Origin of the sequence: Bradyrhizobium sp. AUGA SZCCT0283 (assembly GCF_018130385.1) — a bacterium.
Taxonomy (GTDB): Bacteria; Pseudomonadota; Alphaproteobacteria; order Rhizobiales; family Xanthobacteraceae; genus Bradyrhizobium.
This window is the reverse complement of record NZ_JAFCLU010000019.1, coordinates 114,710-160,822: the sequence shown is the minus strand read 5'-3', so window position 1 is coordinate 160,822 and position 46,113 is coordinate 114,710. Positions and strand designations below refer to the sequence as shown.

Annotated in this window: 48 protein-coding genes and 1 tRNA gene (1 of these 49 running past the window's edge); 19 read left to right on the top strand and 30 right to left on the bottom strand. The window is 62.9% G+C overall.

The features are described from left to right. Window positions 1–86: 86 nt before the first annotated feature. Window positions 87–968, bottom strand: coding sequence for a nucleoside triphosphate pyrophosphohydrolase (gene mazG, locus JQ624_RS24680; protein ID WP_212421511.1), 882 nt, complete (start codon window positions 966–968; stop codon window positions 87–89). A 128-nt stretch (window positions 969–1,096) separates the two neighbouring features. Here mazG and queC point away from each other — a divergent pair, with 128 nt between their 5' ends. Next, window positions 1,097–1,810 (top strand): 7-cyano-7-deazaguanine synthase QueC, encoded by a 714-nt coding sequence (queC, locus tag JQ624_RS24675; protein ID WP_212421510.1) that lies wholly within the window; start codon window positions 1,097–1,099, stop codon window positions 1,808–1,810. Here the strand turns inward: queC and JQ624_RS24670 are convergent. The 3 genes from JQ624_RS24670 to nthA are packed head-to-tail and all read right to left on the bottom strand — an operon-like array spanning window position 1,807 to window position 3,499. Further along, entirely contained in the window at window positions 1,807–2,193 is a 387-nt protein-coding gene (locus JQ624_RS24670) for a nitrile hydratase accessory protein (protein ID WP_212421516.1), read from the bottom strand. The genes queC and JQ624_RS24670 overlap by 4 nt on opposite strands. Further along, window positions 2,193–2,852 carry a nitrile hydratase subunit beta gene (gene nthB, locus JQ624_RS24665; RefSeq protein ID WP_212421509.1) on the bottom strand — a complete coding sequence of 220 codons (660 nt, stop codon included), beginning with the start codon at window positions 2,850–2,852 and terminating at the stop codon, window positions 2,193–2,195. Before nthB ends, JQ624_RS24670 begins: the two co-directional genes overlap by 1 nt. Next, entirely contained in the window at window positions 2,852–3,499 is a 648-nt protein-coding gene (gene nthA / locus JQ624_RS24660) for a nitrile hydratase subunit alpha (RefSeq protein WP_212421508.1), read from the bottom strand. The genes nthB and nthA overlap by 1 nt, the downstream gene beginning before the upstream one ends. Window positions 3,500–3,561: 62 nt before the next feature. Here nthA and JQ624_RS24655 point away from each other — a divergent pair, with 62 nt between their 5' ends. The 10 genes from JQ624_RS24655 to JQ624_RS24610 all read left to right on the top strand — a co-directional run bounded on the left by JQ624_RS24655 (window position 3,562) and on the right by JQ624_RS24610 (window position 14,961). After that, window positions 3,562–4,323: a hypothetical protein gene (locus tag JQ624_RS24655; RefSeq protein WP_212421507.1), complete on the top strand. Its 762-nt coding sequence runs from the start codon at window positions 3,562–3,564 to the stop codon at window positions 4,321–4,323. 87 nt (window positions 4,324–4,410) lie between these two features. Continuing rightward, a complete protein-coding gene (locus JQ624_RS24650; protein WP_212421506.1) occupies window positions 4,411–5,217 on the top strand; it encodes an enoyl-CoA hydratase/isomerase family protein in 807 nt (268 codons plus the stop codon). A 372-nt stretch (window positions 5,218–5,589) separates the two neighbouring features. Beyond that, window positions 5,590–7,488, top strand: coding sequence for an adenylate/guanylate cyclase domain-containing protein (locus JQ624_RS24645; protein WP_212421505.1), 1,899 nt, complete (start codon window positions 5,590–5,592; stop codon window positions 7,486–7,488). Then, window positions 7,485–8,768 (top strand): urea ABC transporter substrate-binding protein, encoded by a 1,284-nt coding sequence (gene urtA / locus JQ624_RS24640; RefSeq protein ID WP_409334368.1) that lies wholly within the window; start codon window positions 7,485–7,487, stop codon window positions 8,766–8,768. Before JQ624_RS24645 ends, urtA begins: the two co-directional genes overlap by 4 nt. A gap of 29 nt (window positions 8,769–8,797) precedes the next feature. After that, window positions 8,798–8,968, top strand: coding sequence for a hypothetical protein (locus tag JQ624_RS24635; RefSeq protein ID WP_212421504.1), 171 nt, complete (start codon window positions 8,798–8,800; stop codon window positions 8,966–8,968). A gap of 46 nt (window positions 8,969–9,014) precedes the next feature. Further along, window positions 9,015–9,392 (top strand): rhodanese-like domain-containing protein, encoded by a 378-nt coding sequence (locus JQ624_RS24630; RefSeq protein ID WP_212421503.1) that lies wholly within the window; start codon window positions 9,015–9,017, stop codon window positions 9,390–9,392. 79 nt (window positions 9,393–9,471) lie between these two features. Then, complete coding sequence (locus tag JQ624_RS24625) at window positions 9,472–10,056, top strand: hypothetical protein (protein WP_212421502.1); 585 nt, start codon at window positions 9,472–9,474, stop codon at window positions 10,054–10,056. Window positions 10,057–10,338: 282 nt separating this feature from the next. After that, window positions 10,339–11,358, top strand: coding sequence for a TRAP transporter substrate-binding protein (locus tag JQ624_RS24620; RefSeq protein WP_212421501.1), 1,020 nt, complete (start codon window positions 10,339–10,341; stop codon window positions 11,356–11,358). Between the two features lie 26 nt (window positions 11,359–11,384). After that, complete coding sequence (locus tag JQ624_RS24615) at window positions 11,385–13,283, top strand: TRAP transporter large permease subunit (RefSeq protein ID WP_212421500.1); 1,899 nt, start codon at window positions 11,385–11,387, stop codon at window positions 13,281–13,283. Window positions 13,284–13,311: 28 nt separating this feature from the next. Then, a complete protein-coding gene (locus JQ624_RS24610; RefSeq protein ID WP_212421499.1) occupies window positions 13,312–14,961 on the top strand; it encodes an acyl-CoA synthetase in 1,650 nt (549 codons plus the stop codon). Window positions 14,962–15,107: 146 nt separating this feature from the next. On the opposite strand, the gene JQ624_RS24605 is transcribed toward JQ624_RS24610, so the two are convergent. The 7 genes from JQ624_RS24605 to JQ624_RS24575 all read right to left on the bottom strand — a co-directional run bounded on the left by JQ624_RS24605 (window position 15,108) and on the right by JQ624_RS24575 (window position 22,536). Beyond that, window positions 15,108–15,860 (bottom strand): antibiotic biosynthesis monooxygenase family protein, encoded by a 753-nt coding sequence (locus JQ624_RS24605; protein WP_312014486.1) that lies wholly within the window; start codon window positions 15,858–15,860, stop codon window positions 15,108–15,110. A 100-nt stretch (window positions 15,861–15,960) separates the two neighbouring features. Then, a complete protein-coding gene (locus JQ624_RS24600; protein WP_212421498.1) occupies window positions 15,961–16,758 on the bottom strand; it encodes an MBL fold metallo-hydrolase in 798 nt (265 codons plus the stop codon). Then, window positions 16,755–17,546 (bottom strand): TatD family hydrolase, encoded by a 792-nt coding sequence (locus tag JQ624_RS24595; RefSeq protein ID WP_212421513.1) that lies wholly within the window; start codon window positions 17,544–17,546, stop codon window positions 16,755–16,757. Before JQ624_RS24595 ends, JQ624_RS24600 begins: the two co-directional genes overlap by 4 nt. A 14-nt stretch (window positions 17,547–17,560) precedes the next feature. Further along, entirely contained in the window at window positions 17,561–19,495 is a 1,935-nt protein-coding gene (metG, locus tag JQ624_RS24590) for a methionine--tRNA ligase (RefSeq protein WP_212421497.1), read from the bottom strand. Window positions 19,496–19,547: 52 nt separating this feature from the next. Further along, the gene (locus JQ624_RS24585) at window positions 19,548–20,588 is read right to left on the bottom strand and encodes a DNA polymerase III subunit delta' (protein WP_212421496.1); all 1,041 of its coding nucleotides are present in this window, start codon (window positions 20,586–20,588) and stop codon (window positions 19,548–19,550) included. Beyond that, complete coding sequence (gene tmk, locus JQ624_RS24580) at window positions 20,585–21,271, bottom strand: dTMP kinase (protein ID WP_212421495.1); 687 nt, start codon at window positions 21,269–21,271, stop codon at window positions 20,585–20,587. Before tmk ends, JQ624_RS24585 begins: the two co-directional genes overlap by 4 nt. A 2-nt stretch (window positions 21,272–21,273) precedes the next feature. Further along, complete coding sequence (locus tag JQ624_RS24575; RefSeq protein WP_212421494.1) at window positions 21,274–22,536, bottom strand: D-alanyl-D-alanine carboxypeptidase family protein; 1,263 nt, start codon at window positions 22,534–22,536, stop codon at window positions 21,274–21,276. A gap of 177 nt (window positions 22,537–22,713) precedes the next feature. Between JQ624_RS24575 and JQ624_RS24570 the strand changes: the two genes are divergently transcribed. Continuing rightward, on the top strand, window positions 22,714–23,658 hold the full coding sequence (locus tag JQ624_RS24570; protein ID WP_212421493.1) for an alpha/beta fold hydrolase: 945 nt from the start codon (window positions 22,714–22,716) through the stop codon (window positions 23,656–23,658). Window positions 23,659–23,739: 81 nt separating this feature from the next. On the opposite strand, the gene JQ624_RS24565 is transcribed toward JQ624_RS24570, so the two are convergent. Together JQ624_RS24565 and JQ624_RS24560 are read right to left on the bottom strand one after the other, a co-directional pair. Beyond that, window positions 23,740–24,663, bottom strand: coding sequence for a septal ring lytic transglycosylase RlpA family protein (locus JQ624_RS24565; protein WP_212421492.1), 924 nt, complete (start codon window positions 24,661–24,663; stop codon window positions 23,740–23,742). 535 nt (window positions 24,664–25,198) lie between these two features. After that, a complete protein-coding gene (locus tag JQ624_RS24560; protein ID WP_212421491.1) occupies window positions 25,199–25,564 on the bottom strand; it encodes a hypothetical protein in 366 nt (121 codons plus the stop codon). Between the two features lie 84 nt (window positions 25,565–25,648). Between JQ624_RS24560 and JQ624_RS24555 the strand changes: the two genes are divergently transcribed. Further along, window positions 25,649–25,738: transfer RNA gene (locus tag JQ624_RS24555), tRNA-Ser, on the top strand. A gap of 125 nt (window positions 25,739–25,863) precedes the next feature. Here the strand turns inward: JQ624_RS24555 and JQ624_RS38735 are convergent. The 14 genes from JQ624_RS38735 to JQ624_RS24490 all read right to left on the bottom strand — a co-directional run bounded on the left by JQ624_RS38735 (window position 25,864) and on the right by JQ624_RS24490 (window position 38,197). Beyond that, window positions 25,864–26,370 (bottom strand): His/Gly/Thr/Pro-type tRNA ligase C-terminal domain-containing protein, encoded by a 507-nt coding sequence (locus JQ624_RS38735; RefSeq protein ID WP_283816961.1) that lies wholly within the window; start codon window positions 26,368–26,370, stop codon window positions 25,864–25,866. Next, window positions 26,265–27,074, bottom strand: coding sequence for an aminoacyl--tRNA ligase-related protein (locus JQ624_RS38730; RefSeq protein WP_283816959.1), 810 nt, complete (start codon window positions 27,072–27,074; stop codon window positions 26,265–26,267). The genes JQ624_RS38735 and JQ624_RS38730 overlap by 106 nt, the downstream gene beginning before the upstream one ends. A gap of 319 nt (window positions 27,075–27,393) precedes the next feature. Beyond that, window positions 27,394–27,585, bottom strand: coding sequence for a cbb3-type cytochrome oxidase assembly protein CcoS (gene ccoS / locus JQ624_RS24545; RefSeq protein WP_212421490.1), 192 nt, complete (start codon window positions 27,583–27,585; stop codon window positions 27,394–27,396). After that, window positions 27,585–29,777 carry a heavy metal translocating P-type ATPase gene (locus JQ624_RS24540; protein WP_212421489.1) on the bottom strand — a complete coding sequence of 731 codons (2,193 nt, stop codon included), beginning with the start codon at window positions 29,775–29,777 and terminating at the stop codon, window positions 27,585–27,587. Before JQ624_RS24540 ends, ccoS begins: the two co-directional genes overlap by 1 nt. Before the next feature lie 12 nt (window positions 29,778–29,789). Further along, on the bottom strand, window positions 29,790–30,287 hold the full coding sequence (locus JQ624_RS24535; RefSeq protein WP_212421488.1) for a FixH family protein: 498 nt from the start codon (window positions 30,285–30,287) through the stop codon (window positions 29,790–29,792). Window positions 30,288–30,307: 20 nt separating this feature from the next. Beyond that, a complete protein-coding gene (gene ccoG, locus JQ624_RS24530) occupies window positions 30,308–31,771 on the bottom strand; it encodes a cytochrome c oxidase accessory protein CcoG (protein WP_212421487.1) in 1,464 nt (487 codons plus the stop codon). A gap of 97 nt (window positions 31,772–31,868) precedes the next feature. Beyond that, window positions 31,869–32,741, bottom strand: coding sequence for a cytochrome-c oxidase, cbb3-type subunit III (gene ccoP / locus JQ624_RS24525; protein ID WP_212421486.1), 873 nt, complete (start codon window positions 32,739–32,741; stop codon window positions 31,869–31,871). A 7-nt stretch (window positions 32,742–32,748) separates the two neighbouring features. Then, window positions 32,749–32,913: a cbb3-type cytochrome c oxidase subunit 3 gene (locus JQ624_RS24520; RefSeq protein ID WP_212421485.1), complete on the bottom strand. Its 165-nt coding sequence runs from the start codon at window positions 32,911–32,913 to the stop codon at window positions 32,749–32,751. Window positions 32,914–32,925: 12 nt separating this feature from the next. Continuing rightward, window positions 32,926–33,660, bottom strand: a complete 735-nt coding sequence (gene ccoO, locus JQ624_RS24515) for a cytochrome-c oxidase, cbb3-type subunit II (RefSeq protein ID WP_212421484.1) — start codon at window positions 33,658–33,660, stop codon at window positions 32,926–32,928. Between the two features lie 11 nt (window positions 33,661–33,671). Continuing rightward, entirely contained in the window at window positions 33,672–35,291 is a 1,620-nt protein-coding gene (gene ccoN, locus JQ624_RS24510; RefSeq protein WP_409334369.1) for a cytochrome-c oxidase, cbb3-type subunit I, read from the bottom strand. Between the two features lie 160 nt (window positions 35,292–35,451). Then, a complete protein-coding gene (locus tag JQ624_RS24505; protein ID WP_212421482.1) occupies window positions 35,452–35,784 on the bottom strand; it encodes a hypothetical protein in 333 nt (110 codons plus the stop codon). 83 nt (window positions 35,785–35,867) lie between these two features. Next, window positions 35,868–37,202: an oxygen-independent coproporphyrinogen III oxidase gene (gene hemN / locus JQ624_RS24500; protein WP_212421481.1), complete on the bottom strand. Its 1,335-nt coding sequence runs from the start codon at window positions 37,200–37,202 to the stop codon at window positions 35,868–35,870. Window positions 37,203–37,250: 48 nt separating this feature from the next. Beyond that, window positions 37,251–37,391, bottom strand: coding sequence for a hypothetical protein (locus JQ624_RS24495; RefSeq protein WP_212421480.1), 141 nt, complete (start codon window positions 37,389–37,391; stop codon window positions 37,251–37,253). 92 nt (window positions 37,392–37,483) lie between these two features. Beyond that, the gene (locus tag JQ624_RS24490) at window positions 37,484–38,197 is read right to left on the bottom strand and encodes a Crp/Fnr family transcriptional regulator (RefSeq protein WP_212421479.1); all 714 of its coding nucleotides are present in this window, start codon (window positions 38,195–38,197) and stop codon (window positions 37,484–37,486) included. A 187-nt stretch (window positions 38,198–38,384) separates the two neighbouring features. Here JQ624_RS24490 and JQ624_RS24485 point away from each other — a divergent pair, with 187 nt between their 5' ends. Continuing rightward, window positions 38,385–38,702 (top strand): cytochrome c, encoded by a 318-nt coding sequence (locus JQ624_RS24485; protein ID WP_212421478.1) that lies wholly within the window; start codon window positions 38,385–38,387, stop codon window positions 38,700–38,702. A 50-nt stretch (window positions 38,703–38,752) separates the two neighbouring features. Here JQ624_RS24485 and JQ624_RS24480 read toward each other — a convergent pair whose 3' ends face one another. From JQ624_RS24480 to JQ624_RS24470, 3 genes are read right to left on the bottom strand one after another with little or no spacing between them, the layout of a single operon-like run. Continuing rightward, window positions 38,753–39,856 (bottom strand): ABC-type transport auxiliary lipoprotein family protein, encoded by a 1,104-nt coding sequence (locus JQ624_RS24480; protein WP_212421477.1) that lies wholly within the window; start codon window positions 39,854–39,856, stop codon window positions 38,753–38,755. 3 nt (window positions 39,857–39,859) lie between these two features. Further along, entirely contained in the window at window positions 39,860–40,633 is a 774-nt protein-coding gene (locus JQ624_RS24475; RefSeq protein WP_212421476.1) for an ABC transporter ATP-binding protein, read from the bottom strand. Window positions 40,634–40,635: 2 nt separating this feature from the next. Further along, entirely contained in the window at window positions 40,636–41,772 is a 1,137-nt protein-coding gene (locus JQ624_RS24470; RefSeq protein ID WP_212421475.1) for an MlaE family lipid ABC transporter permease subunit, read from the bottom strand. Window positions 41,773–41,941: 169 nt separating this feature from the next. On the opposite strand from JQ624_RS24470, the gene JQ624_RS24465 reads away from it, so the two are divergent. The 5 genes in view from JQ624_RS24465 to JQ624_RS24445 are tightly spaced (at most 50 nt apart) and all read left to right on the top strand, a layout consistent with a single transcriptional unit that may run on beyond the window. After that, the gene (locus JQ624_RS24465; protein ID WP_212421474.1) at window positions 41,942–42,217 is read left to right on the top strand and encodes a hypothetical protein; all 276 of its coding nucleotides are present in this window, start codon (window positions 41,942–41,944) and stop codon (window positions 42,215–42,217) included. A 1-nt stretch (window position 42,218) separates the two neighbouring features. Continuing rightward, window positions 42,219–42,710 (top strand): phage holin family protein, encoded by a 492-nt coding sequence (locus JQ624_RS24460; RefSeq protein WP_212421473.1) that lies wholly within the window; start codon window positions 42,219–42,221, stop codon window positions 42,708–42,710. A 50-nt stretch (window positions 42,711–42,760) separates the two neighbouring features. Further along, window positions 42,761–43,186: a hypothetical protein gene (locus tag JQ624_RS24455; protein WP_212421472.1), complete on the top strand. Its 426-nt coding sequence runs from the start codon at window positions 42,761–42,763 to the stop codon at window positions 43,184–43,186. A gap of 3 nt (window positions 43,187–43,189) precedes the next feature. Then, window positions 43,190–45,790, top strand: a complete 2,601-nt coding sequence (locus tag JQ624_RS24450) for a cation-translocating P-type ATPase (protein ID WP_212421471.1) — start codon at window positions 43,190–43,192, stop codon at window positions 45,788–45,790. A gap of 26 nt (window positions 45,791–45,816) precedes the next feature. Beyond that, window positions 45,817–46,113, top strand: partial view of a universal stress protein gene (locus tag JQ624_RS24445; protein WP_212421470.1) — the 5' portion only. 543 nt of this gene lie beyond the right edge of the window; only the first 297 of its 840 coding nucleotides appear in the window; the start codon lies at window positions 45,817–45,819; its stop codon lies off the right edge, out of view.

The following is a 46,113-nucleotide window of genomic DNA, read 5'->3' as shown; positions in this document are numbered from 1 at the left end:
TCGACGCCTTCACACCCGAAGAATGCGCCAACTACCTTAAAAACTCAGGTTATCGAAGCTAATGCCATCACGCTTTAGCAGCGTGCCTAATCGCGAGATTCCACGGTATGGGCCCCGGCTCGCGCTTCGCTTGGCCGGGACGACAATGGGGACTGTTTCTCACCCTTTGCCTCGTTCCACAGCGCGTCCATCTCTTCCAGCGTTGCGTCCTCGGGTGAGCGTCCTTTTGCCGCGAGCGCACGTTCGATATAGGCGAAGCGGCGCTCGAACTTGGCATTGGTGCCGCGCAAGGCGGCTTCCGGATCGGCGCCGACATGGCGGGCCAGGTTGACCAGCGCGAACAAGAGGTCGCCGGTTTCTTCAGCGAGTTCGTCCGCATCGCTGCCGTCCAGCGCCGCTTCGATCTCGTCAGCCTCCTCGCGGATCTTGCTGAGCACCGCGCGGGGATCGTTCCAGTCGAATCCGACGGTGGACGCTTTGCGCTGCAATTCCATCGCCCGCGTCAGCGCCGGCTGGCCCGCCTTGACGCCCGATAGCAGCGACTTGTGCGCGGTCTCTTCCGGCGGCCGCCGCGCCGCACGCTCGGCCTTTTCCTCGGCCTTGATGCGCTCCCAGGCGCTCTTGACGCCGGCGGGGGCGATATTGCCGTCCTTGTCGGCGAACACATGCGGATGACGGCGGATCATCTTTCGTGTGATCGCTTCGACCACGTCGCCGAAGGCGAAGGCGTTTTGCTCTTCCGCCATGCGGGCGTGATAGACGACCTGCAGCAGGAGATCGCCGAGTTCCTCGCGAAGGTCATCGAAATCGCCGCGTGTGATCGCGTCGGCAACCTCATAGGCCTCCTCGATGGTGTAGGGCGCGATCGTCGCAAAGTTCTGCTCGAGGTCCCACGGGCAACCGGTTACGGGCGTGCGCAGCGCCGCCATGATTTCAATGAGGCGGGAAATATCGCGGGAAGGGGTCATGGGATTTCCGTTACCGGGGAGGACGAGAGCTTTATGCCGCAAGCGGTGGGCCGATCCCAGCGGAACGAACCGAAATAGGGTAATTTCCACCGGTTGGCCTCAAGGCGGGGGAATGCTAATGGCCCGTCATGAGCGATCAATCATCGTCCGAAACCGCGCTGGTGCTGTTTTCTGGCGGGCAGGATTCCACCACCTGCCTGGCCTGGGCGTTGCAGCGCTTTGCCTGCGTCGAAATGATCGGCTTCAGCTACGGCCAGCGCCACGCCATCGAGCTTGAATGCCGTGATCGACTGCTGTCGGGCATCAAATCGCTGCGGCCGGATTGGGCGGCAAAACTCGGCGAGAGCCACACGCTGGAAATCCCGACACTGGCCGAAATTTCCGATACCGCGCTCACGCGGGATGTCGCCATTGCCATGGGCGCGGACGGCCTGCCCAACACCTTCGTGCCTGGCCGCAACCTGGTGTTTCTTACCTTCGCGGCAGCGCTGGCGTATCGACGTGGCATCCGCCACATCATCGGCGGCATGTGCGAGACCGATTATTCCGGCTATCCCGACTGCCGCGACGAGACCATCAAGGCGCTGCAGTCCGCCCTCAATCTCGGCATGGCGAAGAACTTTGAACTGCATACGCCGCTGATGTGGCTCGACAAGGCCTCGACCTGGAAGCTCGCGCATGAACTGGGCGGGGCAGGGCTGGTCGACCTGATCCGTGAACACTCCCACACCTGTTACCTTGGCGAGCGCGGCGCGCAACACGATTGGGGCTATGGCTGCGGGGAGTGTCCGGCCTGCGCATTGCGGGCCAAGGGCTGGCGGGAATATGCGGCGCTGGCCTAGCGGCCGAAATCCCCTGGCGTTAGCTCAATCGGCGCACCGTGCGGTGTGCGGTCGGCGGCATGGTCCCAAGCGTCGCGGTAGCGGTGCAGCAGATCCGACGTCGCGACACCCTTGGCGGCGACCAGCGTTTCCAGCGTGGCGAGCCAGTGCCGGTAGTAAGTCTCGCCGGTGTCGGGATCGCCTTCGGCCTGCGCGCGCTTGATCTGTGCCCCCAGCGTCTCCGCCCATTCCTTCCAGGTGAAGACACCGGCCTCGTGCAGCACCAGCGCCATGGCGAAGGCACGTGCTTCCCAGGGCTCGCGAAACACCGGCCCGTCCTCGTCGCGGGGCACGCCGGGGACGGCGACGGCCGCGCGCATCGCCTGTTGCGGCGTCAGATTCATCACACGCGCTCCAGATAGGATTCCCAGGCGTCGACGGAGACGCTGAGCGTCGGGTCGGCGTCCTTGCCCCACAATTCCGGCCCGTCGAAACGCACGGTGTAGAGCCATTGCGGGTCTTCACCCTTGCCGAGCGAGTTGGTGTCGGGGAAGACGTGACAGCCGTGATTGAGCTCGATGGTGCCGAGATGGCTGCGGACATATTGCGGCAGCCGTGTATGCGTCACCGGGTGGATGTCCTTCATCCGCACGGTCTCGCCGACTGCGAACATCGCAGGCGCCTTCGCCTCGCGTTCGGTCGGGGCGCCGCGCCGGATCGCCGGTGTGACCTCGTTTGGAGCGATCGGCGTGACGCCGGGTTTTGGCGGCGACAGCACCTTGCCGGCCTCGATCTCCTCGCGCGTCACCAGCCCGCGCTCGATCATCAGCGTTTCCAGCCCGGCCAACCAAATCTGGAAATAGCTCTTGCTGAGATAATCCTCGGGCGGTCGGTTCTCGCGCGCAAAGCGCGACATGTCGATGTTCCAGCCGCCCGGACGCGCCATTGCGACCGTCAGCGCAAAGGCGCGGCGCTCCCAGTCGTCGTGAAACACCGGCTCGTTCGGCTCGGGCACGACCGGGCCAAAGCCCTTGGCGCCGCCCATGTCGTGCGCGCCGTCCATCACGCGGTCTCGCCGGGCTGTTTCGGCAGGCCGGTGCCGATCATGCTGTCGCGGGTGACGAGTTCGGCGAGCTGCTCGGCGCTCCAGCCCTCGGTGCCCTCAGGCCGCATCGGCAGCACGAGGTAGCGGATCTCGGCCGTGGAGTCCCATACCCGGATTTTGGTGGTGTCCGGCAGCGTCACGCCGAAATCTTTCAGCACGCCGCGCGGATCGGAGACGGCGCGCGAGCGGTAGGGCGCCGATTTGTACCAGACCGGCGGCAATCCCAGCACGGGGTGCGGATAGCAGGAGCACAGCGTGCATACGACCATGTTGTGCTGCTCGGGCGTGTTCTCGACCACCACCATGTGCTCGCCCTGGCGGCCGGAATAGTCGAGTTCGGCGATCGCCGCGGTCGCGTCCTTCATCAGACGTGCGTGATAGGCCGGATCGCTCCAGGCCTTCGCGACCACGCGGATGCCGTTGCGCGGTCCGATCTTCTTCTCGTAGAGATCGATCAGGACGTCGAGGGCGGCCGGATCGACATAGCCTTTCTCGGTCAGGATCGATTCCAGCGCGCGCACGCGCAGCTCGGTCTCCGACAGCTCGGAATGGTCGTGATCGTGGGGGTGGTGATGGCCGTGGTGATCGTGATCATGGTCGCTCATGGCGTCAGGATAGGCGCAAAATCCGGGCTATGTCGAGGCGGAGACTCTGCTAGCATTTGCCGATGGGGATCAGGGCAGGGTGCACAGCAATAGCGGTCGCGGCGGCCATTTTAGCCTGGCTTCCGGCCGGCGAGGCGCGCGCGGCCAACGGCGCCTATGCGGTCGATGCCGCCGACATTTCCGAAGTCGGATCATGCAAGATCGAGAGCTGGCTGTCGGCCGCGTCCAACACGGATTTTTCGGCCGTGGCCAACCCGTCCTGCGTGGTCAACCCGTTCAAGCCGGTCGAACTCAGCATGCTCACCAACCGCGCGCGCAGCGACGGCGAGTGGAGCACCACGATCCAGCCGAAGGCCAAGATGAACATCGCGCCGACCGGCATAGGAAAGCTCGGTTTTTCCTTTTACGCCGGCGGCTCCTTCGATGCCCTGACCGGCGAGAACCTCACGGCCTTTGCAGTCGTGCCGGCGACGTTCCGGTTCAACGAAAACATGCGCCTCAATTTCAACGGTGGCTGGCTGTGGGACCGCAGCGTCGATCGCCATTATCTCGCGTATGGGATCGGGTTCGACTGGAAGTTCACGGAAACCTTGCAGTGGACCATCGAAGCCTTTGGGCAGGCGGGCCAATCGGATACGCCCAGCGTGGTCCAGCCGCGGTTTCAGACCGGCGTGCGTTACCGGCCCAACGAGATTTTCTCGGTCGACCTGATCTACGGCCGCAACATCACGGGCGAGAACGCCAACTGGATCACGCTCGGCACCACGATCCGTTTCCCTGTGCCCGGCGGCAAGCCTGAGCACCACCGCTCGGGCCATCTGTAAGCTGCTCTCAAACTCGTTGCGGCGCTTCCCAAGACGGCAGATTTCTGAGCTAAGCTTTCGGAAAATCAAAGGGCAGGAGGCCGTGCGTTGGCTGATTTTGTGAAGATCGAGAAGGGCCTGGGACCGGATGGCCGCATCGCGGTCGTGCGTTTCGACCGCGGCGACGGCATCAATGCGATGTCGCCGGAGGCGCTGCGCCAACTCACCGACGCCGCGCGCAGCTTTGAGGATGATGGCGCGACCTCGGTCGTGGTGCTGACCGGTGGCGCCAAATCGTTCAGCGCGGGTTTCGACCTGAAGGATCCGGAAGGCCGGTCCCGCACGTCCATGGATCTCGGTGCGCTGCGCCGGCACCTGAAGCTCGGACCGCGGCTGACGCGGGCCTGGCAGGACATGGAACAGATCACCATCGGCGCGATCGAAGGCTTTTGCGTCGGCGGCGGCGTGGCCCTGGCGGTCGCGCTGGATTTCCGCATCATGGCCAAAGACGCCCATATGCGCGTGCCCGAGATCGGGCTCGGCATGAACATGAGCTGGCAGAGCGTGCCGCGCATGCTGCACCTGATGGGACCGGCCCGCACCAAGCAGGCGCTGATCCTGGCCGACCAGCGCATCTCGGCGGCCGAGGCCTACGAATGGCGGCTGGTGGAGGAGGTGGCTGAACCCGGCAAGGCGCTCGACGCCGCGATGGCGCTCGCCGCCAAGGTCGCCGCCCAGCCGCCGCTGTCGGTCGCCATGACCAAGCTGACGGTCAACCGCCTGGCGCACGCGCTCGACGATCTGGCGAGCCACATGGACGTCGACCAGTTCGCGCTGGCGAGCATGACCGAGGATCACAAGGAAGGCGTCGAGGCATTCCTGCAAAGACGCAAGCCGCGATTCAAGGGCAGGTAGGATGCCGTGACGTTACCGGCAAGGCGACTTTGAAACTCTTTGGAGATAAATTTCTAATAAGATCAATGCTCTAGCCGAAGCGCATTCCAAGTCCGGTTTAAGCAAAGCCGGAATCGCGAGTATATCTCTCTGTCGAATCCGGGTTACCTTCGGAAGCGGCCGACGCCGCCTTCCGGGCTTTAAGAGCTATTCGGATTTTCGTGTGGAATCCGAGAAAGGATTCCCCGCCGCTTTGGTCGGCCGCTCCCACCGGGTCGGGGAGCCCTGGTGCTGGCTTCGATACAGAAGCAATGACGTCTGCGCGGAAGCGGCTACGTGAACGAACGGCGAAGAGACTTACCGGCTGTATCCTTCACGAGGAGGGCACGCGGGATGTTCACATTTCGAACCTCACTCACCTTCGCGGTGATGGCGTTTATCGTCGCTCTGGCCGTGCTGCTGATCGCAATTCAGATCCTGGCTCTTCGTTGGGCCACGCACGAAGCCGCGTCTGCCTATATGGATGCGACCAGCGCGAAGGCCCTCGGGCGCCTCCGGACCGAAATTACCACCATGGCGTCGTTGGTGCATGTGCTGGCGACAAGTTCCAGCGTGGCCGATTCAAATGAAAGAACCGAGACCGGTCGTGCGATCCCGCTATTCAAAGCCGCACTGCAAGAACTGCCTCAAATGGACAGTGTCTACGCAGGTTTCGAAAACGGCGCTTGGTTGCAGGTACGGCGCATTGACGATCTCAACGACGAGCAGCGCGGAAGGTTGCGTGCGACGCCTGAGGCTAACATTGCGATCAATTTGGTCCGGCCCACGCCCAGTGGCGATCTGCCGATGCGACGAATTTTCGAAGATCAGCAGGGCAACCAGGTCGGGCAGCTTGATCTGTGGAAATACGGATACGACGCGCGCAAGCGGAGCTGGTACTACGAGACGGTGAAAGCCGACCGCGCGCTGGTCTCATCGCCTTATCTTTCATTCAGCATCGGCGCACCGGTGATCACGGTTAGCGCGCCCTTGCGAGGCAGAGTGTCCGGTGTCCTTGCCGCAGATCTCAAGCTCGACAGCTTCAGCGATTTCGTCCAGTCGCAACGACCCGGAGCGCACGGCAGTGTCTTGATCTTTGACTCGACCGGCGCGCTTATAGCCCACCCCAATTTCGCACAATTCGTTGTCAATGCGATGACGCATCCATCCCAACCGCAATTGCCAAGCATCAAGGAAATCAACTCCGGGGTCGTGCAGGAAGCCTTGCGAAAGTCGGATGGTCGCGACCACTACGACGGAAGCATCCGTGACGATCACGGGCGGGACTTTCTGTTCAGGGTGACAAAATTCAATCTGGGTGAGCAGTACAACGCCAACATATTGTTGCTGGCGGCCCAGGAAGATTTTGCTCAGAATGTACGGAATCTCCAGTTCACCGGACTAGTCCTCGCAATTATCGCTAGCGCTGCTTTTATTCCGGGCATTTGGATATTTGGCGGCGGAATGTCTCGATCTTTGAGAGACATTACCCTCCAAGCAGTCAAACTCCAGACGCTGGCTGCGCCCGGTCCCTCGTCAGTCACGTCACGCATTAAGGAAATTCACGAACTCGGCAGTGCAATGGAGCTCGCGCAGCGCGCCATTTGGTCGTTCGCGCACTTTGTCCCCAAGGAGATCGTCCAGCGGATCGTTGATGATTCCATCTCAACCGAGCTCGGCGGTGTTCGAGAGGAGATTACCGTCGTTTTCACCGACGTCCGGGATTTTACGACGATCGCAGAATCCGCCGACCCTGACACTCTCATGCACCAAACGTCGCGATATTTTTCCGTGCTTACGGAGGCTTTCCTCGCCGAAGGCGGGACAGTCGACAAGTTCATTGGCGACGCAGTGATGGTGTTCTGGAACGCACCCAATCCACAGCCCGACCACGTTGAGCGGGCCTGCCGGGCGGCTCTTGCGGGCAGGGCGGCATGTGAAGAGCTCAATTCTCGGTTTGAAACCGAGGGTCTGAAGCCGTTCTTCACGCGATTTGGCATTCATGTCGGGGAGGCCGTCGTCGGCAATCTTGGGTCGACGGAGCGCATGAACTACACCGCCCTTGGCAATACGGTAAATCTGGCGGCGCGCCTCGAAGGGCTGAATAAGCAATTTGGGACCGCCATTCTTGTGAGCGAAGGCGTCTATTCGCGGGTTCAGCACTGCTTCCAGTTCAGAGCCGTCGAGTCGGTCATTGCCAAGGGCATGACGAAGGAAACCCGCATCTTCGAGTTGGTCGGGGCCGCGCCATGAAGTCAACGATGCCCGGTGTCATGCCAAGGTTGTTCGGCTTGGGGTTGATGCTCGCTGTTTCAGCGGCTCACGCACGCGAGGACACCATCAAAATCGGAATTCTCCATTCTTTGTCAGGCACGATGGCAATCAGCGAGTCGGTGCTCAAGAACACCGTTCTCATGCTGATAGCGGACCAGAACAAGAAGGGCGGTCTGCTCGGACGGAAACTTGAGCCGGTCGTTGTTGATCCCGCGTCCGATTGGAACGTGTTTGCGGAAAAAGCCAGGCAACTGCTCTCGAACGATAAGGTCGCCGTTGTATTCGGGTGCTGGACCTCCGCCTCGCGCAAGTCCGTGCTGCCGATTTTCGAGGAACTGAACGGCTTGCTCTTCTACCCGGTGCAGTACGAGGGTGAAGAAAGCTCGCGCAGCATTTTCTACACGGGGGCCGCGCCCAACCAGCAAGCAATTCCGGCCGTTCGATATCTGATCAGCAATGAGGGAGGCAAGGTTCGCAGATGGGTTTTGCTCGGTACCGACTACGTCTACCCGCGCACGATCAACCGAATCCTGAGCGCGTATCTTGCTGCAGACGGGGTGTCGCCGGATGACATCATGACGATCTATACGCCGTTCGGTCATTACGAATGGCGAGAGATCGTCGGGCGGATCAAGGCCTTCGGTTCGGAGGGAAAAAAGACCGCAGTCATATCAACCGTTAACGGAGATGCAAACACGTACCTCTACAGCGAACTGGCAGCCCAACAGGTAGACGCCAACGCAATTCCGGTGATGGCTTTCTCGTTCGGCGAGCGTGAATTGCTGGGTGTGGACATTGCCCCCGTCGGGCACCTGGCGGCCTGGAATTACTTCCAGTCGATCAAGTCAGCAGAGAACGACGCTTTCGTGAAAATGTGGGCGGACTTCAACGAGCAACGAGACATAATCACGAATGATCCGATGGAGGCCACCTTCATTGGTTTCAGGATGTGGGCGCAAGCCGTCGTTCAAGCGGGCACAACAGACATAGACGCGGTCCGGCAAGCCACGTACGGTCAGAGGATCAAGGCGCCGAGCGGCTTCGAGGTTGTGATGAACACCAATCATCATCTTTCCAAACCCGTCATGATAGGCAAGATAAATTCTTCCGGGACCTTCAATGTCATTTGGCGGTCGATCAATCCGGTCCGAGCCGATGCCTGGAGCAGGTACATCCCCGACAGCGCCAACCGTACGGCCGATTGGACCTTTCCTTGGGTCTGCGGGGGATGCATCGAGCCGACCTACAAGGAATGGTGAGGGACGTGGCGGACAGGAAACCACGCCATATGCACGTCGGCCAGCTCGCGCTGGCGAGCATGAGCGAGGACCACAAGGAAGGCGTCGAGCGTTTCTCGGCCGCCGAAAGCCACATTTCAGGGGTAGATGAGGTGGTGCGATGCGCGGGTGACCCCGCCTCACGAAAGAATCGCGGAGTCCTCAAGGACTTCGGCGATTGAAGCCAAAACCAAACCGCTATAGATCGTTGCTCCAAGGAGAAACAGAATGAAAACAGTACAAGCGATGCTGGCGGAAGCCGAAGCGGAAGTGCCCCGTATCAGTCCCGATGAGGCCAAGGGATTGCTGGGCAGGGTCGATGTGTTGTTCCTCGACGTTCGTGAGCCTGCGGAAGTGGCAACCTCGGGCAAGGTGCCTGGCGCCCTTGCCGTGCCGCGCGGTCTCGTCGAGTTCCGCGCCGATCCCGCCTCGGCGATGCATGACGCAGCCTTCGACCGCGCCAAGACGGTGATCGCGTATTGTGCCTCAGGTGGACGCTCAGCGCTCGTCGGCAAGACCCTCAAGGAAATGGGTTATTCCAACGTGCGCAATCTCGGCGGCTTCAAGGGCTGGCTGGAGGCGGGCGGCGACGTGGAGAAGGCCTGATCGGTGCCCAGGCGGCGGGCTCTCCTTCTAGAGTTCAGCGTGCGGGGGCAGGCCGCCGCATATCTGGACTCATGACGCCATGGCATCGGAAAATGCGGAGCACTTGATCGAAATCCGCGTCGACCGTCTCGCGCAGCTCTTTCATACGCTCGATCCGTTTCCGTTCCGGGAAAAGGATCTCGATCAGGATGCCGAAGAATACATCGTCAGTTGGGCGCGCGAACTGCCGGACAAGCGTCCGGTCAGGATCGCCGTCCATATCCCGGATGGCGACGCGCCGGACGCTCACTCCAGAGAGCTGAACGAGGCATTTCATCGCTATTTCAGTGGCCGCGCCGTTGCCGTCCAGCACGAACTCAACGAGCTGTTCCGGGTCGGCCGCCGTTCGCTTGCAATCGGTATCCCGATCCTCGTTGCATGCTTCATCTCGGCGCGTCTTGCCGCTGGATATTTGAGCGCGAATCCGGTCCAGAGACTGGTTGAAGAGAGTCTCCTGATCCTCGGCTGGGTCGCGAATTGGCGACCGCTGGAGATCTTCCTCTACGACTGGTGGCCGCTGGCGCGCCGGCGCGACTTGTACCGGCGTCTGGCGGCGGCTGCGGTGGAGCTCAGGCCGTATGCGGAGCAGTCTCACGGCACAGAGCGCAGCCGCAAGGGGCAGTAGGCTTGTTCAGACCACGCATAGGGATACGGGGTCAATATCCGGAATTCGCATAAGGTATATTATGGAATATTAATATCTACAATTAGATCAGATATTTAGGTGGATCTTCTGGCAAACCGAGCCAGCTGGCGGCTGTACAGGCGTTCGTTTGACCCAAGCAATCCTGATCCGCCAAAGCCTTGTGTTGCCGCCGCCTGCGGACGCTGCAATAAGCGCGCGAGTACGCTGATGACTCGCGACATCGGGTCATCGCAAGAACAACAATCCTCAAGGGAGAACCCAATGAGTTTTTCACGACGCACGCTTCTAAAGGCATCCGCTGCGTCAGCGGTTTTGGGCGGCATTGGCGCGCCGTTGGTGGCGCGGGGCCAGACCGCCGAGTTCACCTACAAATACGCCAATAATCTTCCTGACGGCCATCCCATGAACGCCCGCGCCAAGGAAATGGCGGCAGCGATCAAGGCCGAGACCAACGGCCGGTTCGACCTGCAGATTTTCCCGAACAACCAGCTTGGTTCCGATACCGACATGTTGAGCCAAATTCGTTCGGGCGGCGTCGATTTCTTCACGCTGTCGGGGTTGATTTTGGCGACGCTGGTGCCGGCGGCGTCGATCAGCGGCATCGGCTTTGCGTTCCCGGACTACGACACGGTCTGGAAGGCCATGGACGGGGGCCTGGGCGCCCATATCCGTGGCGAGATCACCAAGGCAAACCTCGTGGTCATGGACAAGATCTGGGACAACGGCTTCCGCCAGACCACGTCGTCGACCAAGCCGATCAACGGCCCGGATGACTTCAAGGGCTTCAAGATCCGCGTGCCGGTGTCGCCGCTCTGGACCTCGATGTTCAAGGCGTTCGATGCGGCGCCCGCCTCGATCAATTTCAGCGAAGTCTACTCCGCGCTGCAGACCAAGATCGTCGAGGGCCAGGAAAATCCGCTGGCGATCATCTCGACGGCGAAGCTGTATGAGGTGCAGAAGTTCTGTTCGCTGACCAACCATATGTGGGACGGCTTCTGGTTCCTGGCGAACCGCCGCGCCTGGGAAAAGCTGCCGGAGGATATCAGGACCATCGTCGCCAAGAACATCAACGCCGCGGCCGTCAAGGAGCGCGAGGACGTCGCCAAGCTGAATGCCGGGCTGCAGCAGGAACTGGCCGGCAAGGGCCTGACCTTTAACCAGCCCAACGTGGCGCCGTTCCGCGAAAAACTCCGCTCCGCCGGCTTCTACGCGGAATGGAAAGGTAAATACGGCGACCAGGCCTGGGAGTTGCTCGAAAAGTCCGTCGGCAAACTGTCGTAACGTCTCGTAACGTCTGAGGGGCCGTCGTGGCTCATGCCGAGTTGAGTGAAGCCGTTGGCGGTGAGGTGGGTCAGCCCCCTCGCCGCAGATCTCGTCTCGCGTCGGTCGAACATGCCTTGGGGATGCTGGTCGAGCTTCCGGCTGCGCTCTTGGTCGTTGCCGAAATCATCATCCTGTTTGCCGGCGTGGTGGCGCGCTATGCGTTGCACCGGCCGCTGATCTGGTCGGACGAGCTGGCGTCGATCCTGTTCCTGTGGCTAGCCATGCTGGGTGCCGCGGTCGCATTCCGCCGGGCCGAGCACATGCGGATGACGGCGGTGGTCGCCAGCGCGAAGCCAGCCATGCGCGCCTATCTCGATCTGGTAGCGACAGCCGCGGCGCTGGCGTTTCTGCTTCTTATTGCCTGGCCGGCCTACGAATACGCCTACGAGGAAAGCTACATCACCACGCCGGCGCTGCAGATCGCTAATATCTGGCGTGCCGCAGCGCTGCCGGTCGGCATCGCCCTGATGGCGCTGTTTGCTTTCCTGCGACTGGCCCGATCGGGCAATGCACGAACCATGTTGGGCGCGATCCTGTCGGTCGCACTTGTCATCGCGATTTTCTGGCTGCTCAGGGGCTCGCTAAAACCGTTCGGCAATCTCAATCTGATCATCTTCTTTGTCGGCGTTGCCGGCTTCTGCGTCTTGGCCGGCGTGCCGATCGCGTTCGGCTTCGGGCTTGCGACTTACGGCTATCTGGCGCTGACCACGGGCACGCCGCTGATGGTGCTGGTCGGCCGCATGGACGAGGGCATGAGCCACCTGATCCTGCTGTCGGTGCCGCTGTTCGTGTTCCTGGGCCTCTTGATCGAGATGACCGGCATGGCGCGCGCCATGGTGGCGTTCCTGGCGAGCCTGCTGGGCCATGTCCGCGGCGGGCTGCATTACGTGCTGGTCGGGGCAATGTATCTGGTATCGGGTATCTCAGGCTCGAAGGCCGCCGACATGGCCGCCGTGGCGCCGGTACTGTTTCCGGAAATGAAGGCACGGGGCGCCAAGCCGGGCGATCTGGTCGCCCTGCTCTCTGCGACTGGCGCGCAGACCGAGACCATCCCGCCGAGCCTCGTCCTCATCACCATCGGCTCGGTCACCGGCGTCTCGATCGCGGCGCTGTTCACCGGTGGCCTGTTGCCGGGCCTTGTCCTGGCGATCACGCTGTCGGCGCTGGTGTGGTGGCGCTATCGGAACGAGGATCTGCGGCACGTGACGCGGGCGAGCGGCGGCGAGATCGTTCGTTCGTTTGCCATCGCCCTGCCCGCCATCGCGCTGCCGTTCGTGATCCGCTACGCCGTGGTCGAGGGCATCGCGACCGCAACCGAAGTCTCCACCATCGGAATCGTTTATGCTTTCATCGTCGGCTACCTGATTTACGGGCTGTTGATCTACCGCAATTTCGACTGGCGGCGGATCGTGCCAATGTTGGTCGAGACCGCGTGCCTGTCGGGCGCGATCTTGCTGATTATCGGCTGCGCCACCGGCATGGCCTGGGGCCTCACGCAGTCCGGCTTTTCGCGGACTCTGGCGGCCGCCATGACCGGCCTGCCGGGTGGCTCGGCCACGTTCATCGCGGTATCGATCGTGGCCTTCACAATCCTGGGCAGCGTGCTCGAGGGCATTCCGGCGATCGTGTTGTTCGGCCCCCTATTGTTTCCGATCGCCCGTGCCGTGGGCGTGCACGAGGTCCACTATGCGATGATCGTTATTCTCGCGATGGGTATCGGGCTATTCGCACCTCCCTTCGGAGTGGGCTATTATGCGGCTTGCGCCATTGGACGCGTCGATCCGGCCGAGGGTATCCGGCCGATCTGGGGTTACCTGTTGGCGTTGATGGTCGGCCTGATTATCGTGGCGATCTTCCCGTGGATTTCCATCGGGTTCTTGTAAGTCTAACTTTTCAGATGGGACACAGCCGATGAGCGCAGCCCAGAATCAGTATTCAATCGGATTGGACAAGACGTCGGCGAACTATGTGCCGCTGACGCCGCTGAGCTTCCTCGCGCGCAGCGCCGCCGTTTATCCCGATCACGTCAGCACGGTCTATGAAGGCCGCAGCTTTACCTGGGCGCAGACCTACGAGCGCTGCCGGCGGTTCGCATCCTGGCTCGCCGGCCGCGGTATTGGCCACGGCGATACGGTCGCGGCGATGCTGCCGAATATTCCGGCCATGAACGAGGTGCATTTTGCGGTTCCGATGGCGGGCGCCGTCTTGAATGCGCTGAACATCCGGCTCGACGCGCCCTCGATTGCCTTCCAGCTCGACCATGGCGGCGCCAAAATCATTCTGGTCGATCCTGAATTCGCGAGCGTGATCGCGGAAGCGCTGACGCTGATGAAGGGGCCCAGACCGTTCGTCATCGATGTCGACGATGCCGCCTTTGCGGGCGGCAAGCGCATCGGCGAACTTGAGTATGAGGCGGCGGTCGCTGCGGGCGATCCCGGTTTCGCGGCAAGGCTGCCCACCGACGAATGGGACGCGATTGCGCTGAGCTATACTTCGGGCACCACGGGCAATCCCAAGGGCGTCGTAACCCATCACCGCGGCGCATATCTCAACGCCGTCAGCAATATTCTGGCGGGCAATCTCGGCCAGCATCCCGTGTATCTCTGGACGCTGCCGATGTTCCACTGCAACGGCTGGTGCTTCCCGTGGACGGTCGCGGCTGCCGCCGGCATTAATGTCTGCCTGCGCAAGGTCGATCCGGCAAAGATATTCGAACTAATCCCGAAGCACGGCGTCACCCACATGTGCGGCGCGCCGATCGTCTACAACACGCTGATCAACGCGCCCGGTGCGCCGAAGGGAAAAGCCGCGCGCCCCGTGGTCGGATTGATCGCGGGCGCTGCGCCGCCGGTTGCCGTGCTCGAAGGCGCCGAAAGCATCGGCATCAAGCTGACGCATGTCTACGGTCTGACTGAGGTCTATGGCCCCGCCTCCGTCTGCGCCGAGCAGCCGGGCTGGGACGAACTGCCCGCCGACCAACGCGCCCAGATGAAGCGGCGGCAGGGCGTGCCCTACCCGCTGGAGGAAGCCGTCACCGTGCTCGATCCTGTAACCATGCAGGAAGTGCCGCGCGACGGCGAGACCATCGGCGAGGTGATGTTCCGCGGCAATATCGTGATGAAGGGCTATCTGAAGAACGAGAAGGCAACGCAGGAAGCCTTCGCCGGCGGCTGGTTTCACACCGGCGATCTCGGTGTGCTCGACGAGCACGGCTACGTCATCATCAAGGACCGTTCCAAGGACATCATCATATCCGGCGGCGAGAACATCTCCTCCGTCGAAGTCGAGGACATCCTCTACAAGCACCCGGCCGTGCTGTTCGCCGCCGTGGTTGCAAAGCCCGATTCCAAATGGGGCGAAGTGCCCTGCGCCTTCGTCGAGCTGAAGGAAGGCGCCAAGGCGACGGAAGCCGACATCATCGCCTTCTGCCGCAGCCACATGTCCGGCTTCAAGACGCCGAAGGCGGTGGTGTTCGGCCCCATTCCGAAGACCTCCACCGGCAAGATCCAGAAATTCATGCTGCGCAACCAGGTGGATTCGGCGAAGGCGATTTCGGCCTGACCGTCATTGCGAGCGAAGCGAAGCAATCCATCGCGCCACGGGCGCAAGAGGAAGAATGGATTGCTTCGTCGCTGCGCTCCCTCGCGCAAACGCTTCGCGTTTGTCGGGGGCAATGACGACCTGGAAAGAACTTGCCCGCACACCTGCTACGCCTGCTCTCTCCTAACCGGCGGGTAATACTGCGGCGCCTCGGTCCGCTCATACATCCCGTAGTCGCGCATGACCTCGAAGATGCGAAAGTACTGGGTTGTCGGATCGGCAAACAGGCACGGGCCGAATTCGATGCCGGCGCGATCGTCCGGCAAATCGACCAGGTGGGCGAAGTGCGCGTCGCGATAGACGCTCTCGAAAGCGTCGCGGCGCCATTCGGTCTCTGCCGCCAGCGTGGCACTCTTCGATTCCGAGGCGAGGACATAGGTCGGCTTGCGCCTTGCGGGGTCATTGTAGGGCGAGCGCCGCTCGGGCCGCCAGACCGGCTGGCCGGGCCTTTCTTCGTGAATGACCTGGGCGACGCGGATGCGATAATCCGAAAAAACCCTCGCGCGGCCGATGGTCTGGACATCATGATGGTGGGCATGGGCCCGCCACGCCGTCAGAGCCCCCTCGTCCTGCCAGATCTGGTAGGACAGCAGCAGGTTCTCTCGCGTCAAACTCTTGAAGCGATCGATGAAGAGGCAGCCGCCCATGGCCTCAAGATCGGGCTTCAGCGCGGCCGCGAGATCGAGATATTGATTGCGGTGCCCGGGCTTTGTCTGAACTTCAAAGAACAGGCCAATCATCGAATTTCCTCCGCGGCCTGCGATTGGGTTGCGGCGCGCCGACGTGTCTGGGGTCTCCAGCACCAGCCTAGTTCCGTCATAGGCCAGCATGATGTCCGGCGGAAGGCCCTGCCGTGTCACCTCTTAGTCGAGGGTCATCAGCCGCGTGCGCAACGAGCAGGCGTGATGCCCGCGGCATCATCGCGATATTCCAGGATGTCGCCGGGCTGGCAGTCCAGCGCTAACCGAGCTCCAGCCGCATCCCGTCATAGGCCGGGATCACGCCGGCCGGCAGACTCTGGCGCAGCACCTCGTAATCGAGATCGGAATGCATGTTGGTGATGACGGCGCGCTTCGGCTTGAAGCGCTCGATCCATGACAGCGCGTCGCTGACGCTGAAATGGCTGGGATGGCCGGCATAGCGCAGCCCGTCAACGATCCAGAGGTCGAGGTTTTCCAGTGCCGGCCAGCTCTCCTCGGGAATGTCGTGGAGGTCGGGCGTGTAGGCGGCGGCGCCAATCCGGAAGCCTAGCGCCGGTATCCTGCCGTGGTGAACCAGGAAGGCGGAAAGTTTTACCGGGCCGCCCTTCCCTTCGGTGGTGTGGCTCTCGCCCGCTTCGATCGAATGGCGTGTCAGGATCGGCGGATAGTCGCTGCCCTCGGGCGCGATGAAGCAATAGGAGAACCGCGCCATCATGTCTTTCGCGGTCGACTGGTTGAAATAGACAGGAATGCGCCGGCGCTGGTGCAGCACGACCGAACGCAGATCGTCGATGCCGTGGGTCTGGTCGGCATGCTCATGGGTCAGGTACACCGCGTCGATGTGATCGACCTCGGCGTCGATCAACTGCTCGCGCAGATCGGGCGAGGTATCGATCACGATCCGCGTGGTGCCGTGCGCGCCCGTGCGCTCGACCAGCAGCGAGCAGCGGCGGCGGCGGTTTTTTGGATTGTTGGGATCGCAGGCGCCCCAGCCGAGCGCCGGGCGCGGCACGCCGGCGGATGAACCGCAGCCGAGGATCGTCAGCGTCACCGTCATGCCGCGGCCTTCGGTGCCGGCACTTTTGAAAATAGCCGGAAAAAGTTTTCCGTCGTCTGCCGTGAGATTTCTTCCAGCGAGACGCCGCGCGTTTCCGCCAGAACTTTTGCGACTTCCACTACGTAGGACGGCTCGTTGCGCTTGCCGCGAAACTTGCCGGGCGCCAGATAGGGCGAGTCGGTTTCGACCATGATGCGGTCGGCCGGGAGCTCGGCGGCGAGTTCGCGCAAGGCTTCTGACTTCTTGAAGGTCAGGATACCCGTGAACGAGATCGACAGGCCGAGACCAATCGCCTTCATCGCCAGTTCGCGCCCGCCGGTGTAGCAATGCAACACCGCTCGGAACGGTCCCTTGGCGATCTCGTCTTCGAGAATGCGGCCGCAGGCTTCATCGGCTTCGCGGGTATGGATCACCAGCGGCAATCCTGTCGCCCGCGCGGCCGCGATATGCGCGCGAAAGCCGCGCTCCTGCGCCTCGCGCGAGCCGTGCTGGTAGAAATAATCCAGCCCCGCCTCACCCAGCGCCACGACCTTCGGATGCTTCGTCAGTTCGATCAGTTCGCTGGCGGGAATGTCGTCTTCTTCATCTGCGTGATGTGGGTGGGTGCCGACCGAGCAATAAACGTTCGGAAATCGCTCGGCGATGGCGAGCAGCCCGCCGAGCCGCTTCACCCGGGTCGAGATGGTGACGATGCGACCAATCCCGGCCGCCTCGGCCCGCGTGACAATGGCGTCGAGATCCTCGGCAAAATCCGGAAAGTCGAGGTGGCAGTGGCTGTCGACGAGCATGGCTTGCAAACGGTTCAATCCGCCTTTGGTTCGACGTAGCGCGGAAACACGCCGACCGGCGGCGGCAGGGTTGCGCCGGCCTTGATCCGCGTGCTGAGCGCTGCGAAGTCCCGTGCGTCCGGAGCAACGCCGAGACTGTCGAGCAGCTTGCTCGAGGCATCCGGCATTACCGGCTGGGTCAGGATGGCGACCTGCCGCACGACTTCAGCCGTCACGTACAATACGGTTTTCTGCCGTGCCGGATCAGTCTTGGCCAGCGCCCACGGCGCCTCGCCCGCGAAATAGCGGTTGGCTTCCGCGACCACAGACCACACCACGTTCAGCCATTGATGGATCTGCTGGGTGGCCATCGCGGTCCGCGACGCCCCCAGCATGGCATCTGCCTCCGCCAGGATCTCCTTGTCATTGTCGGTGAACTCGCCGGTCTCGGGCAGCACGCCGCCAAGCTGCTTGGCGATCATCGACAGCGAGCGCTGCGCCAGATTGCCGAGATCGTTGGCGAGGTCAGCATTGATGCGCGCGACGATGGCCTCGTGGTTGTAGTTGCCATCCTGCCCGAACGGCACCTCGCGCAGGAAGAAATAGCGCATCTGGTCGACGCCGTATTGATCGGCGAGATTGAAGGGGTCGACGACGTTGCCGACCGACTTCGACATCTTCTCGCCCCTGTTGAACAGGAAGCCGTGCGCATAGACCCGCTTCTGCACGGGAATGCCGGCCGACATCAGGAACGCCGGCCAGTACACCGCGTGGAAGCGGATGATGTCCTTGCCGATGATGTGTACGTCCGCCGGCCAGTAGCGCCAGTTCGCAGCGCTCTCGTCGGGGAAGCCGACGCCAGTAATGTAGTTGGTCAGCGCATCGACCCAGACATACATCACGTGCTCGGGATCATTAGGCACCTTGACGCCCCAGTCGAATGTCGTGCGCGAGATCGACAGGTCCTTCAGGCCACCTTTGACAAAGCTGATGACCTCGTTGCGGCGTGAATCCGGTCCGATGAAGTCCGGCTGGCTCTCGTACAGCGCCAGCAGGCGGTCCTGATAGGCGGACAGCTTGAAGAAGTAGCTCTTCTCCTCGACCCACTCGACCGGCGAGCCCTGCGGGCCGCGGCGCACATTGTCCTCGCCGAGGACGGTTTCTTCCTCGGCGTAATAGGCTTCGTCGCGCACCGAATACCAGCCCGAATAGGCATCGATATAGATGTCGCCATTCTGTTGCATCCGATTCCAGACCACCTGGACCGAGCGATGATGGTCAGGCTCCGTGGTGCGGATGAAGCGGTCGAACGACACGTTCAGCCGCTCGTCCATGTCCTTGAACCGGAGGGCATTGCGTGCAGCAAGTTCGGCAACCCCCATTCCCTCGCTCTCGGCGGTTTGCACCATCTTCAGGCCGTGCTCGTCGGTGCCGGTGAGGAAGAACACATCCTTGCCGTTGAGCCGCTGAAACCGCGCCAGCGCATCGGTCGCGATTGCCTCGTAGGCGTGGCCGATATGCGGAATGCCGTTGGGATAGGCGATCGCGGTGGTGATGAAGTAGGTGTTGCGCTCGGCAGTCGCCGCCGGCTGGACCGCGGCAGCCGGCTTCGCGCGCGGCGTGGTTGGCCTTGCGCGTTTAGCTACCGGGGCTGCCTGTACGGCGGGGGTTGTCTCCTGCGGCGTTACCGCGCGCGTCTTCGTCGTCTTGTTCGCGGATTTCTTTGGCGATTTCTTGGTGGTGGGCTTCCCGGCTGCTTTCTTCGCAGCCTTTTTAGGGGACTTTTTCGCGACTTTGCTGGCAGTGTTCTTCGACGCCTTGCCGGCCTTCTTCACGACGCGCGTGCGCTTGGCCGCACCCTTCTTGGCGGCGCGCTTCTTCGCGGCCTTCTTGCCGGTGCGGGCGGACGGCGATTTGCGGACCTTCTTCGCCTTGCGCTTTTTCGAAGCTTTCTTTCCAGCCTTCGCCACCACGAATTCCTTTTCAACTCAACGATTGTCGGGATTGTTGTCGGACGGAGCGTTACCGCGTCGCTTCCGCGAGCATCCCAAACACCGAGAAAACCAGCGGTTTTCGCTCCAAATTATAGGATTCGGTGTCGCGCGCGGCGCGGACGATCTTTTCCCATACCTCAGCCAGCCGTGCAAGGCGGGGCAGATTCGCGTTGGCGTCGTCGGCGCGCAGCTTTTCGCCGATCCAGCGATCGATGCCGTCGATGAAAGCCGCCAGCGCCACCCGGTCGCTGGTGCCCAGTGCGTCGCCAAGCGCATGCAGTTCGCGCGGGTCGACCTGCGGCAGTGTCGCCAGCAGCGCCGCAGTCCGCTGTTGCAGCTTAAGCGCATCCCCGCCGAGCAGTGTCAGTGCGCGCGACACGCTCCCCTCCGAGGCATCGGCAGCCTCCGACAGCGCCGGGTCATCGGGTGCGATGTCAGCGGCCCGCGATGCCGCGCGAATGACGTCGTCGGTCGCGAGCGGCCGCAGCGGCAGCTTGCGGCAACGGGACAGGATCGTCGGCAAGGCCCGCGCCGGCGAATGGCTGACGAGCAGGAACAGCGATCGTTGCGGCGGCTCTTCGAGGATCTTGAGCAGCGCATTGGCGGCGTTCGGATTGAGCTCGTCGACGGTGTCGACGATGCAGACCCGCCAACCGTCCACCGCCGCGGTCGAGCCGAAGAACGAAATCGTCTCCCGCGTCTCGTCGACGGTAATCACGGTTCGCAACACGCCGCGATCGTTGAGACCGCGTTCCAGCACCAGCAGCCCGCCATGCGCGCCGGCGGTGACTTGGCGCGCGACGGGATCGTCCGGATCGAGCGCCAGCGTCTCGGCGCGCCGCACCGAAGGCGCCATGGGCTTGGAATTCGCGAGCACGAAGCGGGCCATGCGATAGGCCAGCGTCGCCTTGCCGATGCCCTGTGGGCCGCCGATCAGCCAGGCATGCGGAATGCGCCCGCTGCGATAGGCATTAAGCAATGCCATCTCCGCCTCGCGGTGGCCGAACAGGTCAGCCGTTTCGCGGGGATGACGGACCGCGATCTCCTGCTCGGTCTTGCGCGCGCTCATGCCGTCCCCGCCGGGCTCGGGACCGCGAACAAATGGTCGCGCAGCGCGGTCCAGACGCGCGCCGCGACCGTGTCGGCATCGGCATTGGCGTCGATCAGCACGCAGCGCTGCGGATCTTCGGCGGCAATCCGCCTGTAGGCGTCGCGCAGGTCCTGATGGAATTGGAGGTCTTCCGATTCGAACCGGTCAGGCACGCCGCTGCCGCGGCGAGCGGCCGCGCGCTGCAGACCTACTTCGACCGGGATATCCAGAATGATGGTCAGGTCAGGTTTCAGGTCGCCGATGGTGACGCGCTGCATCGCGTTGAGCACGACGGGAGAGACCTGCCCCAGGCTGCCCTGGTAGGCGCGGGTCGAGTCCGCGAAGCGGTCGCACAGCACCCACGTTCCCTGGCTGAGCGCGGGCTGGATCACCGTATGCACATGGTCGTCGCGCGCTGCCGCAAACAACAATGTCTCGGCGTCAGGCCCTAGCAGTTTACCCATGCCCGAGAGCACGAGATGCCGGATGATCTCGGCGCCCGGCGAGCCACCCGGCTCGCGGGTAACGATGGCGCGCAGCTTTGCTGCCGCAAGGCGCTCGGCAAGCTTCTTGATCTGCGTGGACTTGCCGGAGCCCTCGCCTCCCTCAAACGTAATGAACTTCCCGCGTCCGGAAGGCCGCTGCAGCGTTGCCTGGGTCATGCTCAGAGCTTCTCTGCGCTCGCGCGGAACATACCGATGACGAGCTCGCTGGCCCCGTCGATCGCGCGGCGCATGGTCGAGCCGGTGCCGACCGCTTCCGCGGCATAGACCGGCGTCTCCACGGCGATGTTGTGACCTCGCCACACTTTGACGACCCCGACCGGCTGGCCGGCCTGCACCGGCGCCCGCACCGGGCCGTTGTAAACGATCCGCGCGATCAGCTTCTCGCTGCCATTCTTCGGCACCATCACTTTGATCGGCTGGGGGCTGGCAAGCTTCACCGAGCGGCTTTCGCCGCCGAATACCTTGGCGTAGCCGACGGGCTGGTTGGCCGCGAACAGTGTGCGCGTCTCGAAATTGCGAAAACCCCATTCCAGCATCTTCTTGGCCTCGGAGGCGCGATCGTCGGGATCCTCGAGCCCGTTGATCACGACGATCAGCCGTGTGTCGTTCTGCACGGCGGAGCCGACCATGCCGTAGCCGCCCTCCTTGGTGTAGCCGGTCTTCAGCCCGTCAGCGCCGTTCAGCGAGTTCAGAAGCGGATTGCGGTTCTGCTGCCGAATCTTGTTCCAGGTGAACTCCCTCTCGCCGAACAATTTGTACATGTCGGGATAGGTCAGGATCAGGTGGCGGGCGAGTTTTGCTAGTTCCCGCACCGTCATCCTGTTGGCGGGATCGGGCAACCCGTTTGAGTTTCCGAATGTCGACTTCGTCAGGCCGAGTTCGCGCGCCCGTTTGGTCATGAAGTCGGCGGCAAAGATCCGCTCGTTGCCGGCCATGCCCTCGGCGAGCGCAATGCAGGAATCATTGCCGCTCTGGATGATCGCGCCTTTCAGCAGGTCGTCCACCGACACCTTGCTGTTGAGGATGGCAAACATGGTCGAGCCGCCGGCCGGCGCGCCGCCCTTGCGCCAGGCGTTCTCGCTGATGCGGTATTCGTCCGTCAGCTTTATCTTGCCTTCCTTGATGGCGTTGAAGACGACCTCGACCGTCATCAGCTTCATCATGCTGGACGGCGCCCGCAATTCGTCGGCGTTCTTCTCGAACAGCACGCTGCCGCTGGACGCCTCGACCAGGATCGCGGTCGGCGCGTCGCCGTCAAAGCCGCCATCTTCCTTCTTCGGCGCGCCCTGCACGCTGTTGTTGGCGGCGTACACGATCCCGCCCCAACCGACCGCGAGCGCTACGACGGCGGCCATCAAGCCGCGCCACGGGACGATGGCCGCGGCGTCGGGTTTGCGGGAAACGGAAGTCTCTGCTGCCATCGGCGATGTCCTGAATCCTTGCCTTCTAACAGTTGGAAGTATCGCAAACAACACAGGTTTTTGACTTGCCTTTTGGACTTGCCGCCGTGTCGATCGGATTGCGGCACCGGACGAAGGAACGTAGCGTGGCGAGGCTGCAATTTCCCGACAAGATACGAAAAACAGGGCGGAAACGCGATGCCATCCTCACGCACCATTTCCGCCAACGGGCTGGACTTCTTCGTTGTCGAGCAGGGACAGGGTCCGCTGGTGCTGCTCTGCCATGGCTGGCCCGAACTATCCTATTCCTGGCGGCACCAGATCCCTGCCATTGCGGCAGCCGGTTTCCGCGTCGTCGCCCCCGATATGCGCGGGTTCGGCCGGACCAGCGCACCAGAGGACGTCGGCGCCTACACCATCTTCCACAATGTCGGCGACATGGTTGCGCTGGTGGCGGCGCTTGGCGAACAACAGGCTGTCATTGTCGGCCATGACTGGGGTGCGCCGGTTGCCTGGCACGCGGCGATGTTCCGGCCTGATGTCTTCACCAAGGTCGCGGGCCTCAGCGTTCCGCCACCCTCCCGCGGACGCGGCCTGCCGCTCGAAACCCTGCGGAACAACGGCATCACCAATTTCTACTGGCAGTATTTTCAGGCGCCGGGCGTAGCCGAGGCCGAGTTCGAGCGCGATGTCGCCGCGACAATGCGAATCGTGCTGGCCGGACGCGGGTTCTCCGATCCGGCGGCCCATCAATATGTTCAGGAGGGCAAGGGATTCCTCGCCGGCGCCGATCCGAACCGGCCGTTGCCGAACTGGCTGACCGAGGCTGACCTCGCCTATTTCGCAGCCGTCTACCGGGACTCCGGCTTTCGCGGCGGGCTCAACTGGTATCGCAACATCGACCGCAATTGGGAACTGACTGCGCCGTGGCAGGGCGCGCAAATCCACCAGCCGTCCCTGTTCATCGCGGGATCGAAGGATGGCGTCATCACCGGGCTGATCGGCGCCAAACTGGTCAAGGAGATGGAGCGCGTGCTGCCGAACTTGCGGCAGAAACTTATTCTCGACGGGGCCGGCCACTGGATTCAGCAGGAGCGGCCCGACGAGGTCAACACGGCGCTGATCGACTTCCTGAGGGGGTGATTTTGTTTGACGCGTTTTCTTGACGCGAACCGGAGCCACCTCGGATCAAGTCCGGGGCAGGCTTTCGCTCGAAAACGCTATCTAATACAGCCCGCGCCCGCTCAGGACTTCGCTTGGACCCCGTGGATCGACCGGCAGGTAGGCCTGGCTCGGAGCCGCATAGCTGGCATCATTCTCGTAGGACACGGCGCGGGGGTTTTCCGCGGCGCGCCCGCGCGAGCGGCTGGAGGCCGACATTTCCGAAGTCGCATTAGTCGAGGCGTAGTCGGCCGAGGTATTACCGAGGCTGTAGGGCCGCCCTTCGGGCATCGGAACTTCGCCCCGGATTCGGCTCGCAGACGACGGCATTTCGGGCACAAACGGACGGGCCGAAGCGACCCGAACCGTGGACGGCGACGGCGCCGGTTCGCCGGTCCGGAGCGTTGCCAGCAACTGGCGGTCGTCGGAACCCTCCAGCGGCGCCCGGCCGACATATTCAACGCGGACCTTAGCGACGCCATTTGCTTTGAATTCAAGGAGTTCCGCGGCCTTGTTCGAGACGTCGATGAGGCGGTTGCCATGGTAAGGGCCGCGGTCGTTGACCCGCACGATCAGCGATTTGCCGTTCCGGACGTTGGTGACGCGGGCGTAGCTTGGGATCGGGAGCGTCGGGTGGGCAGCGGTCAGCGAGGCCATGTCGAAGACTTCGCCATTGGCGGTCAGCCGGCCGTGGAAGTCGTCGCCATACCAGGAAGCCATCCCCTCGGCGCGATAGTTCGGATCCTCTTCCGGCACGTAGACCCGGCCTGCGACGGTGTAGGGCTTGCCGACGCGGTAGGTTCCCCCGCCCTTCGGCACGGCTTCCCCAAGCGCCACCACGCGAGGGCTCGAGGAGACGCCATATTTGGGATCGACGCGACTGGCGAATTTGCTGGACGAGGCGCAGTTGGCAAGGAGAAGGCACGTTGCCACGGCAACCGTACCACGCGCCGCCAGGACGATCGTTTTTGGCCGTCGAATCCCCATCGCCCCAATTACCATTTTCAGCGGCCGACCGCCTACGTTGAAGCGTTGCGGCCTTGCCTCACGATGCGGCCCACCTCCGCATCACGTCGTGAAGATATCGCAACCGGAACACGGCGGAAATGGGGTCTGCGCCTGCGTGGTGAATGAATGGTTGCTTTGCGTATCCGTCGATTTACGGGATTTCACTATCGATAATTGGCAAAAGACGCCTCGCCCGCACCACCTCTTGTGCCGCATTCAGACAATCTGTTGCACTAAATCATCACTCACGACCGATCTGCGATTTTAGCCTGTGAATCTTTTTGACTGTGCAACGGTGGAGTCGTTCTGTGGATCGCAGGGGCGCAAAGGATTTGTGCGATGATCGAGACGGTTACAGCGGTGATGGGCCTGGTGAGCGCAGGCATTTTCCTTGCCCATGCGTTTGAAGGCTATCGTTCCAGAGCTTGAGGTTTGAACGCTTGGCGGTTCGGGGGGACCGCCGGCTTCAGACAGAGAAATAGCCTGGTAGTTCCGGCCAGGGATTCGGAAAGCTTTAATAAATTCGAGCGAGCATCTGAGTGGTAGGTGTATCATGCGCAACCACGACATTGTCTCCAACGGATTTCTTGCCCTGACCACGGCCAGCTTCGTGCTCCTGTGCTCTAGCTTGCTGGCTGTTGCGTTCGGCTAAACAAGCGTCCGAACCAATTGCGGCAACGGGTGCCGGGACGATGCGATCCCGGTCAGAATTGGCATCGGCCTGACGAACCGCCGGCGAGCGTATCGCGGCTGATGCCGCCTCCAAAATTTCGTGGCGCGTGTAAAGGGCTCCATACAAAACGCCTGCCAGATCGTAGCGGCGGCCCCTTTGAATTACCTCTGCATCACCGGTGGCGCTCTCGTCGCTGGTTTCTTCCAAAATGACGCCACGGGGTGCGCATCGGAGCCACGTTCGCATTGCGTTCGAGCCAGCCCTACGCTAAGCGACTGAGATTCCTAGTCCGGAAGGGTGGCCGAGTGGTTTAAGGCACCGGTCTTGAAAACCGGCGTGCCTGCAAGGGTACCGTGGGTTCGAATCCCACCCCTTCCGCCAGTCCAGTCCTTTGTCCAGCCCCGGAATTGCGAACGCCGCCAGTAGCCGATCTTACGCCCGAAATGGCGGCGAGCGTTCTGAGTAAATCGCTCTTCGATCGCATGATGCGGACCTGCGTCCGCGGGCTACAAGGCTTCGGCCACAAGGGCGCCCGGCCGGGCCCTCGCCTGCAGCCGGGACACCGCCTCGGCCAGCGGAACGTCGGCCTGAGAGCCGTCGCGTTCGCGCAGGCTCACCCGGCCGTCCCTCATCTCGCGCCCGCCGACGACAGCCATCACCGGCACCGCCATTTCATGCGCCGCCACGATGCGCCGCGAGAGGGTATCGGCGCCGTCATAGGCAACGGCCCGGATCCCGGCATCCTCGAACGCCGCCAGGACGTCCGCGCCGTATCCGGCCTGGTCTTTCGAGATCGGCGCGACCGCGACCTGGTCCGGTGACAGCCAGAACGGAAGCACGCCGCCATGGTGCTCGAGCAGGATCGCGATCATGCGGCCGAGCGATCCGAAGATGGCGTGGTGGATCATCAGGGGCCTCGCGCGGCTGCCGTCGGGGGCGACGTAGGACGCCTCGAGCCGCTGCGGCAGCACGCCGTCGAGCTGCACTGTGCCGCACTGCCAGGATCGTCCCAGCCGGTCGCGCAGCGCGAATTCCAGCTTCGGTCCGTAGAACGCACCTTCGCCGGGGTTGATTTGAGGCGCGAGGCCGCAACGCCGCGCGGCATCGCGAGCTTCGCCTCCGACCAGTCCCAGGTCGCGTCGTCGCCGGCGCGCACCGCCGGCCGCGTCGCCAGCGCCACCTCGTAGTCGGGAAAACCGAGGTCGCGGTAGGCCTCGCCCAGCAGGGCGATGAAGCACGCGACTTCGCCCTCCAGGTCCTGCTCGCGGCAGAACACATGCGCGTCGTCTTGCTCGAAGGCGCGCGTGCGCATGATGCCGTGGAGCGAACCGGAAGGCTCATTGCGGTGGCAAGCGCCGAACTCGGCATAGCGGATCGGAAGCTGCCGCCACGAGCGCAGCCCCCTGTTGAAGATCTGCACGTGGCACGGGCACGACATCGGTTTCAGCGCCATCGCCGGCTCGCCGTCGTCGACCCGGAACATGTGCTCGCCGAACTTGTCCCAGTGGCCGCTGCGGCCCCAGAGCTCCTTTGGCAGCAGCTGTGGCGTCCGGACCTCGGCATAGCCGGCTCGGCGCATCTTGCGCCGGACATAGTCCTCCAGCACCCGGTAGACCGCGTAGCCGCGCGGATGCCAGAACACCATGCCCGGCGCATCTTCCTGAAGGTGCCAGAGTTTGAGCTTCACGCCGAGATTTCTGTGGTCGAGATCGTCCATGGCTGTGTTCCTTGTGATGGAAAAAAAGCGCGGACGGGGACCATCAAAAACCAGAAAAGGCCCCGTCCGTCGCCGGCGGGGCCTTTTCTGGGTGAAGTACGCTTGTCTCTAGCGCGCGCAACCAGCAGGCGATCCGCCGTAAGCGGTCGCCGTGGTGGTCAATGCGGCTGATAGAAGCTTATTCATGTTCGGTATATGGCGGTAAAGCGCTGAGGCGTCAACGCCAGCCGCTTGGCGTCGCGGAATATGGATGATGCGCGGGGACATCAAGACTCCTGTGGCGGATGATCCGTCTCCTTGGTCAGAATGCCGGTCTGCCCTAGCGACGTCCGGTCCCGGTCGATGGTACCGGTACTGGTTCTTCTGAAGCCGGCTCGTCATCGGCGATCGCGCGCCAGCCCGCCCCTTCGAGGTCGTCGTATTGGCCGTTCTTGAGCGACCAGAGAAAACCCATCAGGCCGATGGCGCCGAGCGTCAATGCCAGCGGCACCAGAAACACCAGAACTTCCATCAGGAAAACTCCCTCACACCGCGATGCGCGCGCAACGCGTTTAAGATGACCAGCAACGACGAACCCGACATCGCAGCTGCGGCGACCAGCGGCGTTGCGAGGCCCGCAATTGCGAGCGGCACCGCAAGCAGGTTGTAGCCCGCAGCCAGCCACAGGTTCTGCCGCATCAGCCGCAGTGCCTTTCGCGAGAAGCCTATTGCCGTGACGACGGGCGCGAGGCGATCGCCGAGGAACACCAGATCGGCGGTCGCTTGGCTCAAATGGGTGGCACTGACCGGTGACATCGAGACGTGCGCGGCGGCAAGCGCCGGCGCATCGTTCATGCCGTCGCCGACCATCAGGACCTTGACGCCCCGCCGCTTCAATTCCTCGATACGGACAATCTTGTCCGCCGGCGTGACGCCCGCGCGCCATTCATGAATCCCGAGCGTCTCAGCCGCATGGCGTACGGCAGGCTCGCGATCGCCGGACAGAATTTCGACTTCAATCCCGGCCTTCAGGAGCGTGGATATGGCGCCGGCCGCATCGGCGCGCAGGCGCTGCCGCACCGCAAAGACATGCCGCGTTTCGCCGTGACGGAAGGCGACGACAGAAGCCTCGGGATCCCGGCACAGGATTTCGTTGGCGATCAGGTCCGCGCCGCAAAACGACGGCCTGCCCAGCCGGACTTCGAGCCCGTTGACGGAGCCACGCACGCCCTGGCCTGCTATCTCCTCGACCCCGGCTAGCGGCGCCTTTGCTCCGGAGGCCCGTGCCACCGCGGCGGCGACGGGATGATGGCTGGCAAGTGCAAGACGCCCGGCGAGTTCGAACACGTCGTTCGGAACATCGGCGGCATTCGTGACGTCGAGCTCCGGCAAGGTGAGCGTTCCCGTCTTGTCGAACACGACGCGATCGACTTCGGCCATCCGCTCGATGGCATCGCCGGAATTGAGCAGCACGCCGGTCCGGAACATGGCGCCCGAGACGACGGTCTGCACCGCCGGGATCGCCAGTCCGAGCGCACAGGGACAGGTAATGATGAGAACCGAGATTGCGGTGACAATGGCGTCGTGCCAGGTAGCGCCGTAGGCCGCCCAGCCCAGCATGGTCAGAAGCGCCGCCGCATGCACGACGGGGGCATAGAGCCGTGATGCGCGGTCGGCGAGTTGCACGTAGCGGGAGCGCGATTGTACGGCGTTGTCGAGCAGCCGGCTGATCTCCGCCAGCAACGTGCCTTCGGACGCCGCCGACACCCTCACCCGCAAGGCGCCCGACAGATTGAGCGTGCCCGCATAGACGGCAGTGCCCGGCCCCGCCTTTACGGGCAAGGTCTCACCGGTGATCAGGCTCTGGTCGATCTTGGACTGGCCCTCGATCACGGAGCCGTCGACGGCGGAGCGCTCGCCCGGACGCAAGAGGACGATGTCGCCGGCCTGCACGGCGGCAATCGGCACGACGCTGATTTCGTCGGTGCCGACGAATTTCGTCGCGGTCTCTCCCTTGAGCGCGGCAAGGTTTCCGGCCACCGCGCGAGTCTTGCGACGCATGCTTTGATCGAGATAGCGGCCGGCCAGCAGGAAGGCGAGCAGCATCAGCGCGGCGTCGAAATAGGCATGTTCGGCGTGGTGAATCGTCTCAGCCACCGACATCGCAAGCGCCAGCACAATGCCGATCGAGATCGGCACATCCATGTTGGTGCGGCGCGCCCGCAAGGCGCGCAGTGCGGACCTGAAGAACGGCTGTCCCGAATAGGCCGCCGCAGGCAAAGCAATCAGCGCCGACAGCCAGTGGAAGAAATCGCGCTGCTCCGGGATCATGTCGCTGACATTGCCGGACCATACGGGGATCGACAGCATCATGATGTTCATCGCGGCAAAGGCGGCGACGCCGAGACAGCGGAGCAGGAAGCTCGCCTGCTCGGTCTCCACCGCTTCGGCGCGGACCGGCTCGAACGGATAGGCCTTGTAGCCAAGCTCTGCCAGCCGGTCGATGAAACGGGCCGGGTCGAGCGTGCCCTCCTTCCATTCCAGCGCCACGCGGCGGTCGGTCAGATTGACACGCGCCAGCGTCACGTCCGGAAGCGCGGAAAGCCCGCGCTCGATCTTCGACATGCAGCCGGCGCAATTGACGCCCTCGACCGCCAGATCGATATGCGACAGCCCCGATTCGAGATGCCGGACATAATGTGAAAAATCTCGCGTCGCCTGCATGATCCGGCCTTCCTAGTTCAACAACACGCGGTTCTTGGACAGAAACAGCCGCTGTCCCGCCGAGACGCCTTCGAGCACCAGATCCCACTGACCCGGCGCGATGGCTTCAGCGCTTCCCCGATAGATGCCAATCCCGACTTCGGCGAGCGCTACCGGCAGATCGGCGCGCCGGTCAGTCGGCCGCTCGAACCGGCCCTGAAAGGTCAGGCCAGACATCGGCCGGCCAGAATTGTCGCGCGCTTCGACCCGCAGCGTGGCCCCGCCCTGCCCGCTGCGCTCGACATGGGCATCGACCTTCCAGTTGCGCGCGCTCTGGGCGCGGGCGGTGGCGATCTCCTTCTCGTAGGCGAGGCTGGCGCTGTAGGCGCTATCGACCTCCGTGCCGGGCAAGGTCTGGATCGCAAGCCGCATCATGACGAGGTTGACCCCGATCACGACGCCGAAGAAGGCGACCATCATGAAGAACACCATGCGTCCGGTGATGGGTCTTGACGGCCGCTCCTGGCTCATATGATTGCTCCTCAAGGGTATCATGGCGCCACGAAATGATCGGTGGCGGAGGCAACCTCGCCGAGCCCGATATCGGTAACGCGGAAATGCACGGGGACGGATTTCTCGGGATTGTTCTCCGCGGGCGCCGTTACCAGCAGCCGCAGTTCGGTGGTCGTATCACGCGCCAGGATGATCATGGGCCGGTCCTGGGTCACGGAATCGGCGCCGACGACGTGGAGCGTGGCGTTGACCGGGCCATCCACGTCGATCGCGATGACGCGGTCGAAGCCGCGCTTGTTCAGGAGGCGGACGGTATAGGCATTGCGGATCGATCCGTCGGAGAGCTTCACCGCGACCGGATTGCGGTCATGAAGCACGTTGATGTCGAGCAGCGAGCGCGTCAGCATCGCATAGAGCATGATCGCGCCGACGGCGGCGATCATCGCGGTATAAATGATGGTGCGCGGCCGCACGATGCGGTAGATCGGCGGCTTGCCTTCCTGCCGGCGGTGAATGTTGATGTCGTTATCGTAGCCGATCAGGCGGGTTTCCCGACCGATCTTGGTCATCACGGTGTCGCAGGCATCGATGCACAGGCCGCACTGGATGCAGTCAAGCTGCGGCCCGTTGCGGATATCGATTCCGGTCGGGCACACCGCGACGCACTGATAGCAATCGATGCAATCGCCGACCGGCTGGCCGAGCGCGCGCAATTCGTTCGCCTTCTTCAGCGACGTGCGCGCCTCGCCGCGATCGTATTTGTAGGTGACGTTGAGCGCCCACTCGTCGGTGAGGGCTGCCTGAATGCGCGGCCACGGGCACATGTAGACGCAGACCTGCTCGCGCATCCAGCCGGCGAAGATATAGGTCGTCGCCGTCAGTATGGCGATCCAGACATAGGCGATCATCGGCGCCTGGAAGATGACGAGCTGTTTGACCAGCGTCGGCGCGTCGTTGAAATAGAGCACCCAGGCGCCGCCGGTCCACCAGGCGATCATCAGCCAGATCGAATGCTTCAGCAGGATTTCGGCAAAGCGCTCGAGCTTCATCGTGCCCTTGGCGGCGTCTTTCCGCATCCGCTCGCGGCGGTCGCCCTCGATCATGCGCTCGACGGCATAAAACAGATCGGTCCAGACCGTCTGCGGGCAGAGATAGCCGCACCAGATGCGGCCGCCGACCGCGTTCATCAAGAACAGCGTCAGCGCGGCGACGATCAACAGCCCGGTGAAGTAGTAGACTTCCTGCGGCCAGAGCTCGATGAAGAAGAAATAGAAGCGGCTGTTCGGCAGATCGACCAGCACCGCCTGGTCCGGCGCACCCAGGCCGCGATTCCATCGCACGAACGGCAACAGGTAATAGACGCCGAGGCAGAACGCCATCAGCCCCCATTTGGTTCGGCGGAAGGTCCCGGAAACGCTCTGCGGGTAGACCTTCTTCTGGGCCGCATACAGCGGCCCATCGTCTTCAAGTTGCAGGTCGGTCGGGTTCACGGTCTTGTTCATCGCTGGATTGAGCTCGCGTCTGGAATTCACCCTAGACCCGGCGCCGTGCCCCCGCTTGATCCATCTCAAACAGGATGGAAACTGCCGTACTTACCGGCTATTTTCCTCCGCCGAGCGAGTGGACGTAGACCGTCAGCGCCTTGATCGTGGACGGGTCGAGTCGGCTAACCCAGGCCGGCATCACCCCGGTACGGCCGTTGGTGATGGTCTCGACCAGCGTCGCCTCGTCCGAACCGTAGAGCCAGATCTTGTCCGTGAGGTCGGGCGCACCGAGTTCCTGGTTCCCCTTGCCGTTGTCGCCATGGCAGGAGACGCAATTGTCGGCGAAAATCTTCGCGCCGACAGTTGCGTTGTAGCCCGCGGCCGTCGGCAGTCCCGACAGCGACCGGACGTAATTGGCGACGGTAACGATCTCGTCCTTCTTGAGCACCCCCTCCTTGCCGAACGCCAGCATGGCGCTCTCGTGGGTCTTCGGATGCCCGGAACGCGCTCCGAACTGGATCGTCTGCATGATCTGGTCGAGGCTCCCGCCCCACAGCCATTCGTCGTCGTTCAGGTTGGGATAGCCCTTGGCTCCGGCGCCGCCGCTACCGTGGCAAGGCGCGCAATTGTCGCCGAACACTGTCTTGCCGCGCGCCCGGGCCAGCGCCAGCAAGGCGGGATTCTTCTCGATCTCCTCCAGCGGGGCGGCGCCGAGCGCAACCATCTTGTCGCCGCGGATCTTTTCCAGATTGGCGAGCTCGGTGGCGACCTCGGCGCGCGTGGAGTAGTTCCAGATGCCGGTCGTATGGCTCCAGAGCAGCGGCCACGCCGGATACACGATCCAGTAGCCGATCGCCCAGAGAATGGTCGCGTAGAATGTGATCACCCACCAGCGCGGCAGCGGTGTGTTGAGCTCCTTGATGCCGTCCCACTCGTGACCTGTGGTCGACCTTCCGGAAACGTGATCGATATCGCTGTGTTCGGTCATGATCGGCTCACTCCTCGCGCAAAGGCATTTTCGCGGCTTCGTCGAAGACGGCTTTGTTGCGCGGCCAAAGGGCATAGCTTACGATGGCGATAAAGATTCCGACGAAGATCGGCGTCCAGAACGTCGTGACGAGGTCCGACGCAATGTTATGGACAGTGAGAATTGCTTTCATCGTTCTGCCTTCTCAGCGAAGATTTGCTTTTTCGTTGTAAAGCTTGAAGTCGACCAGCGTGCCGAGCATCTGCAGGTACGCGACCAGCGCATCCATTTCGGTCGGAGCGCCGCTCTTTCCGTCGAAATTGCGGGCAACCGCCTTCGGGTAACGCTTGGTGAACGCATCCACGCCGGCATTATCAGGGTCGGCCTGCGCCTTGAGATCGGCGACGGCGTTGGCAACCTGATCGTCCGTATAGGGCACGCCAACGGTGCGGTTGGTGCGCAGATGGGCGGCGACACCAGCCTCGTCGATTTCCGTCTGCGACAGGAAGGCGTAACCCGGCATCACCGATTGCGGCACGATCGCGCGCGGATTGTTCAGATGCGTGACGTGCCATTCGTCGGAATACTTGCCGCCGACGCGCGCCAGATCGGGACCGGTACGCTTGGAACCCCACTGGAACGGATGGTCGTACATGCTCTCCGCCGCGAGCGAGTAATGGCCGTAGCGCTCGACCTCATCGCGTAGCGGACGAACCATCTGCGAGTGGCAGAGATAGCAGCCCTCACGGACATAGACGTTGCGTCCGGCAAGCTCGAGCGGCGTGTACGGCCTGACGCCGTCGACCTTCTCGATCGTGCTCTTGAGATAGAACAGCGGAGTGATTTCGACGAGACCGCCGATCGCAATCACCACGAGGATTCCCGCGACCAGGACGATCGAGTTCTTTTCGAAGATTTGATGCCGTGTCCAGAAAGACATTTGAGCGCTCCTCATTCCGCCGGCTGAAGAGCGACGGGCGATTGCACTTCCGCTTCGCCTGCGTGCACCGTCATCCAGAGATTGTAGGCCATGATCAACGACCCGATCAGGAACAGCGCTCCGCCTGCGGCGCGGATGATGTAGAAGGGATGCATCGCTTCCACGGTTTCGATGAAGGAATATTCGAGGAAGCCGAGCGAGGTGTAGGCGCGCCACATCAGGCCTTGCAGGATTCCCGACACCCACATCGCCGAGATGTAGAGCACGATGCCGATGGTGGCGGTCCAGAAGTGCCAGTTGACCAGTTTCAGGCTGTAGAGCCCCTTGCGATCCCACAACCATGGAACCAGGCAGTACAGCGCGCCGAACGAAACGAAGCCGACCCAGCCCAGCGCACCCGAATGCACGTGGCCGATGGTCCAGTCAGTATAATGGCTGAGCGAGTTCACGACCTTGATTGACATCATCGGCCCTTCGAAGGTCGACATGCCGTAGAAGGCGACCGACACGACCAGCATGCGCAGCACGGGATCGGTGCGAAGCTTGTCCCACGCGCCCGACAGCGTCATAAGGCCGTTGATCATGCCGCCCCATGATGGCATCCACAGCATGATCGAGAAGGTCATGCCCAGTGTCTGCGCCCAGTCCGGCAACGCGGTGTAGTGCAGATGGTGCGGACCGGCCCAGATGTAGAGGAAGATCAGCGCCCAGAAGTGGATGATCGACAGCCGGTAGGAATAGATCGGCCGCTCGGCGCGCTTCGGAATGAAGTAATACATGATGGCGAGGAAGCCGGCGGTCAGGAAGAAGCCAACTGCGTTATGTCCGTACCACCACTGGAACATGGCGTCCTGGACCCCGCCCCAGGCGATATAGGACTTCGAGCCGAACACCGAGACCGGCAGCGCGGGATTGTTGCCGAGATGAAGCACGGCGATGGTGACGATGAAGGCGAGATAGAACCAGTTGGCGACGAAGATATGCGGCTCTTTTCGCTTGATGATGGTCACCAGGAAGACCAGCAGATAGACCACCCAGACGATCGTCAGCCACAGATCGGCGTACCATTCCGGCTCGGCATATTCCTTGGACTGGGTGATGCCGAGCAGATAGCCGGTGCCGGCGACCAGGATGAAGAAATTATAGCCGACGACGACGAACCAAGGTGCGAGATCGCCCGCCAGGCGCACGCGGCAGGTCTTTTGCACGACGTAGAACGAGGTTGCGATCAGCACGTTGCCGCCGAAAGCGAAGATCACCGCCGATGTGTGCAGCGGCCGCAGACGGCCAAAGCTGGTCCACGGCAGGTCGAGATTGAGCGCGGGCCATGCGAGCTGGGAAGCAATCAGCAGCCCAACCGCAAACCCGGCGATTCCCCAGAACACCGCCATCACAGCCGAAAACTTGATCGGGCCCAGATTGTAGTTGGGCCGGCCGTTGATTTCCTGCGGCGGCAGCGACGTGCGCGCAAAGTACCGGTTCCCGATTACGATGACGGCCGCCAGGCTGGCGGCGCTCGACAGGAAGGCATGAAAGGCAAACGGCGCATCCTGCGCATTGGCCGCAGCGAACAGGCACAGAAACGCCGATATCGAAAAGACCAGCACGAGACCGGCCTCGCCGTGTGTCATCGATTTTGCGGTTTGAGATTGGGTCATGGGCGGGCTTCTCTTTTGCGAATGCGCTGCACAATGATCACAGCTTCGCGATCGGCGATTTGATCGAAGTCAAACTTCGGTTGTTTTGCGTACTGGAAAAAATGATTAGAACCGCGCCAGTTCAACCATCGCTTCAGCAGCAGGACGGCCCAATTGGTAGGCACGCCTGCATTCCTGCGGATGCGTCTTCTGATTCGGGCGTGCGCAGCGCGCTGATACGCTGTTGGGAAACTTCAAGATTCGTCAGGTGCGCCTCGACGACCGCGGCGGAAGGCCTGCGTCCGGTCAGCAGCCCGTAAAGTTCCGGATGCGAGAGATCGAGATCCCGCGCCATCTGCTCGAACTCCGCGCGCGTCATTTTTTTCAATCGGGCCGATCGCCCGAATCTGGCGGCGATGGCCTGGGCCCAGCGACCAATCGCGCTGATGCCAATTAATCTTCCCGTACTGGCGGATATGATCGTCACAAGGAGGCCTCACAGGATCAGCGGCCACCAAAGCGCAACCCAACGGCCGACACCTTGATGTGAATCAAGCCAGATCGGGCTCGTCAGACAGCCTTGCTGAATCGCGCGGTATCGGCGCGGGTATGGGGATCGAACACGGCCGCAATGACGCGAATGATCGAACGGCCCGATTCGGTGGCCGTCACGACACGGTCCTCGATCCGGACCAGACCATCGCGGACCAGCGGCTGCAGTAACGCGAACTCTTCAACGAACGCCATATCCGGCGCAGTCACGTCGAGATCGGCCTGAAACTGGCACATCAGGCTTTCAATGGTGCGGGCGCGCTGCCTTTCGGCCGCATCCAGCCGGCAGCCGCGTGACGGCGCGAGGCGGCCGGCCGAGATCGCGCGAACATAGCTCGGCACATCGGAAATATTCTGGACGTATCCATCCCGGAATCTGGAAATCGAAGATGCACCAAGACCGATGAGGGTCTCTCTTGCATCGTCGGTATAGCCCTGGAAATTGCGATGAAGCCGTCCCGAAATCGCGGCGTGGGCCAGTGCGTCGCCGGGCCTTGCAAAATGATCGATGCCGATCTTCAGAAAACCATGGCGCAGGAACTCCTCGGCGATGATCCCGGCCTGATCGATTCGTTCCTCGATGTCGGGAAGCGTGCTCTGGTCGATGCGCCGCTGGTTGGCCTTCAGACGCGGCATGTGAGCGTAGCCGTAGCAGGCGATGCGGTCCGGTAACAGAGCGGCCACGATCTCGCAGGTCTTTCGGAGCGAGGCGATGGTCTGCAGCGGCAGGCCGTAGATCAGGTCGAAATTCAGATTCTGAATGCCGGCGCCACGCAGGCGCGTCACGGCCGCCTCGACGTCCTGCATCGGCTGCCACCGGCCGATCGCCGCCTGCACCAACGGATTGACGTCCTGCACGCCAAGGCTGGCACGGTTGACGCCGAGCGCCTTCAGGCCTTCCGCCAGGCCCTGTGTCACATATCTCGGATCGAGCTCGATGGCATGTTCGTAACCGGATTCGAAGACGAAGCGGTCACGCAGAGCCTGCATGACCGAGGCAATGCCGTCCGTGCCGAGGATGCTCGGCGTTCCGCCGCCCCAGTGCAGCCGGGCGATCCGCAGAGGCGCCGAAACGACGTCGCTGACGAGGGCGATCTCGCGTTCGAGCGCCTCCCGGTAGGCCGCGATGACATCGTCACGCAGCGCCTTTTTGGTGTTGCAGCCGCAGTAGAGACAGAGTTCGCGGCAATACGGTACGTGCAAATAGACCGAAACGGCCTCGGTCGTGTCGATATCAACAAGCCACCGGCGCTGGTCGGCGGCAGCAACGTCGGTCGTGAATTCTGCCGCCGTCGGATAGGACGTATATCGCGGCACCTGAAGTCTGGCGTAACGGCGGACGATTTCGCTCACAGCAGCACTCTCTTCCTGTAGACGATCCCGCCCGGGGAGCGCCTGATATCAGAACGCCCGGCGTTTCGAACTGGACTGCTCGGTCAGTTGTTTCGGGCGGGTCTGCATGTCACCCCAGGCCAGCACCGCTGCAAAAACCACGAACATCGCGACGACGCAGACGGAAACAATCAACGAATCGACGGGCATGGGGCTGACCTCCTGTGACGGAGGAAACATGCCCATGCACCTTCATTCCGGCTTTGACCTGAATCAAATTGATCGTGGCAGCGCTGGAATTTTCAAGCCGCAGCCATGGCCGCAGCCCGGCTCGCGTCCAGCAGACGGACACCGCCCGCGACGATGATGAGCATCTTTTCGCGCTCGAACCGGGTCAGCGTCCGGCTCACGGTTTCGATCGTCAGCCCCAGATAATCCGCGATGTCCTGCCGGCTCATCGGCAGCGCAATGGTTTGCCGCTCGTCGCCGATCTGGGCCAGCCGCTCCCGCCATCCGATGAGGAAGGACGCAACCTTCTCCTCCGCGGTGCGTCGGCCCAGCAGCAGCATCTGCTCCTGCGCCAGCATCAGTTCCCGCGCCGCAAATTCGTTGATCCGAATCAGAAAGTGCGGCCTCTCTTCAATGAAATGCGTGAACGCTTCTCTGGAGAGGCGGCACACCGTCACGGAGTCGATGGCGTCTGCCGAGAAGCTGTAGCGATCGGACGGCGCCGTGCCGAGAAAGTCGCCCGGCAGTGCGAAACCGATTACCTGACGCCGCCCATCCGGCAGCAGCTTGTACAGACGCGCGATACCCGCGGTCAGACTGTGGACCGACTGCGCAACCTGCCCCGCCGTGAACAGCGCCTCATTGGGCGCGAGATGAATGTGGCGGGCGATCCGCTCGAACTCGGCAAGGTCGGCCTGGTCCAGCACGCCGCAGATGCTGAGCGAGCGGACGGTACAGGCCGAACAGCGGCCGAAGCTTGCCCGATTCGGAGAGATGGTTCGTATCATTGCCCCTGCCCGTTCGAGCGCCGGATTGACGCCCTGCCTCCCGGCCATGGCAGACCGTCGGAGATATATTTCATTCTAGCCAATCCATGGTCCGCTGATTGATCCAGATCAAACTGGCCGGCGATTAAACCTTCACATTATAATTCTGGGCTGGAAAACCGCACTTTTCCACGGAGTTGAAGCTGCAATGATTGGACGAATTTTGGTGCCGCTGGCGTTTACGCTCATTACCCTGACGCCGGCTGCAGCAGCTTCGCCTCAGGAGCAACGCGGCAAGACCTTCGCGCTCAACAACTGTGCGAAGTGCCATTCGATCGACAAGGTTTCGCCGAGCCCACTCAAGATCGCGCCGCCGTTCCGGACACTGCACACGCGTTACCCGATCGAGACGCTCGGAGAGGCGCTGGCCGAAGGCATCTACACCGGGCATCCGACGATGCCGGCCTTCCAGCTCGAGCCGGACCAGATCGGTGATCTGCTGGCGTATCTGAAGACGCTTGAATAGGCGGACCTCAGCAAGCCGGTAACGAGCGCCGAGGCAGGCACCTGCCTCGCCTAGTACGCTTGCACCGTCCAGGCGATCATGTTCTTTGCAATCCTTCCGAACGCTTCGCTGAATGCAGCGACGGCTTCGGCCGGCGCGACATTCGCAAATTTCTCGCGTTCTTCGAACAGCCGCGAGGCGACGACCTTGCCGTTCTTGTCGACGATCCTGGCCGACAAGCCGATCTCGGCTGCCGGCCCGGACTCGACGGCGATGCGGAACCGCCTGACATCGATCAGCAGCTGGAATTCGGTCTGCCCGACATCGGCCATGCGCAGCGGCGCATGCGCGATGTCGTAATTCTCAAAACTCTCTATGAGCCGCGCCTGGATCAGTTTCGGAAGTGCATCGGCCCACATCGCCTCCGCGAATCCCGGGTATTCCTGCGCCGGCGAGAACAGGAAGCGCTGCGTCTCCAGCATCGCAACCGCCGTCGGCTCCGGGATCGCCCATTGCACGTTGATGACCTTGCCCACGGGCCCGGGATTTTGCAGCGCGCGCAGATCATAGGTGATCTTTGGCGGCGGGCTGGTGACGCCGGTCATGCGTTCGAGGCCGGCGACGATGCCGTCGAGCTTGCCGGTGTTGCGCGCCAGGCCTTCCGAAAACACCTTGAAATTGGTAATCGTGTCCTTCAACGCTTCCGAATTCTCCGACAGCACCGTATCGACCTTACGCAGCGCATCGCGTGCGGCCTGTGTCATGCCCTGCCCCGCACCTGGTTCGGCGACGAGCGTCGGCACCTCGCCGCTTTTGGCGACCAGCGTGCCGCCTTCGAGTGCGATCACGGGCACGCCGGTCAGACCCTGAAACTCCAGACCGACCTTGGTGTCGGCACGGACCGGCGTCGTCGAAGCGACCGAAATCGTCGCATTGACGCCGCGCGGGTTGCCGGGCGCAAGGCCGAGCTCAGTCACCTCGCCGACCCGAATGCCATTGAACAGCACAGCCGCGCCGACAAGGAGTCCGGGCACGGAGCCCTCGAACTGCACGTGATAGCTGGAGCGCGGGCCGAGCCCGCCGGTGTTCTGCAGCCAGTAGACGAAGCCGAACACGGCGACGATGGCCGCCAGCACGAAAGCGCCGACAATGACGAAGGGAGCGCGGGTTTCCATCTCTTAGCTCGCTTTGGGTTGCAGCATCTGGGAGCGCTTGCCGTGAAAATAGGCCCGCACCCAGGGATGCTCGGATTGAAGCAATTCGCGCATCGGTCCGATGGCGACGATCTTGCCGTCGGCCAGCGCCGCGACGCGGTCGCAGACGGTATTGAGGCTGGCGAGGTCATGGGTGACCATGAACACGGTCAAACCCAGCGTCTTCTGCAGTGTCTTGATCAAGGCGTCGAAATCGCCGGCGGCGATCGGATCGAGCCCCGAGGTCGGCTCGTCGAGAAACACGATCGCCGGATCGAGCGCGAGCGCACGCGCCAGCGCCACGCGCTTGGTCATGCCGCCGGATAGTTCGGAAGGAAACTTGTCCCCGTCCTCCGGCTTGAGCCCGACCATTTCGAGCTTGGCGGTCGCGATCTCGTCCATCAGGGCGTCCGACAGCACGAGATTCTCGCGCAACGGAAACTGGATGTTCTGCCGCACCGTCAACGATGAGAACAGCGCGCCCTGCTGGAACAGGATGCCCCATCGCCCGGCCGCGCTCCGTGTGGTGCGGTCGTGATTGATCGGCGAGCCCATCACCTCGATCTCTCCGCTCTGCCGCGGGATCAGGCCGATGATGGTCCGCATCAGCACCGATTTGCCGCCGCCGGAAGCGCCGACCAGGCCGAGAATCTCACCACGGCGGACGTCCAGCCCGAGGTGATCGATCACGACGTGGCGGCGGAAGCCGACCACGAGATCGCGCACACGAATGGCAAATTGTTCGGCGGCTTCCTGCATCGCTACATTCCGATCGATGCAAAGAACACCGCAAACAGCCCGTCGAGCACGATGACCAGGAAGATCGACTTGACGACCGACGTGGTGGTCTGCTTGCCGAGCGACTCCGCGCTGCCCTTCACGCGCAGGCCTTCGCTGCAGGCGACGATGCCGATCACCAGCGCCATGAAAGGCGCCTTGATGATGCCGACCTCGAAATGAGTGACGGATACGGCGTCATGCAGCCGCGCAAGGAAGATCGCCGGCCCCATGCCGCCGTAGAACCAGGCAACCAAGCATCCGCCGTAGAGCGCCGCCATCGAGCCGATGAAGCTCAGAATCGGCAGCGCACAGATCAGCGCCAGGATCCGCGGCAGCATCAGGACTTCGATCGGGTCCAGTCCCATGGTCGAAAGCGCGTCGATCTCCTCGCGCATCTTCATCGAGCCGAGTTCGGCGGTATAGGCGCTGCCCGAGCGCCCGGCGACCATGATGGCGACGATCAACACGCCGAGCTCACGCAGCACGAGAATCCCGACCATGTCGACAACGTAGGAATCCGCACCGAACTTTCGGAAATGGAAAATGCCCTGCTGCGCGATGATCGCGCCGATCAGGAAGGTGATTAGCACGATGATGGGTATGGCCTGCCATCCGACCCGATAGAGCTGGTAGGTCAGCGACGTCAGCCGCAACGATCGCGGCCGGCGCAGGACGCCCAGGATAGCTATGCATAGTGCACCCAGCATCTGCAGGAATGCGGCGACGTCTTCTCTTGCACCGATGGTCGCACGGCCGATATCGCTAAGCTTTGCCACGGCGGGATTGCGCGCCGGAGCCGGCGCCGGCGTGCGCCGGTTGACCTGACGAACCTCGTCGATCAGGCCGGTGTAATTGTCGGCGACGCCAACGGTATTGGCGCGATGGCCGGCGGAAGCGACCCGCCGCGACATCTTTTCGAGCAGCCAGGCCCCGAGCGTATCGAGTTCGCGCACTTCGGCCATGTCGACCTTGACCAGGCCGGCTCGATCGAGCTGCGGCGCAACTTCGTCGGAAAGCTGTTCAAGCGTAGCGGCGTTCGCCGCTGTCCACGAGCCGCCTGGACGCAACTCAAGCGTATCGCCCGACGGGGTCGCCGTTAACAGGGGTGCAGTCGCCAAGATGATATTCCCACAATTGCAGAGCGTTTTTTCTAGGCCGCGTGCGCAGCACCGATGTTGACCTGCCTCAAGGCGACATTGTGGCTCGAACAAGGTTGACCCAAATCAAGCGGTACCGCGGCCGCCTCACCTAGAGTTTACGTCGTCCGACGATGGGAATGACCGCGATATGTTCAAATCGAGCGAATTGGGAGATGAGCTGCAGGCGCTCAGGATCGAAATGTCTCGGCTCCTGGATATGCCTGGCAACGACATGTTCGACGCTGCGAGGAGCCATACCGAGGCGCTGGCCGAACAGATCAAGGCCGCCTTGAACGAACTCGGCGAGACCTTGGGACAGGAAGAAGAGCATGTCGAGAAGCTGATCGCGGAGCGGCCGATTGCGGCGCTGGCATCCGCCTTCGCGCTCGGCGTCGCTATCGGTTTCATGCTGAGGAGGCACTAACGTGAACAGCGAGAACGTCGTCAAGCATTTACGGGCGCTGTGGCGCACCGACCGCATCATCGCGGAAATCCGGATGCGGCACATGCTGGTCGGATTGGGTTTGCGGGCGTTTGCCGCGCTGATCGCGGCCTTCGGCCTGTTGATGCTGGAACTGTCAGCCTATTTCGCGCTGGTGCAGATCTGGAGCGCGATTTCCGCGGCAGCGATTCTCGGCGTCGTCAATTTCGTGATCGCAGCGGTCTTGTTTGTCGTTGGCGGAAGACCGCCCGGCGGCCGCGAACTCGAACTGGCCACCGAAATTCACGGCTCCGCGGTCGAGGCATTACAGAGCGAGGCCCGCGCGCTGCAATCGCAATTCACCGGCATGGTGCACCATCCCCTGAACAGCGTGCTGCCGCTGGTGCTGGTGCCGTTGATCACGATCATCGTCAAGAGCCTGAAGAAATCCGGGGCAACCGCCCCCGCGGTGAAGGCCGCGGCTGAGCCGAGCTGATCAAGGCGGAGGCAGCAGCCTCAGGCCGGAAAACCAAGGAGCCATCAGAGATGTCCAAGACCAGAGCCAAGACCCAGCCGAAGCCGATCCTGAACGCTTCCCTGCCGGCGCAATTCCGGCAATTCCGCCTCGCGCTGGCCCGCGAGCCCGGCCATCCCGAAGGCGATGCCGAGGTGGCCTATATCATCGTGGCGCCGCTCGATTCCGAGGACCGCATCGATGCAAGGTTGTGGCGCGAGCATCGCGACGCCTGCCGGGTCGTGCGCCAGCGCCCGGACCAACAGGACAAGCATGGTCATCTGGTTCACCGCCCCGGCGGCGGGTGGGCCTTCCACTATGACGACGGCGAGACCAGCGTGCCTGACGACGTCGGCTATCACTTCGCGGACGAACGCTTCGTCGTCGGCGAGTATGTTTCGCTCAACGAAGGCGGCAAGATGCATACCTATCGGGTGACCGCGGTCTCGTATCTTTGAGACATGAAATCGTTTTCCGGCCTTACTGAAGCCGACGCAGCGGCGCGGCTGCAGGCCGAGGGACACAACGAGCTTCCCCAGCCCGATCGGCGCACGCCGTTCCGCATAGCGATCGAGGTGCTGCGTGAGCCGATGCTGGCGCTGCTTATGGTCGGCGGCATCGTTTACCTGGCGCTCGGCGACCTGAAGGAGGCGATCATCCTGGTCGCCTTCGCGACCATGTCGATCGTGATCACCGTAGTGCAGGAGACGCGGACCGAGCGCGTACTGGAAGCGTTACGCGACCTCACGAGCCCCCGCGCGCTCGTCATTCGCGACGGCGAGCGCAGGCGAATCGCCGGCCGGGACGTCGTGCGGGGCGACCTCATCGTTCTTTCCGAAGGCGACCGGGTGCCTGCCGACGCCGTTCTCCTCCGTTGCCAGGATCTGCAGGCCGACGAGTCGACCTTGACCGGCGAATCCGTGCCGGTGCGCAAGGTCGCCTGGGACGATCGCCCCACGTCTGGGTCTGGACCGCCGCGTCCGGGAGGCGACGACCTGCCGCATGTCTTCTCCGGTTCGCTGGTGGTGCGGGGCTCGGGACTGGCAGAAGCAATCGCCATCGGTGCGCAAAGCGAGATCGGCAAGATCGGCCAATCGCTGGCCACTCTCGAAACCGAACCGCCGCGCCTGCAGATGCAAACACGGCGCGTCGTGAGACTGTTTGCCATTTTCGGCGGTGGGGTTAGCGTGCTCGCGGTGTTGCTTTACGGCATCACGCGCGGCGGATGGCTGGACGCGGTGCTGGCCGGAATTGCGCTGGGCATGTCGATGCTGCCGGAAGAGTTTCCGGTCGTCCTGACCGTCTTCATGGCGATGGGCGCATGGCGAATTTCGCTGGCGCGCGTCCTGACGCGGCGCGCGGCGGCCATCGAGACGCTGGGCTCTGCCACCGTGCTGTGCACCGACAAGACCGGCACCCTCACCGAAAACCGGATGACGATCGTCGAACTGCGGCTGGCGGATGGGAACGTCTTCCATCCGCAGAACGGCATGGAAATGCCGGCGCAGTTCCATCACTTGAGCGAGTTCGGCCTGCTCGCCAGCGCGCCTGAGCCGTTCGACCCGATGGAGCGGGCGTTCCATACCCTGGCGCGCGAGCGGCCGACCAAGTCCGAATTTCGGCATCCGCGCCGGAAGCTGGTGCACGCCTATGGTCTTCGGCCCGATCTCCTCGCCGTAACCCACATCTGGCAAGCGGATGGCGACCGACAGGAATACCTCGTCGCCACCAAGGGCGCTCCCGAAGCGATCGCGGGTCTCTGCCGGTTGAGCGAGGCCGACCGCGCGGCGCTGACGCAATCCATCGACGCGATGGCCTCCGCCGGCCTGCGTGTGCTGGGCATAGCGCGCGCCACCCATGGCGGGCCGCCTTGGCCGGCGTCGCCGCGCGAACTTAGCTTCGAATTCCTGGGACTTGTCGGCCTCGCCGATCCGCTGCGCACCAGCGTCGTCGAGGCGGTCCGCGAATGCCGGTCCGCCGGCATCAAGGCCGTCATGATCACCGGCGACTACCCGGCGACCGCAAACGCAATCGCGCATCAGGCCGGGCTCGAACGCGGCGAGCTCATGACCGGCGAACAGCTCGAGCAGTTGAACGAGGCAGAATTGGCCCGCCGGGTGGAAACGGCTGGCGTCTTCGCCCGGATCTCGCCGAACCAGAAGCTGCGTATCGTCAACGCCTACAAGGGCAATGGCGAGATTGTCGCGATGACCGGCGATGGCGTCAACGACGCACCGTCGTTGAAGGCCGCCCATATCGGCATCGCCATGGGCGGGCGCGGAACGGATGTGGCGCGCGAAGCTTCCGCCATCGTGCTGCTTGACGACGATTTCGGCTCCATCGTCAAGGCGATCCGTCTCGGACGCCGCATCTACGACAATTTGCGCAAGGCAATGACCTTTATCTTTGCCGTCCACGTTCCCATCGCGGGCCTGGCGCTGCTGCCGCTGGTGTTCGGCCTGCCTATCCTGTTCGGACCGATCCATATCGCCTTCCTCGAAATGGTGATCGATCCCGTCTGCTCGCTGGTGTTCGAGGCTGAAACCGAGGAAGACGACGTCATGCGGCGCCCGCCGCGCTCTCCCGACGAGCCGCTGTTCTCGCGGGCGCTGGTCGCCTGGAGCCTGCTGCAGGGGTTGCTGGCGTTTGTGGTCGTCGCTGCCGTTTACGTCGCGGCGCTGAGATGGGGCATGCCGGTGCCCGAAGTGCGGGCGTTGACGTTCTTTTCGCTCATCGTCGTGATCGTCAGCCTGATTCTGGTCAACCGATCCTTCGGCGCATCGCTGCTTACCGCCCTGCGGCGGCCAAACCGGACGCTGGCTGCGGTGCTCGCCGCCGTCGCTATCATCCTGGCGCTCACCTTGCTTTGGCCGTTCGCGAGCAAGCTCTTCGCCTTCGGCCCCCTCCACGCCGACGATCTGGCCCTGACGCTCGGTGCAGGCGTCGTCGCGCTGCTCGCGCTGGAAATGCTGAAGCCGCTGCTGCGCCCGCGGCTGCGGCCCCAGAGCCCGCCAACCCAGCCCCTTGCGATGGATCAAACGCCCAAGCCGACGGGAGGCTAATTTAGTTCCGGAAAAAGGAGAGCCCCATGGCGTTCAAGGACATCCTGCTGACATTGACGAGTTATCCCGATCCCACCCCGGCGACAGTAGCCGAGGATGCGGTCGCGATCGCTGCAACCTTCGGCGCTCATCTGGCTGCGGTGGCCTGCGAGGTGCACGTGGAAGTGCCCGGGCACTTCCTTTCCGGATCGACCGCCAATATTCCCGGCATCATTGCGGGCGAAACCGAAAAGAGCCGGAACAACGCCAGGGCCATGCTGGCCACATTCAACGCCGCCGCTGACAAATCCGGCATTCTGCACGAAACCTATCTCGAAAAATGC

What these genes read in the sequence shown, in the direction of transcription:
- mazG (WP_212421511.1), bottom strand. Translation starts at nt 968, where the DNA reads ATGACCCCTTCCCGCGATATTTCCCGCCTCATTGAAATCATGGCGGCG.
- queC (WP_212421510.1), top strand. Translation starts at nt 1,097, where the DNA reads ATGAGCGATCAATCATCGTCCGAAACCGCGCTGGTGCTGTTTTCTGGC.
- JQ624_RS24670 (WP_212421516.1), bottom strand. Translation starts at nt 2,193, where the DNA reads ATGAATCTGACGCCGCAACAGGCGATGCGCGCGGCCGTCGCCGTCCCC.
- nthB (WP_212421509.1), bottom strand. Translation starts at nt 2,852, where the DNA reads ATGGACGGCGCGCACGACATGGGCGGCGCCAAGGGCTTTGGCCCGGTC.
- nthA (WP_212421508.1), bottom strand. Translation starts at nt 3,499, where the DNA reads ATGAGCGACCATGATCACGATCACCACGGCCATCACCACCCCCACGAT.
- JQ624_RS24655 (WP_212421507.1), top strand. Translation starts at nt 3,562, where the DNA reads ATGGGGATCAGGGCAGGGTGCACAGCAATAGCGGTCGCGGCGGCCATT.
- JQ624_RS24645 (WP_212421505.1), top strand. Translation starts at nt 5,590, where the DNA reads ATGTTCACATTTCGAACCTCACTCACCTTCGCGGTGATGGCGTTTATC.
- urtA (WP_409334368.1), top strand. Translation starts at nt 7,485, where the DNA reads ATGAAGTCAACGATGCCCGGTGTCATGCCAAGGTTGTTCGGCTTGGGG.
- JQ624_RS24635 (WP_212421504.1), top strand. Translation starts at nt 8,798, where the DNA reads ATGCACGTCGGCCAGCTCGCGCTGGCGAGCATGAGCGAGGACCACAAG.
- JQ624_RS24630 (WP_212421503.1), top strand. Translation starts at nt 9,015, where the DNA reads ATGAAAACAGTACAAGCGATGCTGGCGGAAGCCGAAGCGGAAGTGCCC.
- JQ624_RS24625 (WP_212421502.1), top strand. Translation starts at nt 9,472, where the DNA reads ATGGCATCGGAAAATGCGGAGCACTTGATCGAAATCCGCGTCGACCGT.
- JQ624_RS24620 (WP_212421501.1), top strand. Translation starts at nt 10,339, where the DNA reads ATGAGTTTTTCACGACGCACGCTTCTAAAGGCATCCGCTGCGTCAGCG.
- JQ624_RS24610 (WP_212421499.1), top strand. Translation starts at nt 13,312, where the DNA reads ATGAGCGCAGCCCAGAATCAGTATTCAATCGGATTGGACAAGACGTCG.
- JQ624_RS24600 (WP_212421498.1), bottom strand. Translation starts at nt 16,758, where the DNA reads ATGACGGTGACGCTGACGATCCTCGGCTGCGGTTCATCCGCCGGCGTG.
- JQ624_RS24595 (WP_212421513.1), bottom strand. Translation starts at nt 17,546, where the DNA reads ATGCTCGTCGACAGCCACTGCCACCTCGACTTTCCGGATTTTGCCGAG.
- JQ624_RS24585 (WP_212421496.1), bottom strand. Translation starts at nt 20,588, where the DNA reads ATGAGCGCGCGCAAGACCGAGCAGGAGATCGCGGTCCGTCATCCCCGC.
- tmk (WP_212421495.1), bottom strand. Translation starts at nt 21,271, where the DNA reads ATGACCCAGGCAACGCTGCAGCGGCCTTCCGGACGCGGGAAGTTCATT.
- JQ624_RS24575 (WP_212421494.1), bottom strand. Translation starts at nt 22,536, where the DNA reads ATGGCAGCAGAGACTTCCGTTTCCCGCAAACCCGACGCCGCGGCCATC.
- JQ624_RS24570 (WP_212421493.1), top strand. Translation starts at nt 22,714, where the DNA reads ATGCCATCCTCACGCACCATTTCCGCCAACGGGCTGGACTTCTTCGTT.
- JQ624_RS24565 (WP_212421492.1), bottom strand. Translation starts at nt 24,663, where the DNA reads ATGGGGATTCGACGGCCAAAAACGATCGTCCTGGCGGCGCGTGGTACG.
- JQ624_RS38730 (WP_283816959.1), bottom strand. Translation starts at nt 27,074, where the DNA reads ATGGACGATCTCGACCACAGAAATCTCGGCGTGAAGCTCAAACTCTGG.
- ccoS (WP_212421490.1), bottom strand. Translation starts at nt 27,585, where the DNA reads ATGGAAGTTCTGGTGTTTCTGGTGCCGCTGGCATTGACGCTCGGCGCC.
- JQ624_RS24540 (WP_212421489.1), bottom strand. Translation starts at nt 29,777, where the DNA reads ATGCAGGCGACGCGAGATTTTTCACATTATGTCCGGCATCTCGAATCG.
- JQ624_RS24535 (WP_212421488.1), bottom strand. Translation starts at nt 30,287, where the DNA reads ATGAGCCAGGAGCGGCCGTCAAGACCCATCACCGGACGCATGGTGTTC.
- ccoG (WP_212421487.1), bottom strand. Translation starts at nt 31,771, where the DNA reads ATGAACAAGACCGTGAACCCGACCGACCTGCAACTTGAAGACGATGGG.
- ccoP (WP_212421486.1), bottom strand. Translation starts at nt 32,741, where the DNA reads ATGACCGAACACAGCGATATCGATCACGTTTCCGGAAGGTCGACCACA.
- JQ624_RS24520 (WP_212421485.1), bottom strand. Translation starts at nt 32,913, where the DNA reads ATGAAAGCAATTCTCACTGTCCATAACATTGCGTCGGACCTCGTCACG.
- ccoO (WP_212421484.1), bottom strand. Translation starts at nt 33,660, where the DNA reads ATGTCTTTCTGGACACGGCATCAAATCTTCGAAAAGAACTCGATCGTC.
- ccoN (WP_409334369.1), bottom strand. Translation starts at nt 35,291, where the DNA reads ATGACACACGGCGAGGCCGGTCTCGTGCTGGTCTTTTCGATATCGGCG.
- JQ624_RS24495 (WP_212421480.1), bottom strand. Translation starts at nt 37,391, where the DNA reads ATGCCCGTCGATTCGTTGATTGTTTCCGTCTGCGTCGTCGCGATGTTC.
- JQ624_RS24490 (WP_212421479.1), bottom strand. Translation starts at nt 38,197, where the DNA reads ATGATACGAACCATCTCTCCGAATCGGGCAAGCTTCGGCCGCTGTTCG.
- JQ624_RS24485 (WP_212421478.1), top strand. Translation starts at nt 38,385, where the DNA reads ATGATTGGACGAATTTTGGTGCCGCTGGCGTTTACGCTCATTACCCTG.
- JQ624_RS24480 (WP_212421477.1), bottom strand. Translation starts at nt 39,856, where the DNA reads ATGGAAACCCGCGCTCCCTTCGTCATTGTCGGCGCTTTCGTGCTGGCG.
- JQ624_RS24475 (WP_212421476.1), bottom strand. Translation starts at nt 40,633, where the DNA reads ATGCAGGAAGCCGCCGAACAATTTGCCATTCGTGTGCGCGATCTCGTG.
- JQ624_RS24465 (WP_212421474.1), top strand. Translation starts at nt 41,942, where the DNA reads ATGTTCAAATCGAGCGAATTGGGAGATGAGCTGCAGGCGCTCAGGATC.
- JQ624_RS24455 (WP_212421472.1), top strand. Translation starts at nt 42,761, where the DNA reads ATGTCCAAGACCAGAGCCAAGACCCAGCCGAAGCCGATCCTGAACGCT.
- JQ624_RS24450 (WP_212421471.1), top strand. Translation starts at nt 43,190, where the DNA reads ATGAAATCGTTTTCCGGCCTTACTGAAGCCGACGCAGCGGCGCGGCTG.